General features: G+C 74.8%; 54 protein-coding genes and 1 pseudogene (2 of these 55 running past the window's edge). 30 read left to right on the forward strand and 25 right to left on the reverse strand.

Features of this window, described 5'->3' with window-relative positions; genetic code table 11:
* On the reverse strand, positions 1-293 hold the beginning of the coding sequence (locus ACIRBY_RS04585; RefSeq protein WP_403896042.1) for a DUF4157 domain-containing protein. It extends 1,411 nt beyond the left edge of the window; the window shows 293 of its 1,704 coding nt (coding positions 1-293); its start codon is at positions 291-293; its stop codon lies beyond the left edge, outside the window.
* Between the two features lie 265 nt (positions 294-558).
* Between ACIRBY_RS04585 and ACIRBY_RS04590 the strand changes: the two genes are divergently transcribed.
* From ACIRBY_RS04590 to ACIRBY_RS04660, 15 genes are all read left to right on the forward strand, one after another.
* The gene (locus ACIRBY_RS04590) at positions 559-2,163 is read left to right on the forward strand and encodes a phage tail sheath family protein (RefSeq protein WP_403896045.1); all 1,605 of its coding nucleotides are present in this window, start codon (positions 559-561) and stop codon (positions 2,161-2,163) included.
* An 81-nt stretch (positions 2,164-2,244) separates the two neighbouring features.
* Complete coding sequence (locus ACIRBY_RS04595; protein ID WP_366449579.1) at positions 2,245-2,688, forward strand: phage tail protein; 444 nt, start codon at positions 2,245-2,247, stop codon at positions 2,686-2,688.
* On the forward strand, positions 2,688-3,200 hold the full coding sequence (locus tag ACIRBY_RS04600) for a hypothetical protein (protein ID WP_403896048.1): 513 nt from the start codon (positions 2,688-2,690) through the stop codon (positions 3,198-3,200). The genes ACIRBY_RS04595 and ACIRBY_RS04600 overlap by 1 nt, the downstream gene beginning before the upstream one ends.
* Positions 3,197-3,355 (forward strand): DUF6760 family protein, encoded by a 159-nt coding sequence (locus tag ACIRBY_RS04605; protein WP_403896051.1) that lies wholly within the window; start codon positions 3,197-3,199, stop codon positions 3,353-3,355. The genes ACIRBY_RS04600 and ACIRBY_RS04605 overlap by 4 nt, the downstream gene beginning before the upstream one ends.
* A 3,520-nt stretch (positions 3,356-6,875) precedes the next feature.
* Positions 6,876-7,364 carry a hypothetical protein gene (locus ACIRBY_RS04610; protein WP_403896054.1) on the forward strand — a complete coding sequence of 163 codons (489 nt, stop codon included), beginning with the start codon at positions 6,876-6,878 and terminating at the stop codon, positions 7,362-7,364.
* 84 nt (positions 7,365-7,448) lie between these two features.
* Entirely contained in the window at positions 7,449-7,871 is a 423-nt protein-coding gene (locus ACIRBY_RS04615; protein WP_403896057.1) for a phage tail protein, read from the forward strand.
* 35 nt (positions 7,872-7,906) lie between these two features.
* Positions 7,907-8,629, forward strand: a complete 723-nt coding sequence (locus tag ACIRBY_RS04620; protein WP_403896060.1) for a LysM peptidoglycan-binding domain-containing protein — start codon at positions 7,907-7,909, stop codon at positions 8,627-8,629.
* Positions 8,629-10,539 (forward strand): VgrG-related protein, encoded by a 1,911-nt coding sequence (locus ACIRBY_RS04625; protein ID WP_403896063.1) that lies wholly within the window; start codon positions 8,629-8,631, stop codon positions 10,537-10,539. Before ACIRBY_RS04620 ends, ACIRBY_RS04625 begins: the two co-directional genes overlap by 1 nt.
* 22 nt (positions 10,540-10,561) lie before the next feature.
* Positions 10,562-10,990, forward strand: coding sequence for a GPW/gp25 family protein (locus ACIRBY_RS04630; protein WP_403896065.1), 429 nt, complete (start codon positions 10,562-10,564; stop codon positions 10,988-10,990).
* Positions 10,990-12,948, forward strand: a complete 1,959-nt coding sequence (locus ACIRBY_RS04635; protein WP_403896068.1) for a putative baseplate assembly protein — start codon at positions 10,990-10,992, stop codon at positions 12,946-12,948. Before ACIRBY_RS04630 ends, ACIRBY_RS04635 begins: the two co-directional genes overlap by 1 nt.
* Positions 12,945-13,517 carry a phage tail protein gene (locus ACIRBY_RS04640; protein WP_403896070.1) on the forward strand — a complete coding sequence of 191 codons (573 nt, stop codon included), beginning with the start codon at positions 12,945-12,947 and terminating at the stop codon, positions 13,515-13,517. Before ACIRBY_RS04635 ends, ACIRBY_RS04640 begins: the two co-directional genes overlap by 4 nt.
* Positions 13,518-14,074: 557 nt before the next feature.
* Positions 14,075-15,073, forward strand: coding sequence for an NADase-type glycan-binding domain-containing protein (locus ACIRBY_RS04645; protein WP_403896072.1), 999 nt, complete (start codon positions 14,075-14,077; stop codon positions 15,071-15,073).
* A 132-nt stretch (positions 15,074-15,205) separates the two neighbouring features.
* On the forward strand, positions 15,206-16,321 hold the full coding sequence (locus ACIRBY_RS04650; RefSeq protein WP_403896075.1) for a hypothetical protein: 1,116 nt from the start codon (positions 15,206-15,208) through the stop codon (positions 16,319-16,321).
* A 106-nt stretch (positions 16,322-16,427) separates the two neighbouring features.
* Entirely contained in the window at positions 16,428-17,561 is a 1,134-nt protein-coding gene (locus tag ACIRBY_RS04655; RefSeq protein ID WP_403896078.1) for a serine hydrolase domain-containing protein, read from the forward strand.
* Positions 17,562-17,840: 279 nt separating this feature from the next.
* Positions 17,841-18,224, forward strand: a complete 384-nt coding sequence (locus ACIRBY_RS04660; RefSeq protein WP_403896081.1) for a hypothetical protein — start codon at positions 17,841-17,843, stop codon at positions 18,222-18,224.
* A gap of 127 nt (positions 18,225-18,351) precedes the next feature.
* On the opposite strand, the gene ACIRBY_RS04665 is transcribed toward ACIRBY_RS04660, so the two are convergent.
* The gene (locus ACIRBY_RS04665; RefSeq protein WP_403896084.1) at positions 18,352-18,714 is read right to left on the reverse strand and encodes a carboxymuconolactone decarboxylase; all 363 of its coding nucleotides are present in this window, start codon (positions 18,712-18,714) and stop codon (positions 18,352-18,354) included.
* 262 nt (positions 18,715-18,976) lie between these two features.
* On the opposite strand from ACIRBY_RS04665, the gene ACIRBY_RS04670 reads away from it, so the two are divergent.
* Positions 18,977-19,732 (forward strand): class I SAM-dependent methyltransferase, encoded by a 756-nt coding sequence (locus ACIRBY_RS04670; protein WP_403896086.1) that lies wholly within the window; start codon positions 18,977-18,979, stop codon positions 19,730-19,732.
* Positions 19,733-19,756: 24 nt separating this feature from the next.
* On the opposite strand, the gene ACIRBY_RS04675 is transcribed toward ACIRBY_RS04670, so the two are convergent.
* Complete coding sequence (locus ACIRBY_RS04675) at positions 19,757-20,290, reverse strand: hypothetical protein (protein WP_403896088.1); 534 nt, start codon at positions 20,288-20,290, stop codon at positions 19,757-19,759.
* A gap of 401 nt (positions 20,291-20,691) precedes the next feature.
* On the opposite strand from ACIRBY_RS04675, the gene ACIRBY_RS04680 reads away from it, so the two are divergent.
* Positions 20,692-22,086, forward strand: a complete 1,395-nt coding sequence (locus ACIRBY_RS04680; RefSeq protein WP_403896091.1) for an oxygenase MpaB family protein — start codon at positions 20,692-20,694, stop codon at positions 22,084-22,086.
* A 131-nt stretch (positions 22,087-22,217) separates the two neighbouring features.
* Here ACIRBY_RS04680 and ACIRBY_RS04685 read toward each other — a convergent pair whose 3' ends face one another.
* From ACIRBY_RS04685 to ACIRBY_RS04705, 5 genes are all read right to left on the reverse strand, one after another.
* Entirely contained in the window at positions 22,218-23,291 is a 1,074-nt protein-coding gene (locus tag ACIRBY_RS04685; protein WP_403896094.1) for a GNAT family N-acetyltransferase, read from the reverse strand.
* A 100-nt stretch (positions 23,292-23,391) separates the two neighbouring features.
* Positions 23,392-24,054, reverse strand: coding sequence for a hypothetical protein (locus tag ACIRBY_RS04690; RefSeq protein WP_403896097.1), 663 nt, complete (start codon positions 24,052-24,054; stop codon positions 23,392-23,394).
* 91 nt (positions 24,055-24,145) lie between these two features.
* Positions 24,146-25,375: an acyltransferase family protein gene (locus ACIRBY_RS04695; protein WP_403896100.1), complete on the reverse strand. Its 1,230-nt coding sequence runs from the start codon at positions 25,373-25,375 to the stop codon at positions 24,146-24,148.
* 221 nt (positions 25,376-25,596) lie between these two features.
* Entirely contained in the window at positions 25,597-26,499 is a 903-nt protein-coding gene (locus ACIRBY_RS04700) for a hypothetical protein (RefSeq protein WP_403896102.1), read from the reverse strand.
* Positions 26,496-26,834, reverse strand: a complete 339-nt coding sequence (locus ACIRBY_RS04705) for a PadR family transcriptional regulator (RefSeq protein ID WP_403896105.1) — start codon at positions 26,832-26,834, stop codon at positions 26,496-26,498. Before ACIRBY_RS04705 ends, ACIRBY_RS04700 begins: the two co-directional genes overlap by 4 nt.
* 130 nt (positions 26,835-26,964) lie before the next feature.
* Between ACIRBY_RS04705 and ACIRBY_RS04710 the strand changes: the two genes are divergently transcribed.
* On the forward strand, positions 26,965-27,438 hold the full coding sequence (locus tag ACIRBY_RS04710; RefSeq protein ID WP_403896108.1) for a tRNA adenosine deaminase-associated protein: 474 nt from the start codon (positions 26,965-26,967) through the stop codon (positions 27,436-27,438).
* Between the two features lie 5 nt (positions 27,439-27,443).
* On the opposite strand, the gene ACIRBY_RS04715 is transcribed toward ACIRBY_RS04710, so the two are convergent.
* Both ACIRBY_RS04715 and ACIRBY_RS04720 read right to left on the reverse strand, forming a co-directional pair.
* Positions 27,444-27,734: a hypothetical protein gene (locus ACIRBY_RS04715; RefSeq protein WP_403896111.1), complete on the reverse strand. Its 291-nt coding sequence runs from the start codon at positions 27,732-27,734 to the stop codon at positions 27,444-27,446.
* A 125-nt stretch (positions 27,735-27,859) separates the two neighbouring features.
* Complete coding sequence (locus ACIRBY_RS04720) at positions 27,860-29,254, reverse strand: S8 family serine peptidase (protein ID WP_403896113.1); 1,395 nt, start codon at positions 29,252-29,254, stop codon at positions 27,860-27,862.
* Between the two features lie 396 nt (positions 29,255-29,650).
* On the opposite strand from ACIRBY_RS04720, the gene ACIRBY_RS04725 reads away from it, so the two are divergent.
* Positions 29,651-31,690 (forward strand): M4 family metallopeptidase, encoded by a 2,040-nt coding sequence (locus ACIRBY_RS04725; protein WP_403896116.1) that lies wholly within the window; start codon positions 29,651-29,653, stop codon positions 31,688-31,690.
* A 394-nt stretch (positions 31,691-32,084) separates the two neighbouring features.
* On the opposite strand, the gene ACIRBY_RS04730 is transcribed toward ACIRBY_RS04725, so the two are convergent.
* Positions 32,085-32,792: a TetR family transcriptional regulator gene (locus ACIRBY_RS04730; RefSeq protein ID WP_403896119.1), complete on the reverse strand. Its 708-nt coding sequence runs from the start codon at positions 32,790-32,792 to the stop codon at positions 32,085-32,087.
* A gap of 111 nt (positions 32,793-32,903) precedes the next feature.
* On the opposite strand from ACIRBY_RS04730, the gene ACIRBY_RS04735 reads away from it, so the two are divergent.
* Positions 32,904-34,097, forward strand: a complete 1,194-nt coding sequence (locus ACIRBY_RS04735; RefSeq protein ID WP_403896121.1) for a cytochrome P450 — start codon at positions 32,904-32,906, stop codon at positions 34,095-34,097.
* A gap of 5 nt (positions 34,098-34,102) precedes the next feature.
* Positions 34,103-34,321 carry a ferredoxin gene (locus ACIRBY_RS04740; protein WP_403896124.1) on the forward strand — a complete coding sequence of 73 codons (219 nt, stop codon included), beginning with the start codon at positions 34,103-34,105 and terminating at the stop codon, positions 34,319-34,321.
* Positions 34,322-34,325: 4 nt separating this feature from the next.
* Here ACIRBY_RS04740 and ACIRBY_RS04745 read toward each other — a convergent pair whose 3' ends face one another.
* Complete coding sequence (locus ACIRBY_RS04745) at positions 34,326-35,180, reverse strand: MOSC domain-containing protein (protein WP_403896127.1); 855 nt, start codon at positions 35,178-35,180, stop codon at positions 34,326-34,328.
* 154 nt (positions 35,181-35,334) lie between these two features.
* Between ACIRBY_RS04745 and ACIRBY_RS04750 the strand changes: the two genes are divergently transcribed.
* The gene (locus tag ACIRBY_RS04750; protein WP_403896130.1) at positions 35,335-36,189 is read left to right on the forward strand and encodes a methyltransferase domain-containing protein; all 855 of its coding nucleotides are present in this window, start codon (positions 35,335-35,337) and stop codon (positions 36,187-36,189) included.
* Between the two features lie 108 nt (positions 36,190-36,297).
* Here the strand turns inward: ACIRBY_RS04750 and ACIRBY_RS04755 are convergent, their stop codons facing one another.
* The gene (locus ACIRBY_RS04755; RefSeq protein WP_403896133.1) at positions 36,298-37,557 is read right to left on the reverse strand and encodes an esterase/lipase family protein; all 1,260 of its coding nucleotides are present in this window, start codon (positions 37,555-37,557) and stop codon (positions 36,298-36,300) included.
* A 314-nt stretch (positions 37,558-37,871) separates the two neighbouring features.
* Between ACIRBY_RS04755 and ACIRBY_RS04760 the strand changes: the two genes are divergently transcribed.
* On the forward strand, positions 37,872-38,240 hold the full coding sequence (locus ACIRBY_RS04760) for a hypothetical protein (RefSeq protein ID WP_403896136.1): 369 nt from the start codon (positions 37,872-37,874) through the stop codon (positions 38,238-38,240).
* A gap of 69 nt (positions 38,241-38,309) precedes the next feature.
* On the opposite strand, the gene ACIRBY_RS04765 is transcribed toward ACIRBY_RS04760, so the two are convergent.
* The gene (locus ACIRBY_RS04765) at positions 38,310-38,897 is read right to left on the reverse strand and encodes a GNAT family N-acetyltransferase (RefSeq protein WP_403896139.1); all 588 of its coding nucleotides are present in this window, start codon (positions 38,895-38,897) and stop codon (positions 38,310-38,312) included.
* A 187-nt stretch (positions 38,898-39,084) separates the two neighbouring features.
* Between ACIRBY_RS04765 and ACIRBY_RS04770 the strand changes: the two genes are divergently transcribed.
* Positions 39,085-39,594 carry a RidA family protein gene (locus ACIRBY_RS04770; protein WP_366449546.1) on the forward strand — a complete coding sequence of 170 codons (510 nt, stop codon included), beginning with the start codon at positions 39,085-39,087 and terminating at the stop codon, positions 39,592-39,594.
* A 130-nt stretch (positions 39,595-39,724) separates the two neighbouring features.
* Here ACIRBY_RS04770 and ACIRBY_RS04775 read toward each other — a convergent pair whose 3' ends face one another.
* The 7 genes and pseudogenes from ACIRBY_RS04775 to ACIRBY_RS04805 all read right to left on the reverse strand — a co-directional run bounded on the left by ACIRBY_RS04775 (position 39,725) and on the right by ACIRBY_RS04805 (position 47,204).
* Positions 39,725-41,122, reverse strand: a complete 1,398-nt coding sequence (locus tag ACIRBY_RS04775; protein ID WP_403896143.1) for a hypothetical protein — start codon at positions 41,120-41,122, stop codon at positions 39,725-39,727.
* Between the two features lie 439 nt (positions 41,123-41,561).
* Positions 41,562-42,206, reverse strand: a complete 645-nt coding sequence (locus ACIRBY_RS04780) for a GAP family protein (RefSeq protein WP_403896889.1) — start codon at positions 42,204-42,206, stop codon at positions 41,562-41,564.
* A gap of 188 nt (positions 42,207-42,394) precedes the next feature.
* Positions 42,395-43,756 (reverse strand): chloride channel protein, encoded by a 1,362-nt coding sequence (locus ACIRBY_RS04785; RefSeq protein ID WP_403896145.1) that lies wholly within the window; start codon positions 43,754-43,756, stop codon positions 42,395-42,397.
* 1,363 nt (positions 43,757-45,119) lie between these two features.
* Positions 45,120-45,920 (reverse strand): neocarzinostatin apoprotein domain-containing protein, encoded by an 801-nt coding sequence (locus ACIRBY_RS04790; RefSeq protein WP_403896148.1) that lies wholly within the window; start codon positions 45,918-45,920, stop codon positions 45,120-45,122.
* Positions 45,921-46,005: 85 nt separating this feature from the next.
* Positions 46,006-46,146 carry a hypothetical protein gene (locus ACIRBY_RS04795; RefSeq protein ID WP_403896912.1) on the reverse strand — a complete coding sequence of 47 codons (141 nt, stop codon included), beginning with the start codon at positions 46,144-46,146 and terminating at the stop codon, positions 46,006-46,008.
* A 52-nt stretch (positions 46,147-46,198) separates the two neighbouring features.
* Positions 46,199-46,435 (reverse strand): annotated as a pseudogene (locus tag ACIRBY_RS04800) (DUF2625 family protein); the annotation flags it as partial.
* Between the two features lie 235 nt (positions 46,436-46,670).
* Entirely contained in the window at positions 46,671-47,204 is a 534-nt protein-coding gene (locus ACIRBY_RS04805; protein ID WP_403896151.1) for a type 1 glutamine amidotransferase domain-containing protein, read from the reverse strand.
* Positions 47,205-47,435: 231 nt separating this feature from the next.
* Between ACIRBY_RS04805 and ACIRBY_RS04810 the strand changes: the two genes are divergently transcribed.
* The gene (locus tag ACIRBY_RS04810; RefSeq protein WP_403896153.1) at positions 47,436-47,624 is read left to right on the forward strand and encodes a DUF6381 family protein; all 189 of its coding nucleotides are present in this window, start codon (positions 47,436-47,438) and stop codon (positions 47,622-47,624) included.
* A 27-nt stretch (positions 47,625-47,651) separates the two neighbouring features.
* Here the strand turns inward: ACIRBY_RS04810 and ACIRBY_RS04815 are convergent, their stop codons facing one another.
* Positions 47,652-47,831 carry a hypothetical protein gene (locus ACIRBY_RS04815; RefSeq protein ID WP_403896156.1) on the reverse strand — a complete coding sequence of 60 codons (180 nt, stop codon included), beginning with the start codon at positions 47,829-47,831 and terminating at the stop codon, positions 47,652-47,654.
* Complete coding sequence (locus ACIRBY_RS04820; RefSeq protein ID WP_403896159.1) at positions 47,828-48,448, reverse strand: hypothetical protein; 621 nt, start codon at positions 48,446-48,448, stop codon at positions 47,828-47,830. The genes ACIRBY_RS04815 and ACIRBY_RS04820 overlap by 4 nt, the downstream gene beginning before the upstream one ends.
* Positions 48,449-48,630: 182 nt before the next feature.
* Here ACIRBY_RS04820 and ACIRBY_RS04825 point away from each other — a divergent pair, with 182 nt between their 5' ends.
* The 4 genes from ACIRBY_RS04825 to ACIRBY_RS04840 all read left to right on the forward strand — a co-directional run bounded on the left by ACIRBY_RS04825 (position 48,631) and on the right by ACIRBY_RS04840 (position 53,378).
* Positions 48,631-49,992 carry a cytochrome P450 gene (locus ACIRBY_RS04825; RefSeq protein WP_403896162.1) on the forward strand — a complete coding sequence of 454 codons (1,362 nt, stop codon included), beginning with the start codon at positions 48,631-48,633 and terminating at the stop codon, positions 49,990-49,992.
* Positions 49,993-50,213: 221 nt separating this feature from the next.
* Positions 50,214-51,332 (forward strand): polyprenyl synthetase family protein, encoded by a 1,119-nt coding sequence (locus ACIRBY_RS04830; RefSeq protein ID WP_403896891.1) that lies wholly within the window; start codon positions 50,214-50,216, stop codon positions 51,330-51,332.
* Between the two features lie 20 nt (positions 51,333-51,352).
* Positions 51,353-52,297: a UbiA family prenyltransferase gene (locus ACIRBY_RS04835; RefSeq protein WP_403896165.1), complete on the forward strand. Its 945-nt coding sequence runs from the start codon at positions 51,353-51,355 to the stop codon at positions 52,295-52,297.
* A gap of 88 nt (positions 52,298-52,385) precedes the next feature.
* Positions 52,386-53,378, forward strand: a complete 993-nt coding sequence (locus ACIRBY_RS04840) for a DUF4344 domain-containing metallopeptidase (protein WP_403896168.1) — start codon at positions 52,386-52,388, stop codon at positions 53,376-53,378.
* Between the two features lie 39 nt (positions 53,379-53,417).
* On the opposite strand, the gene ACIRBY_RS04845 is transcribed toward ACIRBY_RS04840, so the two are convergent.
* On the reverse strand, positions 53,418-53,666 hold the full coding sequence (locus tag ACIRBY_RS04845; RefSeq protein WP_403896170.1) for a helix-turn-helix domain-containing protein: 249 nt from the start codon (positions 53,664-53,666) through the stop codon (positions 53,418-53,420).
* Positions 53,666-54,157 (reverse strand): DUF2975 domain-containing protein, encoded by a 492-nt coding sequence (locus tag ACIRBY_RS04850; protein ID WP_403896173.1) that lies wholly within the window; start codon positions 54,155-54,157, stop codon positions 53,666-53,668. The genes ACIRBY_RS04845 and ACIRBY_RS04850 overlap by 1 nt, the downstream gene beginning before the upstream one ends.
* Positions 54,158-54,368: 211 nt before the next feature.
* Here ACIRBY_RS04850 and ACIRBY_RS04855 point away from each other — a divergent pair, with 211 nt between their 5' ends.
* Positions 54,369-55,360, forward strand: partial view of a purine-cytosine permease family protein gene (locus tag ACIRBY_RS04855; RefSeq protein ID WP_403896176.1) — the 5' portion only. It continues 454 nt past the right edge of the window; the window shows 992 of its 1,446 coding nt (coding positions 1-992); it begins with the start codon at positions 54,369-54,371; its stop codon lies off the right edge, out of view.

Here is a 55,360-nt window from a genome sequence, read left to right on the forward strand (position 1 = left end):
GCGGACCGCAGGAGGGCGAGTTTCGACGCGGGCCCGGTCTCCTGCGCCCCCTCGTGGCCGTGGTCGTGGCCGTGGTCGTGGTGTACGGCCTCACGGCGCTGGACGGCCGGCTCCGGGTGGCCGCAGCCCGGGCCGTGCCGGTGCCGCCGCTCCTCCATGGCGCGGGCCACGGCCGCGTTCCCCGCCGCCTGGTTGAGGTCCAGCAGCCGCTGGACCGGCGCGCTCGGCGGCACCGTCCGGCGGGGGGTGTCCCGTTCGTCCGACGACGGGTTCCGCTGACCGTGCGCGCGCATGACGCTCCCTCTCGACTGTCCGGACGCTGGCCGTCCAGCCTTACCCGGCGCCGCGCCCGCCCGACAGGTCCCGGAGGGCAGACCCCGGGGCAGCCTGGGCCGCCCCCGCCGCCGGGGCCCGTCGGCGGACGTCGCGGATCTGCCCCCGCGGGCAGCGGCGGGGGCAACGGGGGTGCCCCCGGTCGGGTACCGGGGGACGTTTCGGCGGGTCCGGTGCGCGCGTCAGGGTGGAGGTGTCCTGTCTCGTATCCGAGGAGAGCAGAGCATGCCGTCCTATCTGTCGCCCGGCGTCTACGTCGAGGAGGTGGCGAGCGGTTCGCGCCCGATCGAGGGAGTCGGCACGTCGGTGGCCGCCTTCGTCGGTCTGGCGCCGACCGGCCCGCTGAACGAGCCCACGCTGGTGACCAACTGGACCCAGTACGTCGCGGCCTTCGGCGACTTCACCGACGGCTACTACCTCGCGCACTCGGTCTACGGGTTCTTCAACAACGGCGGTTCCACGGCGTACGTGGTGCGCGTCGGCGGCTCCGCCGAGGACGCCGGCGGCCAGGGCCGGGCGTCCGCGCCCGCCGCGGTCACCGGCGGGGCCGCGCCGGCCGCGCTGCCCGCCGCCGAGCCCCGCCGGCTGGGCACCTTCGCCGTGACCGCCACCGCGGAGGGCGGCTCCGGCCCGCTGTCCGTCGAGGTCGCCGACGCCGAGGGCGAGGGCCCCGCCGAACGCTTCCGGCTGATCGTCAAGGACGGCGACACCCCGGTGGAGACCTTCGACGTGACGGCGAAGAAGGGCAGCCGTTCGTACGTCGTCACGCAGGTCAAGGAGCGTTCCCGGCTGATCGCCGTGACCGAGGCCGCCCCGGCCGCGCAGCTGGCCCGCCCGGAGAACCAGACCGTGGCCCTGCCCGCGCCGCCGGCCGCGCCCGCCGGGCCGGCCGTACCGGCCGCCCGCGGCGAGGACGCCCACCCCGGCCCGGCGCAGTACCTCGGCGACTCCGCCGACCGCACGGGCTTCGGCGGCCTGGAGGCCGTCGACGAGATCTCCATGGTCGCCGTGCCCGACCTGATGGCCGCCTACCAGCGCGGCGCCATCGACCTGGAGGCGGTCAAGGCGGTCCAGCTCGGTCTGATCGCGCACTGCGAGCTGATGGGCGACCGGGTCGCGATCATCGATCCGCCGCCCGGCATGAACGCCCGCGACATCCGGGTCTGGCGCCAGGAGACGGCCAACTACGACTCCAAGTACGCGGCCCTGTACTACCCCTGGATCAAGTCCTTCGACCCGGCGACCGGCCAGTCGCGCCTGGTCCCGCCGAGCGGCCACGTCGCCGGCGTCTGGGCCCGCAACGACTCCGAACGCGGTGTGCACAAGGCCCCGGCCAACGAGGTCGTGCGCGGCGCCGTCGACCTCGAACTCCAGATCACCCGCGGCGAGCAGGACCTGCTCAACCCGATCGGAGTCAACTGCATCCGGGCCTTCCCCGGCCGCGGCATCCGCATCTGGGGCGCCCGCACCCTCTCCTCCGACCCGGCGTGGCGCTACCTGAACGTCCGCCGCTACTTCAACTACCTGGAGGAGTCGATCCTGATCGGCACCCAGTGGGTGGTGTTCGAGCCGAACGACCACAACCTCTGGGCGCGGATCCGCCGCAACGTCTCCGCGTTCCTGGTCAACGAGTGGCGCAGCGGCGCCCTGTTCGGGCAGAGCCCCGAGCAGGCGTACTACGTCAAGTGCGACGAGGAGACGAACACCGCGGAGTCGGTCGACCTCGGCCGGGTCATCTGCGAGATCGGCATCGCCCCGGTCAAGCCCGCCGAGTTCGTGATCTTCCGGCTGGCGCAGTTCTCCAGCGGCAACGGGGAGCTGGAGGAGTAGCCGGGCGGCGGGGCGCGGAGCCCGCCTCCGCCCCGCGCCGCCTCCCCGTGCCCCTCCCCTCTCCAGAAGGACAGCGAACCCATGAGCCTCCAGCAGGGCGACTCCCTCACCTCACACAACTTCGGCCTCCAGATCGACGGGGTGATGGTCGAGTACCTCGCCGAGATCAGCGGTCTCACCCTCGAACAGGACGTCATCACCTACCAGCAGAACAGCGCGCAGGGCCGGCCCGAGATCGCGCTGCTGCCCGGTGTGCAGAAGAACGGCCAGTGCACCGTCGTGCGCGGCATGACGCAGTCGACGTCGTTCACGGAGTGGATCAACGACTCGATCCGGGGCCAGATGAGCACGGCCCGCAAGAACGCCTCGATCATCATGATGGACTTCGAGGACAACCCGGTGAAGCGCTACAACCTGCGCAACGCCTGGTGCAGCAAGATCGAGACGAGCACGGTGAAGGCCGGTGAGGCCGCCGCGCTGACCGAGACCGTCACCATCGTGTTCGAAGAACTGGTCATCGAATAATGCGGCGTTCGACTGCCAAGGCCCCCGCCCAGGCAGTACCCCAGACCGCGGCGGCGGGGGCCGGGATCCCCCACTCGGCTCCCGCCGCCGCACCGGACCGCGCACCCGCCGGACCGCCGGCCGACCCGGCCCCGCGGCAGTCGCTGCGCACCGAGTTCCCGTTCGAGCTGCCGCGCGGGTACGTCGACGACGCGGGCACCGTGCACCGCGAGGGCGTCATGCGGCTGTCCACGGCGCGCGACGAACTGGTCCCGCTGCGGGACGTGCGCGTGCAGGAGAACCCGGCGTACCTGTCGGTGGTGCTGCTCGGCCGGGTCATCACCCGGCTGGGCACCCTGCCGATGGTGCACGACGGGATCGTGGAGAACATGTTCGCGTCCGACCTGGCCTTCCTCCAGGACTTCTACCGCCAGATCAACGCGGAGGGCCACACCCGCGCGGCCGTGCGGTGCCCGCACTGCTCGGAGCCCTTCGAGGTGGAACTCGGCGGGAGCCGCCTGGGGGAATCGTGACGTACGCGACCGACCGGCTGCACGAGGAGATCGCGTACGTCGCCTACCACTTCCGTTGGGGCCCGGACGCGATCCTGGACCTGGAGCACCAGGACCGGCGCCGGTACACCGAGCAGATCGCGTCCCTCGTGACGCGCGGCGCGACGGAGGGCTGAGCGGGTGGCATTCCTGGACCGGCTGCGGGGGCGGCGCGACGACGACCGCGGGGCGGCGCCGTCGGGCGGCCACCCGGCTCCGGAGGGCGGGCCGGCGGCGGAGACCGCCGGGGCCGCCGTACCCGGACCCTCCGCGGGCCCCGTGGCCCTCGCCGGCTGGGTCGGCCTGCCGCCGCTGCGGCGGACCACGGGCGAGGTGCCGGCCGGCGTCGCGGACACCGCGTTCGGCGGGCGGCTGCCGACCTGGCAGAACCCGTCGTTCACCCGGGCTCCCTCCCCCGCCGTCCTGGACCCGGCGGCGGGCGGCGGCATGCTCTCGGGCGCGCTGACCGGGGCGGCCCGTCCGGTCGCGGGGCCCGAACGGCCCGCCCCGGGCCTGCCGTCGGGCCGCCCGGGCGGTGCGCCGGCCGTGCAGCGCATGCCGGTGGTGCCGCTGCGGGCGGTCCCCGCGCGGACGCCGTCCGCCCCGGCGGCCGGGGCCCCGCCGGTACCCGCCGCGGCCCGGCCCGCCGGGCCGGCGCCGGCGGTGCCCGTCACCCCGGCGTCCGCGGCGCCGCGTCCGCCCTCCGGCCGGCCGGCCCCGGCGTCGCCCCGTACACCCGGGGGAACCGGGCCCGTCCGGCCCGTCCCGGGGGTTCCTGCGGCACCGGTGTCCCGCTCACGCGCCGTGCGGCCGGCCCCGGCGCCGGCTGCTGCGCCGGAACCGGCGGGGACGGCGAACCGCGGTGTCCGGGTGACGCCCGTGCCGCCGGTGCCGCCCCCGTTCCGGCAGCACTTGACCAAGGCACCTGCCGTACCGGGCGCCGTCCAGCGGGCCCTGCCCGCGACCCGCCCGACCACGCCGGCGGTTCCGGCCTCGGCGCGGGACGTCGCCGGCCGGGCAGCCCCATCGGCCCGCGTCGACCGGGGCGGCTCCGGCACGCCGACCCCCGCGCTCCCGGCCCAGCGCACCACCGCCGCCCGGCCCGACGGCCCGTCCGCTCCGTCACCGCAGGCGCCCGCGGCACCGGCGCCGTCCTCGGGCGACTCCGTCCGTCCGGCGGCGGCCGCGGCCGAGCCGTCGGCCACCCGTGCCCTGCGGGACCGCAGCGCCCCGGCCCGCCCCCTGTCGGCGGAACGCACGGATCCGGCCGCGAGGCGTACGGGGCTCGGCGCACCGGTACGCCGCGGGGCGGTTCCCCCGCCCGGAGGCCCCGCCCCGCACACCGACCTGCCGGGCGGCTCCGGCATGCCCGGCGACCCGGCCGCGCCGGGGCCTTCGGCATCCGAAGCGGCGTCCACCCCGCGTCATGCGACGCCGCTCCAGGGCACGGCGCCCGCCGCACCGACGCAGGGCACGACCGCACCCGCGACGGCCGAAGCGAACCCGCTCGCCACGGGCGGGAGGCCGCGCGCGAGTGGAACGCCCGGCTCCCGGCGGGAAGCCGCACCGCTCCCCCCGCGGCCGGTCTCCGGACCCGGCACGCCCGTCCGGCCGACGGTGTCCACACCCGGCCCCACCCCGCCCGCCCCGGGCAACGGCCACCGCACCCCTGCGATACCCGACGCCACCATCCAGCGGTCGCTGCGCCCCCAGCCGCCCACGCCGGCACCCACCCCACCCGCGCTGCCCGGCGACCGCCACACCTCCACGCCCCCCGACACCACCGCCCAGCGGACCCTCGGCCCCCACCCGGCCACGCCGACACCCGCCCCGGCCACTCCGACCGGCAACCACCGCACCCCTACACCCCACGACACCACCACCAACGGACCCACCGCCCGACGGACCCTCGGCCCCCACCCGGCCACGCCGGGATTCACGCCGCCCACTCGGTCCGGCGACCGCCACCGCACCCCTGCACCCCAGGACTCCGCCGCCAACGGACCCACCACCCAGCAGGCCCAGCGCCCCCACCAGCCCACGCCGGCACCCGCCCCACCCACTTCGACCGGCGACCGCCGCCCCTCTGCGATCCACGACACCACCACCAACGGACCCACCGCCCAGCGGGCCGTCCGCCCCCACCCGGCCACGCCGGCGCCCACCCCGCCCACTCGGGCCGGCGACCGCCGCGCCCCTACAACCCACGACGCCGCCGCCGACGGACGCACCGGCCAGCGGGCCCTCAGCACCCATCCGCCCGCTCCTGCCGGCGACCGCCACACCCCCACAACCCCCGACACCGCCGCCAACGGACCCACCGCCCAGCGGGCCGTCCGCCCCCACCGGCCCGCGCCGGCGCCCACCCCGCCCGGCGACCGCCGTGCCTCTGCGATGCGCGGGAGCGTCGCCGCCGGGCCCTCCGTCCAGCGGGCCGTCCAGCCCCACCCGTCCACGCCCGAAGCGACCCCGCCCGCTACCGCGCCCGCCGTCCGGGCCCAGCCGCCCACAGTCGGATCCGCCGCGTCCGCTCCGGCCGCCCCTCGCCACGCCCCGGCCGTGACGGACAGCGCCGCTCTCGGGCCCTCCGACCGGCCCCAGGCGCCCGCGCCCGGGTCCAGCCCGGCCGCTCCGGTCGGGGGTCTTCACGCCCCTTCGGTACCCGACGGCGCAGCCGCCGGATCCTCCGTCCAGCGGGCCGTCCGGCCCCACCTGCCCGCGCCCGCCGGGACCGGCCTCCCGGTAGGCCCCGACGCCCCTGCGGCGCACGCCGCTCCGGCGCAGGCACGGCCCGGAGTCCGCGTCGAGCCGCCGGCGGCCGCGCCGGGGGCCGGCCTGCCCGCGGCGCCCCGGTCCGACGCCGACGGGCCGGGCCGTCCACCCGGCCCCCCTGCCGCCCCGGCTGCCACCGGGCCCGTTCCCGCGTCTCCGCGCCCGGCGGGACTTCCGGCGCAGCCGCAGGCGTCCCGGCCCAACGCCGGTCTCCCCGCCGCCCGTCCGGGCACGGCGACGCCCCCGGTGCAACGTTCCGGGCCCCTTCCGAGCGGCGCTCCGGTACCCGTGGTGCGCCGCGATTCCGCGTCCGCACCCCCGTCGGCCCCCGGCCGTACGCCGACGCCGCCCGGGCCCGTTGCCCCGGGCCCCGCCGTGACCCGTCACCCCGTCGCCGCCCCCGCGAGCCCGGTGGGGCGCGGTGTCACGGCTCCCCGTACCGGGCTCGGTGCACCGCTGCCGTCCCCCGCGCACCCGGCCCCGGCGCGGGACTCCGCCCAGGGCAGCTCCCCTCGCCCGGTGACCGGCACCGGGACCGGTTCCGCTCCCGGTGCCGCGCGGCGGCACTCCCCTCTCGGTGCCCCGCTGTCCGGCCCGCCCGCGCGGACGGCGCCGGTCGCCGCAACGGAGCCTCATGTCCCGCTCGCCGCTGCCTCCGCTCCCCCGCCGGTCCAGCGGGCCTCGGCACCGAGCACGCCCCTTGCGCCGCCCGCGGCCCGCTCGACGCCCGCCGCACCCCCGGGACCCGCCGCACCCCCGGGACCCGCCGCCCCGCGGACCGCGCCGGTCCTGCCCCGTACGGCCGGGCCCCTCCCCGTGCGGGGCGTTCCGCTGCGCCGGCCCTCCGCGCCCGGCGCGGACGCGGCGGGGCACGGTCCGCTCCCCGTGGCGCCGCTGAGCCCGCCGCCCGCGGACGCGCACCCGGCCTTGCCCGCCGCCCCGGCGGCCGGGCCCACGGTCCAGCGCTTCCCCTCCTTCGGATTCGGCTCCGGCTCCGGCTCCGGCCGGACCATCGGTGCGCTCGCGGCCGCCGCGTCGGCCACCGCGGTCTCGGCGCCGGGGCACCTGGGGGCGTCGTCCCGACCCGCTCCACCGGCCGAACCGCCGCCGCCGTACGAGCCGCCCGCGGCGCACGCCGGCAGTCCCGGGACGCCGTCCGGCGGGCGTCCCGCTCCCGGTGCGGCGGTCTCCCCGCAGGACCCGCCGCCCGAGTACACCGCGGTCCCCGCCGGCGCGTTCGATCCGCGCGAGCTCACCGAGTTCCAGTTGGACGAGCTGGTGCACCGGATCATCGACCGGGTCACCCGCCTCGTCCGCACGGAACTGCGCATGGACCGCGAGCGGATCGGCAGGCTCCGCGATCCGCGCGCCTGAGAGACCCGCCCGGCCCGCCCGGCCCCCACCGCCGCGGACGACCGCCCGCGCGACCACCGCAGAACCACAGAAAGGCCACTTCGGATGCCCCGCCAGGACCCCGGGTCCACCATCTGGTTCACCCTCACCATCGACGGCGAGAGCCTCGGAGACTTCAACGGGTGCGAAGGCCTGTCCTCCCAGGTCGAGGTCGAGCACCGCCAGGAGGGCGGCAACAACGGCTTCGTGTGGCACCTGCCCACCCGCGTCACGTTCTCCACCATCCGGCTGACCCGCCCGCTCACCCCGGACACCGCCAAGGTCGCCAAGTGGATCTCCTCGGTCCAGACGGGCATCAAACGGCCCACCGCCCAGATCGCGGCGCTGCGCGCCGACGGGTCGCTCGTGGCCCGCTGGGGGCTCATCGACGTCCTGCCCGTGAGCTGGCAGGGCCCCACCCTCGACCCCGCGAACCCGGCCGTGGCCACGGAGGTCCTGGAGATCGCCCACCACGGGTTCACGGACTGACGGCGCGGCGGAGCGGAAGAGGAGGCACACCACCCATGGCCATGAGCAGCAGGGACGCCGGCAAGAGCCTGGTGCGCGCGACGCTGGCGATCCACGAGCCCCCGGTCGGGACCAGCACCACGCCCGGGGCGCTGATGCGCACGTTCGGCTTCGAGTTCAATCCGGCGCAGCTGTCGCTGAGCCAGCGCGCGCAGTGGAAGGCCACGCCGACGATGGCGGTGCGCGACGGATCCAAGCCGGAGTTCATGGGGGCCGAGCCGCGGGAGATGACCCTGGAGGTCTTCCTGGACTCGTCGACCGCGCCGACCGGCAACACGGTGCTCAAGAAGGTGGAGTCGCTGCTGGAGTGCTGCGAGGTGACGGCGAAGAGCATCGCCGCCGACCAGCCGTCGCCGCCGTGGGTGGTGTTCGAGTGGGGGTCGTTCTCGACGGCCCGCTTCGTGGCGTACGTGAGCTCCGTCGAGGCCTCGTACAGCCTGTTCGGCACCATGGGCATACCGATCCGTGCCACCTGCCAGGTCCATCTGGTGGAGATCCCGGGGAAGACCAAGAACCAGAACCCGACGTCCGGGGCGCTCACCGCGCAGCGCGTGCACCGGGTCGTGGCCGGCGACTCGCTGCAGTCGCTGGCGTGGCGGGAGTACGGCACGGCCACCGTCTGGCGGGCGATCGCCGAGCTCAACGGGATCGACGACCCGGCCCGGCTGGCGACGGGCACGACCCTGGTGCTCCCCGCGCCGGAGGAGGTGGTGCGCTGATGGTGCAGCCCGCGTTCTCCAGCATCATGCAGGTGCGGATCGGCCCCGAGAAGCTCCCGGACGACATCGCCCCGCTGCTCGTCGAGGGCTGGGTGGACCAGGGCGTCGGCGTGCCCGCCGCGTTCCGGCTGACGTTCCGCGACCCGTACCGCCTGGTCCTCGGCAAGCTCGGCGTCACCTTCGGCACGAGGGTGGTCCTCACCCCGATCGCCGACAGCCAGGGGGGCGGCCGGCCCCTGCTGACGGGTGAGGTGACCGCGCTGGAGGCCGACTACGACGGCACCGGCAGCTTCACCGTGATCCGCGGCTACGACCTCGGGCACCGGATGATGCGCCGGCGCCGGGTCGCCGCCTACCGCAACCAGAAGGCCTCCGACATCGCCCGCAAACTCGCCGCCCTGGACGGGGTGCCGATCGGCCGGATCCAGCCGACGAAGGGTGCCTACGGCTTCATCAGCCAGGCCAACGTCTCCGACTGGGACTTCCTCTCCCGGCTGGCCGACGAGAACAACATGGTGATGTCCCTGGACGCCAAGGGGAAGTTCCGGTTCGTCACGCCGACCCCGTCGGCCGCGGGCCCGTCCCCGCGGACCGACGGCGACAAGAGCCCCTTCGTGCTCCAGGCCGGCCACGACATCCTGCGGCTGCGCGCCGCGGTCACGGCCGCCGACCAGGTCGCCGCCGTCGAAACGCGCGGCTGGAACGTCACCACCAAGAAGAAGATCGTCGAGACGGCCCCGGCCGCCACCGATCCGGGGATCTCCATCGGGCTCACCCCGGGCCAGGCCGCCGGGAGGTTCCCGGCGGCGCAGCTCGTCGAGACCGCCACGCCGTACGACCGGCAGGACGAGGTCCAGCACGCCGCGAAGGCCCTCGCCGCCGACGTCACCTCGTCGTTCGCGGAGCTGGAGGTCGCGGTGCACGGCAACCCCCTGCTGCGGCCGGGGGTCGCCGTGGCCCTCGGCGACGTGGGCAGGCCCTTCGAGGGGAAGTACACCGTCACCTCCGTGCGGCACGTCTTCGGCGACGGGAAGCACTACGAGTCCTGGATCACGGTGAGCGGACGGCAGTGGCGCTCCCTCTACGGCCTGGCGGCGGGCGGGGGCGGCGCACCGGCGGCGGGCGCCCGGCTGCCGGGCGTCGCGAACGCGATCGTCACCGATGTGCAGGACCCGTTGAAGCAGGGGCGGGTCAAGCTCCAGTTCCCGTGGCTGGACGACAGTTACGTCAGCGACTGGGCGCGCAGCGTGCAGGGGGGAGGCGTGGGCGGCGGCGGGGTGTTCCCGATGGACGTCGGCGACGAGGTGCTGGTCGCCTTCGACCGGGGCGCGCTGGACCACCCGTTCGTGATCGGCGGCCTCTACAACGGCCGGGACCTGCCGACCCGGGTCGAGGACGTGCCCCTGCACGACGGGCTGAAGCGGAAGGCGGCCCGGCACACCCTGTCCGACCGGCAGGGCAACCGCGTCGACCTGCTCAGCCAGCGGACCGGCGGGCGCAAGCGGGGCGTGCGCATCGCCAGCGGCGACGACCGGCTCACCATCAACCTCGACCGCACCCAGACGGAGATCACCGTCGACAGCGCCGGGTCGGTGACCATCAAGGGCGGCCGCTCCGTGTCCGTGGAGGCCGGGACCGACCTGACGCTCAGCGCCCGGCGCCGGCTCACCATCAAGAGCGGCGGCCTCCTCGACATCGAGGGCCGCGGGCTCGTCAACCTCAAGTCGCTCGCAGGCGCCGTCAGCGTCGACGCGATGGGCGCGCTCAGCCTCAAGGCCTTGGGCGCCACCATGATCACCTCCGGTGGCACGCTCCAGGTCAACACCATCGCCAACGTCGGCATCCGGGCCATCCGGCTCGACCTCCAGGGCGGCCTCTTCGTCAACACCATCAAGTACCCGTTCGGATGACCGGAAGGCAGGTGGCCCCCTGATGGCCGAACAGTTCGTCGGCTCCGGCTGGGCGTTCCCGATGCGCATCGGCCCCACCGGGGGCATCGCGCTGGTCAGCGGCGAGCGCGAGGTCGAGGAGGCCATCCGGCTCGTCCTGGCCACCTCCCCGGGCGAGCGCCCGATGCGCCCGGAGTTCGGCTGCGCCATCCACGACCTGGTCTTCGCCCCGGTCAACGAGCAGACCGCGGGGCGCATCCAGCACGAGGTGTACGTGAGCCTGGACCGCTGGGAGCCCCGGATCGAGGTGCACGACGTGGAGGTCTCCGCCGGAGCGGACCGGAGCGTCCTGTTCATCGACGTCCGGTACTCCATCCGCGGGACCAACAACCCGCGCAGCCTCGTCTTCCCCTTCTACGTCATTCCCTCCCACGACGAGCCGGGCGCGCCGGACTCGGAAAGCGACCTCTGATGTCCCTGCCCTCCCCCAACCTCGACGACCGGCGCTTCCAGCAGTTCGTCGACGACGCGAAGCGCTACATCCAGCAGCGCGCCCCGGAGTGGACCGACCACAACGTCTCGGACCCCGGCGTCACGCTCGTCGAAACGGTCGCGCACATGGCGGACCAGATCGTCTACCGGCTCAACCGCGTCCCGGAGAAGAACCACCTCGCCTTCCTCGACCTGGTGGGCATCACCCTCTTCCCGCCGTCCGCGGCGCGCACGGACGTCACCTTCTGGCTGTCCGCGCCCCAGGAGGACGTGATCCTGGTCCCGGCCGGCGCCGAGGTCGCCACCCTGCGCACCGAGCGGGAGGAGGCCGTGGTCTTCGCCACCGAACACGACCTGGCCGTGGTCCCCTGCGCGCTGTCCCACGTGGTGGTGCAGCACCGCGGGCAGGCCGTCGCGGACCGCACGACCGAACTCGTCGAGGGCAAGGACGTGCTGTGCTTCGCCGAGGCCCCGAACCCCGGTGACTGCATGCTCATCGGGCTGAGCGCGGCCGCTCCGCACTGCGCGCTCGCGCTGGAGCTCGACAGCCGCGTCGACGGCGTCGGTGTCGACCCCCGCCAGCCGCCGCTGGTGTGGGAGGCGTGGACGGAGGACGGCTGGCAGCCCTGCGAGGTGGACCGGGACGGCACCGGCGGCCTCAACCGGCCCGGCGACGTCGTCCTGCACCTGCCCGGCGGCCACGTGCTCTCGCGCAACGGCGGGCACGAGGCCGGCTGGGTCCGCTGCCGGGTCACCGATCCGCTGCCGGGCCAGCCCTTCTACACCACCTCGCCGAGCATCCGTTCCGTCGAGGCCTACACCATCGGCGGCACCACCCGGGCCGTGCACGCCGAGACCGTCCACGACGAGGCCCTCGGCGAGGCCACGGGACTGCCCGGCCAGCGACTGCGGCTCGCCCACGCCCCGGTCGTCGCCGACGACCCGCCGCTGCTCCTGCAGACCGCCGAGGACGACGGCTGGCAGGACTGGCGGGTGGTACCGCACTTCGCCGCCTCCCGGCCCTGCGACCGCCACGTCACCCTGGACGCCGCCACCGGCGAGATCGCCTTCGGCCCCGCCGTCCGCGAACCGGACGGGACGCTGCGCCAGTACGGGTCCGTCGCCCCCAAGGGCGCCGTCGTCCGCGCCCGCCGCTACCGCACCGGCGGGGGACGCGCCGGCAACGTGGCGCGCGGCGCCGTCCAGGTGCTGCGCACCTCCATCCCGTACGTCGCCGACGTCGTCAACCGCGAGGCGGCCCGCGGCGGCGTGGACGGCGAGACGGTCGAGGAGGCCAAGCTGCGGGCGCCGGTCACGCTCCGCGCCCAGGACCGCGCCGTCACCCTGCGCGACTACGAGGAGCTCGCCCGCCGGGCCGCGCCCGAGACGGCCCGCATCACCTGTCTGGAGGGCGAGGAGGGTGCGTACGGGGCCTACGCGGTCCGCGTCCTCGTCGTCCCCCAGGCCGTCCCCGATCCGGGCGGGCGGCTGCGCTTCGAGCAACTCGTGCCCGGCGACGCGCTGCTGGACCGGATCACCCGCCACCTCGACGAGCGCCGTCTGATCGGCACCCGGCTGGCCGTCGGCCCGCCGTACTACCAGGGCGTCACGGTCGTCGCCACGGTGCACGCCTTCGGCGGCGTCGACACCGACCGGGTGCGCCGCCGGGCGCACGACGCCCTCTACCGCCACCTCGACCCGCTGACCGGCGGGGCGGACGGCCGGGGCTGGCCCTTCGGCCGGCCCGTCCAGGCCGGCGAGGTGTTCGCGGTCCTGCAGCGGGTCCCCGGGGTGGAACTCGTCGACCAGGTCGTCCTGCACCCCGCCGACCCCCTCACCGGCAAGCGCGGCGACCCGACCGACCGCATCGACCTGGACCGGCCCGCCCTGGTCTTCTCCTACGACCACCGCGTCCGGGTGATCGGGGACGGCGGATGAGCGCCGATCCCTACCGCGGCTCCGTCGACGGCCTCGGCTCCTCGCTGCCTCTGGGCTCCATGCTGCCCTCCGTCTTCGCCGACGACGACCTGGCCCAGCGGTTCGTCGGCGGCCTGGACGACGTCCTCGCGCCCATCCTGAACGTCCTGGACTGCCTGGACACCTATTTCGACCCGGCGCTGGCCCCGGCCGACTTCGCACGGTGGCTCGGCACCTGGGTGGGCGCCGAGACCGACGGGAGCGAGCCCGAGCCGCGGCTGCGGGCCGCCGTCGCGTCCGCCGTCGCGCTGCACCGGGTCCGCGGCACCCGCCGCGGCCTCGCGGAGGCGGTACGGCTGGCGTTCGGCGTCGCGCCCGAGGTCACCGAGAGCGGCGGCGCCGAGTGGAGCGCCCGCCCGCTCGGCGCCTTCCCGGGCGCTCCGCGCCCCCGCCTGCACGTCACCCTCCGACTGCCCGACCCGACACCGGCCGACAGACATCGCCTGGACGCGCTCGTCGCCGCCGCCCGCCCCGCCCACATGCCCTACACGGTCGAAGTGACGGCCGCCGAAAGGACCCCGCAGACATGACCACGCAGAACTGTGCCGAATGCGGAACGCGCGCAGAACCGGGCCAGTCCTTCTGCGACGCGTGCGGCGCCGTACTGACCTGGGACCGACCGGCCCGCACGGGCGGTGCGGGCGCTCCGGGTGCCGCCCGGGCTCCGGGCGCCACAGGCACTCCGGCCGCTCCCGGCGGCGCGGGCGGCGCGGGTGGAGCGGGAGGCGCGGGAGGCGCCGGAGGCACTGGAGGCGTGCCTGCCGCACGGGTGGCGCCCGGTGCCTCCGGCGGCTCCGGGTCCGCCCCGGCGTCGGCCCCCGGCGGTCCGCGGGGATCGGCGGCGGATCCGGCGGGACCGCAGGCGACGCGCGGCCAAGGGACCGCCCGGAGTGCAGGCGTCACGGCGACGCCCGGAGCGACGGACGACAGGCGCCCGTCCGCGCCGAGCACGCCGGGCGGCTCCGAGCCGGCCTGGCACGCCGGGCCGCCGCCGCGGCCCGAACGGCCTTTGCAGCGGGAGGAGTCGGAGGGCACGGGGTCGGCCGGTCCGGCCCGGTCCGGCGACGGCGGGCACCCCAACGACCCCGTGCCCGGGCATCGGAGCACCCCCTCGCCGCAGGACCCCGCACCCGCCGGGCCCGCGCCGACGGCCGGCGCGGACCCGCACGCGCTGGGCGACACCATGTCCGACCGGGCACGCTCGCTCCTGGTGCCCGTGACGGACGCGGGGGAGCCGCACCCCGCTCCGGCCGACGCCGGGCCCGTCCTGCCCGGCCGGCCGGACGCCGACCGGCCCGCCGTACGCGCCCCGGGAGAGCAGCCCGGCCTCGCGGGCGGCCCGCCCTGCCGGTGGTGCGCGACGCCCAACCGCCCCGACCGGCACTACTGCGTGCGCTGCGCGATGCCGCTGGCCGAGACCGACGGGGCCGCCGCACCGGCACGGGCGCCCTGGTGGCGCCGCCTCTTCGGCGGACGGCGCCGCGAGACGCCGTGGGCGGGCGACCGGCCCCGGCTGCGCCGCGTCTTCGACCGCATCGGCACCTGGATCACCCTCGCCGTCGTCGTCGCGGTCGCGGTACTGGGGTTCCTGTACCTGCCCGACGGCGTCCGGGTCGCGCTGGACCACTTCGCCAAGCGCGCGCCGGTGGCCCCGGACCGCATCACGGCCTCCCGCTCGTACCCGGGCCACCAGCCGGAGCTCGCCTTCGACAAGCGCAGCAACACCTGGTGGGGTCCCGGGGTTTCGGAGTCCGGGCAGGGCGAGTGGATCGAGGTCGGCTTCAGCGAACCGACCCGGCTGCTGGACGTGATCATCACCCCGGGCGTCTCCGCTCGGGCCGACAAGATCGGCGAGTCCGCCCTGCCGCACCGCGTCACGGCTACGATCACCGGGAAGGACGGCAAGGTCACCACGCGCCGGCTGACCCTCGATCAGGGGCCGGGCGGCCAGCGGCGCCCGTTCCGCGTCGGCGAGGTCACGAAGGTCCGCCTCACGGTCGACTCCGCGCACGCGGCCTCCGCCGCCAAGCAGGTCGCCATCGCGGAGGTCGAGTTCTTCGGCCCGTCGAACGCCGGCCGCTCCTGACCGCCCCTCCTGCGCCGGAGCACCGGTTCTCCCCCGCGCGGGGGAGGGCTGATGATCCGGCGGGCGGATGTGACCCGGGCGGGTGGCGGCGAGCCTTGGAGCCTCGGCAGTCCGGAGCGTACGGAGGTCACGGTGGCTGTTCCAGCGAGCACGGAGACGGGCGGTGTTCCCCGGCCGTCCGCGGCGGGCCCGGGGCGGACGTGGTGGCGGCGGTGGCCGTCCTGGGCGCCCGGGGCAGCCGCGTCGTGGGGGGTCTCGTACGCCGCCGTCGAGGTCGCGTGGGCGGCGGCGGGCACCACCGTGCCGTGGCGGGCGCACGCCGCGCACGCGCCGGCGGTCCAGCTGCTCCTGGCGGCCCTCGCCGTCCTGGCGGGCGGGGCGTGCCTGGCCACGACCCGGACGCTCCGCCGACGGGGACGGGTCGCGGTGGCGGCCGTGCTGATCACGACCATCCCGGTGTTCGTCCTGGGGACGGTCGGCCTGCCGGTCCACTTCGTGACGCTGGTGACGCTCTCGGGGGTCGAGAGCGCCACCGGACTGGCGCAGGTGCTGGCGAACACGGTCGGCGCGGCGCTCCTGCTCCTCGTCGGCGTGTCGTACCGGCGGCGGCTGCGCGGGAACTGCCCGCGCTGCGGGCGGCCGCATCCCGGCGCCGGCGACGGCCCGCCCACCCACCCGGAGGCCTCCCCCGCCACCCGGCGGACCCGCTGGACCGCGTACCTGCTCATGTGCGGACTCCTGCCGTGGGCCGGGGTCAAGAGCGTCTGGACGCTGGGCGGCGACGCGCTCGGCGTCTCGGCCGACGACTGGCAGAGGCTGATGAGCCTCGGCACGTCGGGGCCGTCGAGGGCGGCCGCGGCGGCGGGGATCGACGTGACCGTGCTGGCCGCCCTGGTAGGGGTCTTCCTGCTGCTGGGGCTCCTGCACCCGTGGGGGCAGGTGTTCCCCCGCTGGTCGACGCCGCTCCTGTCCGGACGCCGGGTCCCGCGCCTGCTGCCCCTGGTGCCGGCCCTGCTGACCGGTGTCCCCCTGACCGTCTACGGGGCCGTCCTCACGGTCGCGGCCCCGCTCATCGCGGTCGGGGTGCTGCCCGGGATCGAGCCCTCCCCGCCGTTCACCACGGCCTCGGGAGTCACCTGGATGGTCGCCTTCGGCGGCCTGGCCTTCGCCGGTCTGGGCGCCGGCCTCGTCGTGGCCGCCCGCTCCTACGCCGCCCGCACGCACCCCGTCTGCACCACGGCGCGGTGACGCCGGCCGCCGCGGACGACGGCCCGGGGAACGGAAGCGCGGGGAATGGGAACGCGGGGTGGCGGGTTACGGGACTACAAGATCGACACGGGGTTCGGGAGGGGTCATGGCGGTCCACGGCACGGTGGTCACGGGTTTCGAAGGGGTGCGGGAGGAGTTCGGCGCCTTCCTCGCGGCCGAGGAGCACGCACCCGGCGCTCAGCTGGTGGTGTACCGGGGCGGCGAACGGGTGGTGGACCTGTGGTCGCAGGAGGTGGACGCCGACTCCCTGCTCGGCGTGTTCTCGTCCACCAAGGGTGCGGCCTTCCTCGTGGCGGCGCTGCTGGTGCAGGACGGCCTCCTGGACCTGGACCGGACCGTCGCCGCGTACTGGCCGGACTTCGCCGCGCAGGACAAGGGCGGGATCACGGTCCGGGAGCTGCTGGCCCACCGGGCCGGGGTGATCGGCCTGGATGCCGGGTTCACCGCGGAGGAGCTGGCCGACGACCGGGCGATGGCGGCCCGCCTGGCGGGCCAGCGGCCCTTCTGGCAGCCGGGCCGGTCCTTCGGCTACCACGCCCTCGTGATCGGCGCCCTGGTGGGCGAGGTGGTGTTCCGGGCCACCGGGCGCACGCTGCACTCCTGGTACGAGGAGCGGGTCCGCTCTCCGTACGGGCTCGACCTGTGGCTGGGCCTGCCGGAGTCCGAGGACCCGCGCTTCCTCAGCACCCAGCCGATGCTGCCGACGCCGGAGCAGGCGGCCGAGATCGAGGCTGCCGCCGCTAGTCCGTACACCCTGGGCGGGATCGCCTTCAACGAACACGCCGACGGCAACGGTGAGTTGTACGCCTTCCCCAACACGCGTGCCGTGCGCGCCGCGGGCCAGGCGTCGGCGGGCGGGGTCGGCTCGGCGCGCGGGCTGGCGGGCCTCTACGCGGCGGCCGCGTTCGGCCTGGACGGGCGGGGGCCGCTGCTGAAGGCGGACACGGCCGCCGAGTTCGCCCGGATCCACTCCGAGGGCAGGGACCTCGTGGGCGGTACGGCGAAGGAGTTCGGCCTCGGCTTCCAGAGCTACGCCACGCGCTACCCCTCCCTCGGCGCGGGCGCCTTCGGCCACAGCGGCGCCGCGGGCTCCCTCGGACTCGCCGACCCCCGGCAGGGCTTCGCGTACGGCTACACCCGGCGCCGGTTCGCCTTCCCGGGCGGCGCGGCCCCGGAGAACGAGCGCCTCCTGTGGTCGGTGGTCCGCGCCCTCGCCTGACGGGACCACGTCCCGAGGCCGCAGCCAACGGACGTGCGGGCGAACCGTCATGACATCCCGTCATGGACTTCCGGACCGCTCCCGGAATCCACACGTACCGCTGCGCCCGGAGGGTCGGGCGGAGTAGCGTGGCGGGGTATGAGCGAGGTTGTGGAATCCAAGGGTCCGCAGGTTCCGTCGGGTTCCGCTCCCCCGTCGTCGCCCCCGCACAGGACGCCCGTAGGACCTCCGCGGCCGGCGGCCCCACCGCGGTCCGCCACCGGGCTCGCGCCCCGGCTCGTGGTCACCGGTCGGCGGGCCCGGGTGCTGGCCTTCCGCGCGGACCGCTGGGCGCCACGGAAGGCGGCCGGACAGGCCGCGCTGGCCGTCGCCCCCTGGGACTACCCGCGGCTGGACGAGCACGACTTCCTCAAGGCCGTCCACGGCCTCGTCGAGGCGGCCGTCGCGGCCGGCGGGAAACGCGTCAGCGTCCACCTCGCCGACCAGGACGCGAAGATCCTCGTCCTGGCCCTCAGCCACCGGACCGACGGGGACGGCGACGGCGGCGGGGGGCCGGTGCCGACCGAGGTGGCGCTGCTCCGCACCGTCGGGGCCTGCGGCACCCACACCGACCACGACGGCCACGCCTGGTGGGCGCTCCTGGACGCCGAACCCCAGCCCTGACGGACCCCGGCCCCGCCCACTGCCGGGCGGGGCGCAGGGCTGCCGGTCCGGGAGACGCCCGGCACGCCGCGGTGTTCCGCCCCGCCGCAGCGGCGAGGGCTCTCGGGCCAAGGGCGGGGCGGAACCTTCAGGAGCTGCGGCGGCTGGCGGCTTCGGCCTGGGCTATCGCCTCGGCCTCGCTCTCGGCGAGCGCGAGGGCGACGCCGAAGGCCTGTGCGATGTGCCCGGCCGCGGACATGACGCGTGCCGTTCCCACGACGGGCGCGATCGCGACGAGGAGGTCCTGCAGCTGCTCGACCGTGAAGTCGGCCTTGACCGCCGGGTTGATGTGGGCCAGGTAGGAGATCGCGGGCGCGTCCATGGCCACGAGCGCGGCGATGCGGCTGATGATCAGCGTGCGCTCGTCCATGTGGCAGTGCTCGAGGGAGTCGATCGTCATCGCGGCGATGGTGTCGAGGACGGGGGTGTCGAATTCGGGTGCGGTAGCCATGACAGGGCCGCCTTCCGGTTCCTGTGCAGCAGGGAGCCGGTCCACCACCCCCGTGGGTGCAGGGGTCCCCCCGATGCCCGGCGGTGACCCGTCAAGCGTAGGCACCGCCCCCCTGTGCCGCACGCCGGACGCGGCCCGCACCGCGAAGGGCGCGGGGAAGAGGGGCACCATGGTCCACCGGGAGCCCATCGCTGTACGAGGCGTCCGAGAACCGAGGCTCCGCACCCCCGCCTCCCGACACGCAACGGACGGAATGCAGCCCATGGCCAGAATCGACTACGACGACGTCACCGCGGCTTCGTTCCGAACCGCCCGGGAGATCCCGCGCAACGGCCTGGGCGCCTGGGAAGAGGCCGTGCGACGGCATCTGGATCCCGCCCGGGGCATGACCGTCGTGGACATCGGTGCGGGAACCGGAGCCTTCGCGACGGCCTTCTGCGACTGGTTCGCGGTGAAGGTGGTGGCGGTCGAGCCCTCCGAGGCCATGCGCGCCCTGATCTCCCGGCGCGGGGACATCGAGGTCCTGGCGGGCCACGCCGCGTGCCTGCCCCTGCCGGACGCGGGCGCCGACGCGGCATGGCTCTCCACGGTGACCCACCACGTCCCCGACCTCGCGGCGGCCGCACACGAGATCCGCCGCGTCCTGCGTCCGGGGGCGCCCGTACTCATCCGCAACGCGTTCGCCGGCCGTTACGAGCGGCTCCGCATCGTGCGCTGGTTCCCCGAGACGGCGCGGCTGCTCGACACCTATCCGTCGGTCGAGGAGACCTGCGAGGCCTTCGCCACGGCCGGCTTCACCCCCGCCGCCCTGGAACCCGTCCCGCAGACCGACGTCGCGGGCCTGGCCGAACTCCTCCGGCGCCTCGACACCCTCCGCACCGCCGACACCCTGATGCGCGGCCTCACCGAGGAGGAATTCGCCCGCGGCAGGGAGCGGCTGCGCAGCGCAGTGCGCGGCGGCCGGGTACCCGAAGGCGCCGACCTGACGTCGTCACTGGACCTGCTCGTCCTGCGGTGAACCGGAGCGCCCCGGCCGCGGCGATCAGGCGGCGCGGCACAGTGCCGTCGGGCCGGTGGGCGCCTCGGCGCAGGTGACGGTCGCGGATACGGGGCGGTCCGCACGGGCGGGTGCCATGGCCCCTCGCGCGCGGTGGCGCGCGAAGACGACGAGGCGCAGGACCGCGAACCGCGCGACGCCGGCCAGCGCGGAGGCGCCGAGGTAGGCGACCTGTTCGAGGACCGCACCGGGAGCCGCGGCCAAATGGTGCAGGACGAGCATCGCCACGCAGGTCACCGCGTAGGCGGCGGCTGCCGATCCGGCCGACTGCGTGTGCTGCCGCCAGGTCGCGCGGCCGCCCGCGCCGAAGGTGAAGCGGGCGTGCAGCTCGGTGGCCAGGAGGGTGGATGCCGCGGTGACGACGGCATTGGCCGCGGCCCAGGGCATCCAGGGGGCGAGGGCCGCCACGGCGAAGCTGGAGGCGAGCCCCACTCCCCCACCGCAGAGCACGAAGCGGGCGAACGCGTTGAGGGCGCCGGGCGCCGCCGCCTGCTTCCGGTTCAGTGCCGCTGCCGCCATGACCCACCCCTTCGGACCCGCGCTCCACGGGACGCGTGCCCAGCCGACCGGCGGGCTCGCGACCCTTCGTTTCTGATGACAGAAACGCTACGTTGCGTTCATGCATGAAGGAAGCGGCATATTGCCTTTGACGTCAATCGAAGCAGCTCAGAAGCGTAAAATCGTTGCATCGGATCTGAATCTAACGCAACAGAGGACGTGGCGATGTTGCAACGACATGGCGGTGAACGCTACAGATGAGGCGTCCTCGACCGGCGGCCGACGGCACACGGACCGGGGGACGGGGCGGTCGGGCGTTCGGAGGGGCGCACGTCCGGGTGGAGGACGGCGTGCGGGTGGGCCGGGCACCGGACAGGGGCGTTGTACGGGGTGTTGGTGTCCCCGTGAGAAATGGAACTCCTGTGACCTCTGTGGCCTTACCCGCCGTCGAAACCCTGCTGCGGCGGACCCTCGGCGAGCGGCGCATGGGGCTCGTGGCTTGGCGGTTGCTCGTGATGCAGATCGCCCACCCCGTCGTCGCCGCGGGGATGGACCGGTACTCCACCTACCGCGCCCATCCCTGGCGGCGGATCGAGCACACCATGGAGAGCGGCAGCCGGCTGTTCTTCGCCGGACCCGAGGAACGGCGGCTGGAGGTGGCCCGCCTCCAGCGGACGCACCGGCGCATCCACGGGACCGACGCGGCCGGGCGGGCGTACAGCGCCGAGGATCCCGAGGTCCGCGGCTGGGTGATGCTGACGCTGTACGAGTCCATGACCGCCATGCGCGAGCTGTCGGGCGATCCGCTGTCGCCCGTCGAACGCGACGTGCTGTACGCGGAGTTCCTGGACGTGTGCACCGCCCTCGGGATTCCGGGCGAGGTGCTCCCGGCGAGCGCCGCCGACGTCCCGGCGTACGTCGAACGGACGGTCAGGGAGGTCCTGGAGTACGGGCCCGAGGTCCGCGACCTGCTCCACGGGATGCTCCGCCAGGCCCCCGCCCCCCGCCGGCTCGGGCGGCTGGCGCCGGCGTGGCCGGTGCTGCGGGTGGTGATCGCCCGCGCGCTGGCCGCCCTCACGGTCAGCGATCTGCCTCCGGCCTGGCACGAGAGGTTCGGGACCTCGCGCGGACCCGCGGGCGCCGCACTGTCGTGGACCCTGCACCACGGGCTGCGCCACGCCATGGAACTGGCTCCCGACCGGGTGCGCTACCGCCACCGGTCCGATCGCGGCGCGCCCGCGCCCGCACGGGTGCCGGTGCCCAGGGCCCGGAGCGGCGGCGACTCCCGTCCGGCCCGGCTGGAGGCGTTCTTCCGCCAGGTACTGGACCAGACCGGGAACGGCCGGGTCGACTCCGCCGACCTCCAGGCCATGGTGCACACCGTGTGCTGGCGGCTCGAACTGCCCGCCGAGCGGGAGGACGAGGTCTACGCCGCGTTCGAGGGCTGGTGGCGGCAGCTCCGGGAGGCGGCCGACACCGACGGCGACGGGGGCGTGGACTGCCGCGAGTTCGTGTCCGCGATGACGGCCGGCGTGGACCGCGACCCCGCGTACCTGGAGAAGGGCCTCGTCCCGGCGGTGCGGGCCCTGTTCCGGGCCGCCGACGCCGACGGCAGCGGCCGTCTGGGGGCGGACGAGTACCGGGCACTGTTCGGGGGGCCGCGGGTACACCCGGCCGAACTCAACGACGGGTTCCGCGCGATGGACGCGGACGGGGACGGACAGGTCGGGGAGGAGGAGTTCGTCGCCGCGTTCTGCGCGTTCTTCACGGCCCGGTCCGACGGTTCCGCGGGCGCGGGCCTGCTCGGCCGGGCCTGAGGCACCACGGCCGGATCCGCGCCCGGGCGCGGATCCGGTCCGGTGGACCGACGGGCCTGCGGGCCGACGGGCCGACGGGCCGCCGTCCGTTCGACGGGCCGGCTGCCGTCGGCCGGCCTCCTCGCACGCGGTCAGGCGCGGGCGGACCGCAGGAGGTAGCGGACGCCGTCCTCCTCGGTGGCGCCGACCCGCTCGAAGCCCGCCCGGCCGACCACGCCGTGGGAGGGGGCGTTGTCCGCGTCGATCGAGGCGTGCAGCGCGGTCACGCCCGGCTGGGCGAAGGCCCAGGCGGCCAGGCCGCTCAGCGCGTCGGTGGCGTAGCCGTTGCCGCGGGCGGACGGTACGAGGTCGTAGCCGATCTCCGCGTTCCCCCCGGCGTCGGGGGCGCCGTGGAACCCGATCCCGCCGATGGCGCGCTGGTCCTCGGTCCGGACGATGGCGTACGGACCCCACCCCGGGCGGTACGTGCCCTGCTCCTTGGCCTTGAGCACCATCCCGGACGCGACCCGGGTTCCCTCTCCGGGGCCGTCGCCGGCCCAGGCGAAGCCGCCGGTACCGCCCGCGTGGAGGTCGGCGGCGACCTGGGGGGCGATCTCGCAGAGGACGACGCGGCCCGCCGCGATGGGGTCGGAGTACCAGCGCCAGACCGCCCGGCGGGGCAGGTCGGCGAGTTCGGCCCGGCCGGTCACCCACAGGAGGGTCGGCCAGGGAGCGGCGCCGGTGCGCGGCGCCTGCGGGAAGAGCCGGTCGAGGACCTGCTCGCAGAGGGCCGGGTCGGGCTCCCAGTCGTGGACGCCCAGGGCGCCCAGGATGTCGTGGGTGTGCAGCAGGGTCTCGACGACGCCCATGGCCGCGAAACCGTCCGCGTCGGCCATACCGTACGGGTGCCAGGCCCGGTCCTCCGGGCGGGCCGCGGCCACGGCGGCGGACAGCAGGCCTCCGGTGGCCTCGATGATCTCGATCAGGCCGTCGGGGGTGGTACCGGGGTCCGCGCTGATCTCGAACGGGACCCACGCACCGGTCGCGCGCCCCGTGAGCTGGGCGGCGTACGCGGTGAAGTCGCCCGCGACGTGGACGGCGGTGTCGTAACAGCTCCACTCCAGCCCGGCGGCGGGGGTGGACCAGTCGAGGTGCGCCACCCCACGGAGCGCCTGTGCGGTGAGGGACACGGACCGGTCCACGGCATGGGGGGTCATGATCGTCATGGGCTGAACCCTAGGGGCACCACCCGCGGCCTGGCCAGCGGATATTCCCCCGCGATCACGGGACCACGGGGCGTCGGCGGGGAGGCCGGGCAGGCCGGCGTCAGCGGGGGGCGGACAGGCCGGCGTGCTCCAGTGCGCGCAGAGCGGCCCGCCGGTCCTCCGGCGCGTGCTCGCCCGCGTGCCCGTCCGCTTCCGCGAGCGCCGTCTCGATCTCGGGGGCGCCGAGGCGGTACGCCTCCGCCGCCGCCAGGAGTTCCGCCGCCCGCCCCGGGGGCAGGCCCCGGTCGGAGTCCACCAGCAGGCCCAGGACCTCCTCGCGCACCGCGAAGCGGCTCATGCCGCAGTCGAGGCCGTCGTCCTCGAGCCCCTCCGGGTAGGGCGCGCGGGCCCAGGCGCCGTCCTCGTACCAGTAGACGCAGCCCAGTTCCCAGCCTTCCAGGAGACCCCGCAGCCGGTCGAAGGGCAGCCAGTCCGGCGCCTGCGCCAGCATGTCGATCGCGGGCTCGTGCCACTTGACCCCGCTGGACTCGTCCTCGCCGTAGAGCACGTAACGGCCCCGCCCCATCGGCGCGAGGGTCCACCAGGTGCAGCCGCAGTCGTCGAGGTGCAGCCCCTCCCCGTCGATCCAGGTGCCGGTGCGGTGGACGCGCGGCGTCCGCTCCGCCTGCCCGGTGGCCTCCAGGACGGCGGCCAGCGCCCAGCGGGCCCAGAGCAGCTCGGCCGCCGGCAGGTTCTCGGGCCTCCCCGGCCTCTCGATCTCCATTGCGGTGGCTCTCCTTCGCTCCTCGTGCCGTGCCTCCCGGTGATCGTAGGACAGCCGCGTCCCGGGGCCGACCGCGGCCTTCGACGCGGAGTCAGCCGCCCGACGGCCGCCCGGCGTCCGCGGTCGCCCGCGCGCGGGGCGTCGCGCGTCCTCGCCCCGGGGGCCGCGCCGGTACGGGGAGGGGGTCGAGGGCGGTCGTGAGGTGGCGCCGCAGGAGGGGGCCGAGCCTGCGGTCGACCTGCCGGTTCAGTACGGCGGCCAGGAGCAGGGAGAAGAGGAGGCCGAGGGCGATCGAGGGAAGCAGGCCGAGGAACGGGAGGGTCTTGAGGACGCCCCGGGTGACCGGTATGCCGACGCTCTGGTGGACCAGGTAGAAGGGGTAGGTCAGGGCACCGGCGTAGACGAGGGTCCGCCAGGAGAGGTGGCGCAGTCGGCTGAGGGAGGCCAGGGCGAGCAGCACGAGGAAGCCGGTGAGGACGGCCACGCTCACCGTCCAGTTGGACGTGGGGTGCGTGGCCACCCGGTCGTCGAGGACGGTCAGGGTGTAGCACCACGCGAACCCGGTCAGGAGCCACAGGAGCAGGTTGGGGCCGAAGCGGTGCATCAGGTGGCAGGCGATGCCGGCGACGAAGAGTCCGGCGTACTGGCTCAGCAGGAGTTCGTCCAGGACGCCGGAGTCCAGTTCGCGGCCGATGGAGGCCAGGACCAGCCAGAGGAATCCGAAGGCCACGACGCGCCGGTAGGTCAGGCCGATCAGCAGCAGGGCGCCCATGAGCAGGTAGAAGCGGGCTTCCACCCAGAGGGTCCAGGCGACGCCGGCGGTGAAGTCCACACCCAGCGGGCCGGGGATCATCGTCAGGTTGCCGAGGGTGGTGCGCAGGTCCGTGGGTGCCCCCGACCGTTGTCCGACGAGCACCGTGACGGTACCCATCGCGACGATGATCAGCACGACGGCCCAGTACAGCGGGAAGAGCCGGGCGATCCGGGACACGGCGAACTGCGCCGGGGTGCGTCCCCAGCAGCTCATGCAGATGACGAAGCCGCTGATCAGGAAGAACGCCTCCACCCCGAGCCAGCCGTAGCCGCTGACGGCGTGGAGCAGCGGGGCCGCCTGCGGCAGTGCGTAGGCCTCGCCCCAGAAGCGGGGGGTCGGGGTGCCCAGGTAGTGGTAGGCGGCCACCGCGGCCGCCGCGAGCAGCCTCAGCCCGTCGACCGCGGCCAGGCGGCCGCCGCTCGCCGAGTCACCCGATGGTCGTTCCCGCTCGGCCGGGGCGGGCCGGAGCAGGGTGCGGGCGGCTTCGCGGTACGCGGACTCGGGCACGGGATCTCCTGTGGCGGGGCGGCCGGTCGCAGAGGGCCGCCGGTGGGGAAGGAGGAGGCACGCGGCCCCTGATCACTATCGGATGGCGGTCCGTCAGGGTTGCGGCGTGAAGGGCGTTTTCGGGAGAAGGGGGAAGGGAGGATCGGTCGGTCGGTCGTGGGCGGCGCCGGGCCTGCGGGGGCCGGGGGTGCACCGGCGGCCCGTCGGCGACCGGCCCGCGATCAGGCCGGGTTGGGGGTGTCGGGGCCGTTGCCCCGGCGGATGCGCAGGGCCACGGCGGTCACGGTGACGGCTCCGGCGACCGTCAGGACGTCCTCGGTGCCCACCCAGCCCGAGAAGTACAGCGTGACGAGGAGCGGCGCCGCGGCGAAGGCGAGGGCGACGGTGCTGCGGATGCCCGCGAAGGCCTCGCGGCCCACCAGGATGAGGGCGGCGGCGAGCGGGACGCCGAACCGCCAGGGCAGGACGAGCCCGATCCCGAGCGGGTCGGTCACGACCATGGCGCCCACCAGCAGAACGGCCCACGCCATCAGGGCGAGCGCTCCCGCCCCGCTCCGCGCCCGGCCGGCCGGGCGCAGGTCCGGCGGGCAGGCCAGCGGGAGGGCGGCGACCAGGACCGGCGCGAGCAGGAAGCCCACCAGGTCCCAGCGCAGTTCGGGCGACAGGTGCAGGATCGGGAGGAGGAAGCCCGCCGAAGCGGCCGCGGCCCCGGCGGTCGCGGTCAGCACTCCGGGGACGTAGCGGCCGGCCAGGGCGGCCACCGCGCCGAGCAGGCTCAGCAGGTAGCCGCCGTTCATCAGGGTCACGAGCGGTGCCGCGTCGCCGGCGGCCCCCGCGGTGCGCATGACGTACCAGTCGCCCACCGTGCCGATGAGGTTGAAGGCCGCGTAGGCGGCGGTCACGGCCAGGGCGAAGGGGGCGGCGCCGGCGGAGAGCCGCCCGCCGGGGTGGGCGGAGCCGATGCCGAGGCGCAGGCGCAGGGCGTGCGCGGCGATGTCGGCGGCTTCGCGGAGGCGGGCGCGCGGCCCCGCGCCCTCGGTCGCCTCCCGGTAGGCCTCCGCCACCTCGCTGCCGAAGGCGCGCCGGAAGCCCGGCGGGTACAGGCGCAGCAGGACGGGGTTCACGCGGTGGCCGCCTTGCCGGTGACGCCCAGGCGGCGGGTCGCCTCGCGCGCGGTGGCCGCGATCCGCTCGGCCTCGGCGGCCAGGGCCGCGCGTCCGGGGCCGGTCAGGGTGTAGGTGCGCCGCAGCCGGCTGTCGACGACCTCCTCCTTGTGGACCTCGATCAGCCCTTGCTGCAACAGCCGCTCCAGCGCGCCGTACAGCGTGCCGGTCCGCATCTTCACCCGCCCGCCCGAGATCCCCTCCACCTCGCGTGCGATCGCGTAGCCGTGACGGGGCTCGTCCGCGAGCGCGGTGAGGAGGAGCAGGGTCGGTTCCTGCATCGCACGATCAGTCATGTGATCACTATATGTCAGTCAACGACATATGCAGCCAAGGGGCCTCCCTGCGGCGGGCGGTGTGCTCCGTGCGGGCCACGACGGGCCCCGCCATGGCTATCGGGTGCGCCGACGGGGCACCTGTGGGGCCGTGACAGCACACAAGAACCACCGGTACGCGGTCGCCGTCGTCCAACGGGACGGCCGCCGGCACTGCACCCGACTGGACCGCACCGCGCTCACGGGCCTCGACGAAGCGATCGCCGCGGTGCGCGGCGAGGGGGGCGCGGACACGGTGTTCGGGTTCTTCAACGCGGACGAGGCCTTCTTCCTGATCCTGCGCTCCGCACCGGCCGGTACGGCCCTCCTCCTGTCGGACGCACGGGCCGCCCACCGGCACACGCTCGCCGCGCAGGCCCTCGACGCCCTCGGCGCCGGCCCTCCCGACGCCAACGCGACGGACGGGCGCCCGACCGGGGACCTCGGCATCGTCGCCGGCCTCGGGCTCGCCGCCGACGGCATGGCCGCCGTCCTGTCCGGGCCGGACCGGCTGCCGGACGACCAGCTGCGGCTGATCGCGAAGCGGTGCGGCTTCGCCGCCGCGTTCGACCGCGTGACGGCCTGAGGTCCTCACGGGGTCCGGACCGGCATGGCCGCCGGCACGAGGCACAGGAGGTCGGTGCAGCCCCCGGCGTGGAGGCGGTCCGGGATGCGCGGCGGCCTTCGGCGCAGGAGGACGACGGCGGGGAGGGCGCCCAGGAGGAGCAGGGCTGCGGCGCCGAGGTCGACGGACCCGACGGCCAGGACCAGCGCCCGGGTGTCCGCCCCGCGGGTGGCGGTGAGGAAGACCGCGCACGCCGGGGCGCTGGCCGCGGTGGCCACCGCCGCGCCCGCGGCCATCACCAGCGACGAGGTCGCCACGGCGACGGTCCCCGCGGCCGGACCGTACATGCAGGAGGGACAGGGACCCCGGCCGGCCCGGACGGGTGGCGCGCCGCCCTCCCGGGGCGAGGCGCCGACCGTGCCGGGCCGGACGGGGCGGGGTGTCAGCCCCGGCGCCCTTCGCGGGCGAGGGCCGGCACGAAGCGGGCCGCGTCCAGGGTGCCGACGCCGGTGGCCATGTCGTAGCCGTTCACCGCGGTGTAGCCGGTGACGCCCTCGTAGCTGTTGTCCGTACCGTCGTTGACGTCGACGATGCCGGTCGAGCGGTCGTACGCGGAGCGCCCGTACAGGCGGTACAGCGCCTCGTGGATGTCGCCCAGGCGCTTGCCCGCGGCCTGGTCGGCCAGGGCCACGATGCCGGCGAACAGCGGGCTGGACTCGCTGGTGCCGCCGGAGACGTCCCAGCCCGTGGCCGCCGGGTCGTAGCTGGAGTAGAGCCACGCGCCGCCGTCGACCGCGGCGGCCATCGAGATGTCCGGGGTGCCGCGCCGTGCGCCGACGACGTTCTTGACGCCGTCCTGGAAGGCCGGACGGGTGAAGACGTGGGACTGGCCGCCGCCGCCCGCGCCGTTGTCGTTGTAGACGCTCTCGGGGGCGGTGCGCCGGCCGGCGTCGTCCAGGTGCAGCTGGGTGCCGCCGACGGAGGTCACCAGCGGGTCGGAGGAGGGCCAGGAGTTGACGCGCTCGTGGTAGTAGCCCGTTCCGTCGGCGGTGTTGTCGGTGGCGCCTCCGTCGCCGGAGGAGGCGAGCACGGTGACGTGGTTGCGGGCGGCGGCCTCGAAGGCGTAGCGCAGCTTCCCGATGCTGGAGAAGTCACCCTTGTCGAAGCCGGGGAAGGTGTTCTCGGTCGCGCCGAAGCTCTGGGTGATCACGTCGCCGATGCCGTGGTCGATCAGGGCCTTCTCGGCGTCCATCATCTCCGGCAGCCCGGTGGTGCCCTCGGTCTCCGCGACCGCGGTCTCCACCAGGACGATCTTCGCGTCCGGCGCCACCGCGTGCGCCATCTCCACGTCGAGGGTCGTCTCGCCGGCCCAGCCCAGCATGTCGGCGTTCTTCGGGTCCCACTTCGGGACGTTGCCCCACTTGACCACCTGCACCTTGGTGCTGGGTATCCCGAACTGCCGGCTGTAGACGTCCAGGTCGTGCTGGACGGTCGGCGAGCCGAAGGAGTCCACGATCACGATCGTGCGGCCCTTGCCGGTGACGCCCGCCTTGTAGAGCGGGTTGAGGTCGTACGCCTCGCGGTACTGCAGCGGGGTGTAGCAGGCGATCTTCCACTTGGTCCGGCACTCCTCGATGGAGAGCGGGCTTCCCACGGCGCGGACCAGTTGGTGGCCGGCGGCGGCGGGACGGGCCACGGTGCGCGGGACCGCCCGGGTGTGCGCGGAGGCGGTCGGGATCCCGGTCACCGGGGCGGCCGCCACCGCGGTGAGCGCGAGGCCGGCCGCGGCGGCCGTGGTGGCCGCGGCGCGCGGCCACATTCGACGGGCTGGATGCATTGCGGACTCCCTTGGGGGGTGGCGCCGCTCGGAGCGACTTCTCCGCGATCAGACCCGCCAAGTCATGTTCAGAACAAGGCTGTTTGACGCTTGATGCCGAACGCTTTACCTGTTCGCGAATTGCGCCATCCACGGTCTTGACTCGCGACAAGTCATGCCCGGAATAGGGCGAGTTGGACCTGAATAAGGGCATCCATACAGGCCCCGCGCGTCCGCTCAGCGGACGCCGTAGGGCGAAATCCGGACGCCTTTCGGCCAATACCTGACGTGTCCATGGCGATCTTGGAGATCGCTGGCAACCTCTCCACATCCCCAGCACGACGAGATCGACACGCTCCACCCGGCCGGCCCCATCCCGGCCGCCGGTTCCACCCCCCACGCATCGAAGGAGTCCGCGTGAAGTCCACGCACCGGCGGAACGCCACCGCCACCGGGGCCCTGCTCGCCGCAGCCGCCCTCCTCACCGTCGGCGTCCAGGCCGGCAGTGCCAGCGCGCAGCCCGAACCGTCCGCGAACGCGGCCGCCCCCAAGGGCCAGGTCCGCAACCCGGGCGCGCTCCCCGCGCAGCTGACCCCCTCCCAGCGCGCCGAGCTCATAGCCAAGGCGCAGAGCACCACGGCCGCCACGGCCAAGGAACTCGGCCTCGGCCCGCAGGAGAAGCTCCTCGTCCACGACGTGGTCAAGGACCAGGACGGTACCACCCACACCCGCTACGAGCGCACGTACGAGGGACTCCCCGTCCTCGGCGGCGACCTGGTCGTCAACCGCACCGCGGCCGACCGGACCCAGAGCGTCAGCAAGGCGTCCTCCGCCCAGCTGCAGGGCGTCTCCACCTCCGCCCCGGCCGACGCTCCGGCGGCCGCCTCCGCGAAGGCCCTCGACGCCGCGAAGGCGGTCGGCTCCAAGGCCGACAAGGCCGACTCCGCTCCCCGCAAGATCGTGTGGATGGCGAACGGCGTGCCGACCCTGGCCTACGAGACCGTCGTCGGCGGGCTCCAGGACGACGGCACCCCCAACCAGCTCCACGTCATCACCGACGCCAAGACGGGCGCGAAGCTGCACCAGTGGCAGGGCATCGAGACCGGTGTCGGCAACACCCACTACAGCGGCCAGGTCACCCTCGGCACCTCGTCGTCCGGTTCGAACTTCACGATGAACGACGCGGCCCGCGGCGGCCACAAGACGTACAACCTCAACCACGGCACGTCCGGCACCGGCTCGCTCTTCACCCAGTCGACCGACACCTGGGGCAACGGCGCCAACTCCAACGCCGCCACCGCGGGCGCCGACGCCGCCTACGGCGCCGGGGTCACCTGGGACTTCTACAAGAACGTCTTCGGCCGCTCCGGGATCCGCGGCGACGGCGTCGCCGCCTACTCCCGCGTCCACTACGGCAACGCCTACGTCAACGCGTTCTGGGACGACGGCTGCTTCTGCATGACGTACGGCGACGGCACGAACAACAACGACCCGCTGACCTCGCTGGACGTCGCCGGCCACGAGATGTCGCACGGCGTCACCGCGGCCACCGCCGGCCTCGAGTACAGCAACGAGTCGGGCGGCCTGAACGAGGCCACCTCCGACATCATGGGCACGTCCGTCGAGTTCTACGCGAACAACCCCAGCGACCCCGGTGACTACCTCATCGGCGAGAAGATCGACATCAACGGCGACGGCACCCCGCTGCGCTACATGGACAAGCCGAGCAAGGACGGCGGCTCCGCCGACGCCTGGTACTCCGGCGTCGGCAACCTCGACGTCCACTACTCCTCGGGCCCGGCCAACCACTGGTTCTACCTGGCCTCCGAGGGCTCCGGCGCCAAGGTCGTGGGCGGCGTGAGCTACAACTCGCCCACCTCCGACGGCCTGCCCGTCACCGGCATCGGCCGGGACAAGGCGCAGCTCATCTGGTACAAGGCGCTCACCACCAAGTTCAACTCCACCACGGACTACGCCGGTGCCCGCGCCGGCACGATCGCGGCGGCGACCGAGCTGTACGGGGCCGGCAGCCCCGAGGTCAACGGCGTCACCGACGCCTGGGCCGCCGTCAACGTCGGCGCCCGTTCGGGCGGCGGCAACCCGAACCCGGGCAAGGTCTTCGAGAGCACGACCCGCGTGGCCATCCCGGACTCCCCCGGCCCCGCGGTCACCTCGTCTGTCGCCGTCACCGGCGTCACCGGCAACGCTCCGAGCACCCTCAAGGTCGGTGTGAAGATCACCCACACCTACATCGGTGACCTCCAGATCGACCTGGTCGCCCCCAACGGGACCTCGTTCCGCCTGCAGAACTCCTCCTCGGACTCCACGGCGAACCTGGACAAGACCTACACGGTGAACGCCTCGGCCGTGGCGGCCAACGGCACCTGGAAGCTGAAGGTCCAGGACAAGGGCGCCGCCGACACCGGCACGATCACCGACTTCAAGCTCACCTTCTGACCGGCCGACCGGCCACAGCCTGAACGAGGTGCCCGGAGCCCCACGGCTCCGGGCACTTCCGCATGCCCCGGCGGAATCCGCCGGCGATCCCCTCCGTGCGACGGGATCACGAGCTGCTGCCGCCGTGCCGGGCCCGGGACGGCGGTCGTCGTCGTGCCGATCCGGAGGAACCCGGATGACCCTGGTGCCGACGCTCCGGCGCGCGAGCCGCCCGTACGTCCTGGTGGGCACCGACCCGGACGATCCGCACCGGGAGAAGCGGGTCTGCGCCCTGGGCCCCGATCGGGACGTCCCTGGTCCACGCCGGCACCGTCCACCACGGCCGGGGGCCGCAACGCGGTGGCGTCCACGTCGTACGGCGGTCCCTCGCCGTGGCCCCTCGGGGGGCGCCTGCTCATCGGGACCGTCGACGGCCGGATCCCGGAGTACCCGACCGGTTGACCTCCGGTCCGGCCGGTCCGGCCGCCGGAGGGTCTCCCGGACCGCCGTCCGGACCGTCGCCGGCGTCCGGCGGCGGAGGCTGCTCCGGCAGCGTCCAGAAACGGTCCAGGGTGGTCAGCACGAGTCGGCACACCGCCTCCGGGTCCGCACTGGCCAGGGGTTCGCGGGCGGTGACCGTGCGCATCAGGCCGATCCCGAGCAGCCAGGCCATGGCCAGATCCGCGCGCAGGGCCCCGTCCTGCGAGGGGGCCAGGCCGGCCAGCACCTTCTGGTACTCCCCGCCCAGTTCCCGCAGGGTCGCCGTCGCCTCGTCCCCCCGGCCGACGGACCGCAGGTACACCTCCAGGGAGCGGTCGGCCCCGGGGGCGCTGCGCGTGAGCATCGAGCGCAGGGCCGTCTCGAAGAGGTCCTCCGGCGCGGTCGCGTGCAGCTGTTCCAGGCCGCCCCGGGCCACGACCTCGGTCAGCAGCCCGTCTTTGGACCCGAAGTAGCGGAACAGGAGCGCCTGGTTGGCACCGGCGCGCTCGGCTATCGCCCTGACCGTCGTGCGCTCGTAACCCCGCTCCGCGAACAGCTCGGCGGCGGCGTCGAGCAGCCGCAGCCGGGTGGCGGCGGCGTTGCGGGGGCGTTCCACGGGCTGTGCTCGGGGGGATTCGTCCACGCTGTCGTCCTCTCGGAAGGCCCGTCAGGATAACGGCCACAAAGCGTCGTTGACCGGCCGGGTGGCCCGTCCTAGGTTGTAAGCAGCTGCTTACAACCCAGGGAGACCGACGTGACGAGCACCGGCACCACCCCCCTCGCCTATCCCTTCAACACCGCCGAGGGACTCCTGCTCGCCGAGGAGTACGAGCGCGTCCGCGACCGGCCCGGCCTGTTACGCGTGCAGATGCCGTACGGTGAGCCGGCCTGGCTGGTCACCCGCTACGCGGACGCCCGCCTCGTGCTCGGCGACGCGCGGTTCAGCCGTGCGGCGGCCGCCGCGCACGACGAGCCCCGGCAGTCCGAGGGCCGCACCGACAGCGGCATCCTGGGCATGGACCCGCCCGACCACACCCGCCTGCGGTCCCTGGTGGCCAAGGCGTTCACCGTGCGGCAGGTCGAGAAGCTCCGCCCGCAGGTGCGCGCGCTCACCGCGGACCTGCTCGACGAACTGGAGGCGGCCGGTCCGCCGGTCGACCTCGTGGACCGCTTCGCCCTGCCCGTGCCGGTGGCCGTGATCTGCCGCCTGCTGGGCGTGCCGGTCGAGGACCGGCCGCGGTTCCGGGTGTGGAGCGACGCGGCGCTCTCGACCAGCTCGCTCACGGCCGAGGAGTTCGAGGCCAACCTCGAGGAGCTGCGCGCCTACATGGCGGGGCTGATCGAGCTGCACCGCCGGGACCCGCAGGACGACCTGATGACGGCGCTCATCGAGGCCCGGGACACCGACGGCGACCGCCTCTCCGAGCCGGAGCTCGTCGACCTGTGCGTGGCGGTCCTGGTGGCCGGGCACGAGACCACGGCCTCCCAGATCCCCAACTTCGTCCTCACCCTGCTCGACCACCCGGAGCAGCTCGCGCTGCTGCGCCGGGACCCCGCCCTGATCGACCGGGCGGTGGAGGAGCTGCTGCGGTTCGTACCGCTGGGCAGCGGGGCGGGCCAGGCCCGCTACGCCACCGAGGACATCGAGGTCGGCGGCACCCTCGTGCGGGCCGGGGACCCGCTGCTCGTCGCGATCGGCGCCGCCAACCGCGACGCGCTGCGCTTCACCGCCCCCGGAACCCTCGACATCCGGCGCCCCTCCCAGCAGCACCTCGGTTTCGGCCACGGCGTCCACCACTGCCTGGGAGCCCCGCTGGCCCGCATGGAGCTCCAGGAGGCCCTCGGGGCGCTGCTGGAGCGGTTCCCCGGGCTGAAGCTCGCGGGGGACGTCACCTGGAAGACCGAGATGCTGGTGCGCGGGCCGCGCGTCATGCCGATCGGGTGGTGAGCGGCATGACGTGGACCGTACGGATCGACGCCGGGCTGTGCCTGGGTTCGGGCATCTGCGCGGGCACGGCCCCCGAGGTGTTCGCCCTCGAGGACGACCACGCCCGGCCGCGCGCCGACCGGGTCGCCGCGCAGGAACGGGTCCTGGAGGCCGCCGACATGTGCCCGGCGCAGGCCATCACGGTGCACGACGGCAGCTCGGTGATCGGCCCCCGCCCCGACTGACCGGTCACCGGCGCGACCGGACCGGGTGGGCGGTCACCTCGTCGCCGGTCCGGACGGTGCCCGGCTCCAGCACCTCCAGGTATACGCCGACGCACGAGAGCCGGCCCAGGTCGAGCACCGGCACGCGGTGCTCGCGGGCCACGGTGCGCATGGTGCCCGGGTCCGCGGGCAGTTCGCCGTGGGCCAGGTTCGGGACCGCGCAGCGGGGCGTGGGCACGGTGACCCGGAACAGGGCCCGGCCGATCCGCAGGGTGCCGCCCGGCCAGGAGTCCTCGGGGAAGCCCGGCCCTCCGGGGAGGTCGACCACCAGGTTGGGCCGGAAGCGCCGGGGGTCGAAGTCCCCGGCGGGGTGGCTGCGCCGGAGCCTGCGCAGGCTGTTGGCGGTCACGAGGTGGACCCGGCCGAAGTCGAAGAAGGTCCCGGCGGCGACCCGTCCCGAGGTGATGGTCTCCCCGGTCCCGTCCACGGAGGCCCGGGCGCGCATCACCTCGGGGATCCCGCCCTCGTAGGAGGGGACGGCACGCTCCAGCAGCCCGTGGTCCGGCGGCTCGCCGGACACGGTCACCGGGCGGCCCAGCAGGCCGGACAGCCGCGCGTCCAGTTCCGCGGCCCCGGTGGGCAGTACGACGCCGCCGGGCAGCTCCACCCGGGCCTCCCCCGGGCCGGCCGCGCTGCTGCGGCAGTCCAGGAGGGCGCCCCACTTGCGGGGGTGCTTGGCGCTGCCGACCGCGCCCGCCTCGTCCAGCACGGCGAACGTCCGGTCCCCGGCCAGTCCTTCCTCCGTGATCCGGGCGCTGGTCAGCGCCTCGCCGAGCATGGACTTCACCGGATACCGGCGCACCGCCACGAGAGTTCCCACCGCCGGATTATCCGACCGGCACCGGCCGCGGGCCAGCGGATTTCCACCGCCCGGGCCGAACCCCCGTGGGGCGCCCGGGAAATCGCAGGCGCCGCCCGCCGCGCATTGCCTACCATCGGCCCGCACCGACCCGTCGACCACCAGCGAGGACTTCGTGAACCACTCGGACCTCCAGGCCAAGGCCCCCGCGCTCGCGGCCGGCATGGCCGCCGCCGGTCACAGCCCGGACGCCCAGCTGTCCCAGACCCGCCACCGCGTCGCACTGGTCGCGGACTGGCGGATCGGGCCCGGCTCGACCGTCCTCGAACTGGGCTGCGGACAGGGGGACATGACCGCCGTCCTCGCGGAGGCGGTCGGGCCCGCGGGGCGCGTGGTGGCCGTCGACGTGGCCGACCCCTCCTACGGGGCTCCGGTCACGCTGGGAGAATCGGCGGCCCGGCTCGCCGCAGGGCCTCTCGGGCCGCGCGTCGAATTCCGCTTCGGCACCGACGTCCTGGACCCTTCGGTGGGCTTCTCCGGGTACGCCTTCGACCATGTGGTGCTCGCCCACTGCTCCTGGTACTTCGCGTCGCCCGGGCGACTGCGCGACACCCTGGCCCGGGTACGGCCGTGGGCGCGGCGACTGTGCTTCGCCGAATGGGACTTGACGCCCGGATCCGGCGATCGGCTGGCGCACCTGCTCGCCGTGCTGATCCAGGGACAGGCCGAGGCCGCCGGTTCGCACGGCCAGGGCAACGTCCGTACCCCGCTGTCCCGCGAGGGGCTGCTGCGGCTCCTGCCCGAGGCCGGCTGGACGGCCGACGGCGGCGGGCCGGTGGACACCGACGGCCTCCAGGACGGCGACTGGGAGGTCGCCGCCTGCCTCGACCCGGCCGGAACGCAGGAGCGTCTGGCCGCGCTGCCCGAGGCCGTACGGCAGCTCCTCCTGAGCCAGACCGACGTCCTGCGGGCCGTCGCCAAGCCCCACGGCAACCGGCCGCTCGCCGCCTATACGGTCACCGCGCACTGACGCGCGTCCGGCCGGCCGCACGGGAGCCAGGACGCCCCGGCGGTTCCACCGTCCCGGGGAGGACCGGGGTGGGCGGGCACGTCGGTGCGGCCCGCCCACGCCGGGCGGTCAGCCGGCCGAGACGATCTCGTTCACGATCCACGCGCCGAGTTCCTCGGTCATCGTGGTGTGCCCCTCGTTGCGGCCGGCGCACAGGAAGGCGTCGAGTTCGCTGTGGTCCGGGGTGATCGGACGGTAGAGGGCCTTCTGGTCGTCGATCTCACCGGCCGCGACGGCGCTGATGCTGGGGATGAAGCAGGACGTGGTGATGACGTCCGGGTCCACGGTGTTGCCGAGGAGGGTCATGAGGAGGCCGGCCAGGCCGAAGCTGCCGGTGTCGCCCACGGGGGACGGCAGGACGAACAGGCCCCCGGGGGCGCCGTCGATCTCGGGCAGTCCGCTGGTGCGCACCGAGACCGCGTCCTCGCCCGTCTTCTGCAGGCGGGCGACTTCGTGGGCGCCCTGCGCCTGGGTTCCCAGCCAGGTGTCGTGCAGGGTCTCGCCGTCGCACTTCACCGCGACCACGCCGGGCTTGACGCCGTTGCCCTTGCCGGTGCCCATGCCGTTGGCGACACCGATCTTGCGGACGCTGCGCGGCCATCCGCCGAGCGCGTCCAGCTTCTTCAGGAACTCCGCCCGCTCCGGCGCGGGCGCCGGGGTCTCACCGACCTTCTCGATGTGCCAGCGCGCCATCTGCTTCGCGGCCGGGCTGTTGAGCAGTCCGGAGAACTGGCGCAGTACGGGGCCCAGGCCCGGGGCGTCGCCCCACTTGTCCGTCGCGTAGTGCGTGAAGGCCTGGAGGGAGACGGGGAACCAGGCGCCGTGGTGCGGGGAGTCGTAGGAGAGGTGGAGGGCGGTCTCGTGGTCGGGCAGGGCGGGGTCCTGCTCCATCTTGGCGAGGGCGTAGCGGGTGACGAGTCCGCCCATGCTGAACCCGCCGACCACCAGCTTCGCCCGGCCCACCCGCTCGGAGGCGGACCGGCGGATGCACTCGACGGCGGTGTCGGCGTTGGCGGTGATCGATGCCGTGCGGTCGGTGTAGCCGAGGATGATCACGTCGCGGCCGGCGGCGTGGAGCTCGGAGATGAAGCGGTAGTCGCCGTTCTCCTCCAGTCCGTGCCAGAGCTGGTCGAGGTCGCTGGACCCGCTGGAGAACCCGTCGGAGAGGATGACGGGCCTGACGAGCTGCCTGCGGTTCAGGGGGCTGTAGTAGACCCATGCCATTCCGCCGGCGAGTGCCCATTCGTCATGCGGTTCCGGAGCGGGAGGGAACGAGGAACGGGCCCCGGGGGCGACCGGGCCCCAGACGTCAACGACAGGTGCGGACATGATCAGCCGACTCCTTGTGCGGTGCGGTTCGCGGATACGCCGAATGGCCGGTGCCGTCTCGCGCCTTCGCGGGACGCGGCCACCCCTCCATCGTTACAGAAAGTATGCATCTCGTTACTCAACGTGCCCGATGAATTGCAACCTCTTGCGTAACTCCAGCCCCACTCACCCCGTTAACACCTCCCGCCACTACCGCATCACACTGCCGAGCAGCCGGGCGAACGGGGGCGGCGGAGGCGGAGGCGGCCATTCAAGATCATTAAGATGGGGGCACGCTCCGGACCGTGAGGTCCGGAACCAACGGAGGGACATCCATGTTCAAGAGCATCGACCCGCGTCGCGGCGCGGCCACCGCCGTCGCCCTCGCCGGCGCGGCCCTGCTGTTCGCGGCGGGCCCCGCCGCCGCCGGCAGCAACGGCCAGCAAATCGCCTTCCAGGACAACTCCTACGCGGCCCACTCGATCCAGATCGAGGGGTACAACCAGAACGGGCAGCACACCAGCCAGTGCTTCACCGTGTCCGCCGGAGGCCAGACCAAGATCGCCGGCTGGTGGTGGAAGGGGACCGTCAGGGTCAAGTCCTTCAACAACGGCGGCTGCACCGGAACCTCCTTCCGCTGGTCCCAGGACAAGTACATCCCCGAGCAGCAGGCGGACAACTACGTCTGGTTCACGGGCTACTAGGATCCGCTTCCCCGCGGACCCCACCGGGACCGCCGCCTCCCCGGAGGCGGCGGTCCTGCCGTGACGGGATCAGATGTCGCCGTGGACCAGGGCGTGCAGGTGCTCGTCGTGCCAGCCGTCCTCGTGCAGCAGCGCGCTGCGCATGGTGCCTTCGAGGGAGAATCCGGCCTTCTGGGCCACCCGGCACGACGCGGGATCGGCCACCGCGTGACACAGCCGGAGCCGGTGCAGGCCCAGGTCGTCGAAGGCCCACCGGCTCACGCGCTTCACGGCCTCCACCACGGCGCCGCGGCCCCGCCCCTCGGGCAGGATCCAGTACAGGATTTCGGCGCTCCCGCCGGCGAGGTCGATGTCACCCCAGCCGATCAAGCCCACCGCCCGACCGTCGGCGGGCCGGGCGACGGCCCACAGGGCGCTCTGCTCGTTCCGCCAGCGCTCGTGCATGCGCCCGATCCGCTCGCCCGCCTCCGCCCGCGACGCCACGACGAGCCGGTTCCACTGGCGGATGGCCGGTTCCCGGGAGGCGGCCACCAGGGCGTCGGCGTCGCCGACTTGCCAGGGACGCAACTCCAGACCGCCGGAGAGGGCGAGCACGGGCTGTTCCATCGCGGCCATGCGGCCTGCGGGGACGACGGGCGGTATCGGCGAAGTGATCATCGTGGCATCGTGCCACGGCCTCCAGCGGACGAACCCGCGCCCAAGCCCCTCGGGACGGGCGAGCGGTCGGGTGCGCGGGATTTCGGCTGTGCTGTGCCGTTCGCGCGATTCCCGTTCGAGGGGTTCTCCTTTCCGCCGTGACAGCGTCGGGGCTCCGGGATCCACCAGGAACGAAGGGACGATGGGCATGGCCAAGTCAAGGCGCAGGTTCGGCATCGGCGCCGTGGTCGCCGCGATCGCAGCCGCGATGATCACGGTCACGGGACTCCAGGGAGCCAGTGCGCAGGACCTGGCACGCCGGGGCTGGGACCACTTCGGGTTCGGGGTGCCGTGGGAGGAGTCCTACGGGTACTCGCAGGGCATCAGGGCCGGCGACACGATCTACATCTCGGGACAGGTGTCCCACGACGAGGCCGGGAACTTCATCGGCGCCGGCGACTTCGAGAAGCAGGTGCGCCAGTCGTTCGCGAACCTGGACAAGGTCCTCGCGCACTACCGGGTCCCGCGCAGCCAGATCATCAGCATGAAGATCTTCACCAAGGACCTCCGCCAGAACTTCGACACGGCCGCCAGGCTCCACAAGGAGTACGTCGGCAACCACCGCACGACCGACACGATCGTCGGCGTCAGCGACATGTCCGTGCCGGAGCAGCTCGTGGAGATCGAAGCCATCGTCCAGGTCTCGCCGCGCTCCTGACCGAGCGGGCCGCGCGGCGACGACCGCGCGGCCCGCTCCGCACACCACAGCGGCTCGGTGACCGGCAACGGCCGCCGAGCCGTCGCCCTTCCCCCCTCGGGCCGCCGGTGTCCCGGAGGGCCGCCCCGGGCTACTTCAGGTCGGCGCAGGGGTCGCAGCAGGAGGGGGCCGGCTCCACGCAGAGGACGACCGCGTCCGTGTTGTCGGCGGTGTCGGGGTCCGTCTCGTTGCCGGTGGCGGAGGCCGTGTTGACGATCCGGCCGGTCTTCACGGCCTTGGCCCGCAGTACGAGGGTGGCGGTCGCGCCGACCGGCAGGCCTCCCACGGTCCAGCGGCCGGTGGCGGGGTCGTAGCGTCCGGGGCCTTCGGCGGAGAGGAAGGCCAGGCCGTCGGGGAGCCGGTCGGTGACGGCGACGCCGGTGGCGTCGTTCGGGCCGGCGTTGCGGACGGCGATGCGGTAGGTCACCGTCTGGCCGACGGTGACGGCGGTCGCGTCCGCCGCCTTCGTGACGCCCAGGTCGGCGGCGGGCTTCACCTCCGTGAGCTGTTCGTTGGAGGTGGCCGTCAGAGGTTCCGGCGTGTCGCCGAGACGGTTCTCGTACGAGGCGGTCGCGGTGTTGCTGACCTGCTTGCCGGCGCTTGCCCGTCCGAGGGTGACGCGGTACTCGACCGTGGTGCCCGCCGGCAGCGTCTCGGTGTTGGGCAGGCTGCCCCCGGCGGTGGCGGACGCGCCGTTGCCGAGGTGGAAGACGACCTTGTTCGCCTGCGCGTCGAAGTGGGCCTGGTCGTCGCCCCGCGCGTCGCTCTTCACCCCGGCGTTCGGTCCGTCGACGATCCGCAGGGAGCCGGGCAGGTACGTCGTGCCCTGCGGTATGGCATCGGTCAGCACGAGGTTCTCCGCCGCTCCGCCGCCCTGGTTCCTGGCGGAGATGCGGTAGGTGAGGACGTCACCCACCTCCAGCGGCCCGGTGGGCGCGGCCGTCTTGTCGAGCACCACGTAGGGGGCGGTGCCGAAGAAGATGCCGTCCAGGAAGTTGCCGACGCTGCGGTTGCCGCCGGCGGCGGAGACGGAGCGGAAGGCGAAGCGGGTCAGCGTCTGGCCCGCCGGGACGGTGTAGGTGCCGGTGTAGTAGCCCCATGCCGTGTTGCCGTCGGTGAAGCGCCGCTGCTCCACCGGGGCGCCGGGCGCGCCGATGTCCAGCGCCATGGTGTCGTCCCCCTGGCGGCCCCGGTGGTACAGCCGCCAGTAGAGCTTCGTGCCGGGGGTCGTCGGCAGGTCCTGGTAGAGCGTGGAGACCTCGTTCGCGTTGAGCTCGGCGAACTGGGCGCCCTCGGCTGCCGGAACGCCCTGGAATCCCGAGTGCCACAGCTCGATCCGGTGATCGGTGGCCGTCGTGAGCCAGCCCGGGACCCGCTTGGGCGCCTGCGTCTGCGAGGCGTCCGGCAGGATCTCCACACCGGCCACGACGGGATCCTCGAAGCTGCCGTTGGCCAGGGCGACCCGGAGCGGAGCGGGGGGTGTGGCCATGGTTCTTCCCTTCACGTCGACGCTGTTTGAAGGCACCGCCGGCCCGGACGCGTGCTCTGCGTGCGGTGGCGGAGCCGGAACACGCCGCAAGGGCACCGCATCCGGGCGAACACGTAAAGTGACGAACGGAGGGACTCGGCCAATCCCGTGCGACGGGTTTGCGGCATCCGCCCCCTCACCGCTCCCTCCGCACGGTCAGGTGCGGCAGCGCGGACGCGCCGCCCCCGCCACACGGACCTCCCGGCCCCCTTCCGTCTGCGCCGTCACGACCGAAAGCCCCTACCGCACCTGTCGAGCCCATCCCACGCACGGGTGAATGACCCGTCGGCCAGGTTGACGATCCGGGTGTCGCGGCTTCTGCGCCCGAGAGCAGAGCCGTCACCAAGCGTCATGGCGTTCCCCTGACCGTGCCGCCGTCCTCGCCGCCGCGGGCGGGTCCTCAGGCGACGAGTGCGTAGATGCTGCTGGCCATCAGCCAGAGTCCGGCCAGCAGGGAGAGGGTGACGATCAGCTGCTCCTGGTGGTGTTCGAGCCAGCTCCGCAGGGCGCTCAGCCGTGCCTGGGCGGCGTCCGGGGCCCAGACGGTGTACAGCTCCATGATCAGGAGGCTGAGGGTGGCCAGCAGGCAGTAGCCGGTCAGGGCCAGCCAGTCGGAGGCGGAGGAGAGGTCGGCGTCGACGGCCGTGGCGGCGCCCGCCGCCACCAGGGCCCACGGCTGGAGCAGCCAGGCCAGCGCGGCGGCGGTGGCCAGCGAGGCGTTGTCGATGCGGGCCGTCCAGCTCGGCGGCCGGTACGGGCGGGGCGGCTGCCGGAACCGGTAGCCGCTGAACAGCACCAGGCCGACACCGATCGCCAGCTTGGCCGCGACCGCGGCGGTCGACGGCGTGGTGTGGTGGACGGGCGGCGTCCCGCCGGTCAGCAGCACGACGCAGGCGATCACCGCGACCAGGTTGGCCAGCCAGGACAGCAGGTAGACGAGGCCCTTGCGCACACCGCGGCGCGACGCCAGCAGCAGGATGAACGCGCTGTTGTGCAGCGGCCCGAGGGTGATGGCCGTGCCGATCACGACCAGGTCGACGACCATCGGCACGGCGGCTCCCGGAGATCGAGGCCGCCCGGTGTCACCGGGCGGGCGTAGGGCACGGGCGTGCCCGGCGGGCGGGGTTGCGCACCCGCGCGGGCCGCTTCCCGACTCTGCGGCCCCCGGCCCGGCGGATCAAGCGGGCCACGCCGGTACCCGCGAACCTCTCTGCCCGCCCCGGGGTGGCCCGGTCAGCCGGCGGGCGCCTCCGGCCCGGGTCGTGACGCCTCGGGCGCGGGCCGCGCCGGGAGCCGGCCGAGGCGGAGCGTGGCGACGTAGGAGACCACCACGCCGACGATCACCAGCGGCATCACGGTGAGGCCGTCCGCGCCGAGCAGCAGGGTGGCCAGCATGACGGCGGTCAGGGGCAGTTTCAGCATCGCCACGGTCATCGCGCCGATCCCGATGGCGAACCCGGCGGTGCTCCCCAGTCCGGGCAGGTGGGAGAGCGCGAGGCCGCCGGTCGCACCCACGAAGATCGCGGGGAAGATCGGGCCGCCGCGGAAGGCGCTCATCGACGCGCTGTAGGCCAGGGCCTTGCACACCAGCAGGACGACGAGGGTGGCCGCGGTGTAGCCCGCGCTGTCGGCCAGCAGGGGGGCGAGGGCGTCCTGGCCGGAGAACAGCACGCCGGTGGCCGGCCGGTCCGTGATCACCGCGTACAGCAGCGCGATCACGCCGACGGCCACGCCCATCAGGACGGTGAGCGGCAGCCGGTGGCGCTCGACGACGGCCTGGAGGGAGAGCGAGGAGCGGCGGATCGCCTCCCCGAGGAGGGCGGCGGCGACGCCCGCGACGACCGCCCAGGCGAACTCGCCGAGGGTGGGTCGGCCGGCGGGCGGAACGTGGGTCAGCGCCAGCGAGTAGGTGCCGAGGCCGGTCCAGCTGCCGAGGCCGGTGAAGATCAGCGACCCGACTCCGGCGGAGAGCAGGCCCGGCACCAGCACCACGCCCATCATCGGGCCGCCCAGCCCGGTGGCCTCCATGAGGAGGAAGGCGCCGACGAGGGGGGATCCCAGCAGTTCGCTGATGGCCGCGAAACTGCCGGCCGCCCCGATCACGCCCAAGGCGGTGGGCGGAGCGTCGTGCTTGAGGAGCTTGGCCGCGCCGACGGCCAGCCCGCCGCCGAGCGCGATCAGCGGGGCTTCCGGACCGAGGACCGCCCCCAGGCCGAGCGTGACGATCGCGGCGATCGCCACACCGGGCACCGTGGCGAACGAGGGTGCGCCGCCGGTCTTGAGGCCCTCGGCCGGCTTGTGGCCGCCGCCGCCCGGCAGGTACCGGATCGTCAGGGCGACCAGTACGCCGGCGACTGCGAGCGGCCCGATCGCCCACCAGTCGGGGGTCCCGTGGAAGCCGAGGTTCGCGGGCAGGTCGTGGTAGAGCAGCGACTGGAGTTCGGACACCAGAGCGAGGAAGCCGAACGCGACCACCGAGATCGGTACGCCGAGCAACGCCGAGATCACCAGCACCGACACGTAGCCGCGGCTGCGGACGATCGCCGGCGCGTCCTGCGGCGCCGCGGTGCCCTCGGCGGGTGGTCCGGCTGACATGTGCATCGTCTCCTTGGGATCCGGCCCGCATCCGGAACACCGGTCGCGCGGGCCTGAGTCTGGGGGTGGCACGGGCACCGGCCGTCGCGGCCCCCGCCGGTGTCCGGGCCCGGCCCGGGAGCCGGACCGCCGGGCGTGCGTCGGCCGAGGGGGCCGTGGTGCGTCCCTACCGGCGCTGGGCGCCGCGCGCGGGGGCCCCACCGGGTGCGGCCGGCTCCTGCGGGGCGGCGTCGCGCTCTGGTATGGCGGTGCTCCGGTCGTCGGCCACCGGCTGTCCCTCCTGGCTGGGCGGCACGCCGTCCGGCGGCGGTCCGCATCCGTCCTGCGCATCATCGCGGGCGGGGACGGCCGAGTACCGCTGCGGCACGCTCGGACGCACGATCGGTGACGGCGGCCGGGCCGTGGGGCCCCGGTGCGGCACGGCGTTTGCGGCGGCGGCCGGAGAGGGCCGTTCGGGTGAGGCGCGGCGGATATGCCGCACGTCGGCGGCGCGGGGGCCGGGGAACGCCCGGCCGGATGCGGTGTGCGCCCCGCCGCACGGGCCACCGCCCGTCCGCGCGACGCCCGGGGCCGGGGGCCGGGGGCCGGCGCCTGGGGGCCCGGGGGGCCGGGGGCCGGGGCCCGGGGGGCCGGGGGCCGGGGCCCGGGGGCCGGCGCCTGGGGGCCCGGGGGGCCGGGGGCCGGGGGCCGGGGGCCGGGGGCCGGGGGCCGGGGGCCGGGGCCCGGGGCCCGGGGGCCGGGGGCCGGGGGCCGGGGGCCGGGGCCCGGGGCCCGGGGGGCCAGGGGCCGGGGGCCGGGGGCCAGGGGCCGGGGCCCGGGGGGCGAGTGGACGGGCGGCCGGGGCCCGGGGGCCGGGGGGCCGGGGGGCGGTGGACGGGCGGCCGGGGCCTGGGGGGGCCGGGCGGACGGGCGGACGGGGCCCGGGGGGCCGGGGGGCGGTGGACGGGCGGCCGGGGCCTGGGGGGCCGGGCGGACGGGCGGACGGGGCCCGGGGGGCCGGGGGCCGGGGGGCCGGGGGCCGGGGGGCCGGGGGCCGGGGGGCCGGGGGGCGCCTCTGTATCCGCAGGCCGCGTGCCAGGGGGTCGGCGCGGGGCGTGGCCGGCTCGCCGCGCGCGGGGGCGGCGTGGTGCCCGTGCTCCACACCCCGGGCGTCGACCGCGTCGGCTGCTTCCGGGCAGGAGAGGGCGGGGCGGGGGACGACACCGCTACGGCGTCCACTTCGCCGAAGCCGCCGGCGCCCCCGCGGCGGTCGCGGCGCGAAGGCGCCCGGCCTCCGCGGGGCCCGGCCGCGCGGAGGCCAGGACGCGCGGAGGCCAGGACGCGCGGGCCCGGGCGCGGCCGGTGCCGTCAGCGGCCGGTGCCGTCAGCGGCCGGCCGGGGTACCCGCCGGGGCGAAGCGGACGGTGTGGGACACCGAGTGCGGACCGCGGACCCGGGTCCCGAACACGACCACCTCGCAGCCCGGAGCGACACGGCAGTCGACCGTGCGCCCGTCACCGGTGGTGAAGGTCGCCGAGAGCCCGACCGTCTCGTCCAGCCGCCCCTGGTCGGTCGTCGCGGGCGGGCGGCCCCGGGTACGGCAGCCGGTGGCCTCCGTGGAGCCGGCGGCGCACTCCAGGACCACGGAGTGGTACTGCGGCTCGTAGCCTCGGCCGGTGACGTGTACGGACTGGCCGTCCACCAGCCCCTCGGAGGGGTCCACCCGGACGGTGGGAGCCGCCTCCAGCGCACCACCCGGCCGGAAGGCCAGCGGGACGGTGGTGAGCACGGCGCCGGTGTTGTCCGTCAGGGCCAGCCGGCACGGGTGCGCGGCGGCGGCGGTACGGCAGTCGAAGGTGCCCGCGCCCGTGGCGAGCTGTGCGTAGAGCTTCTTCGGCGACACCGGCAGGGTGCCGTCCGGCAGCACGCGGAACTGCCGTCCGGTGTCCTCGTCACAGGCTCCCGCCACCGTGTCCGGGGCACACAGCTCGACCCACACGTACGCCTTGGGCGGTCCGCCCTTGACCGAGAACTCGACGACGTCCCCGTCGAGCAGCCCGCCGGTCCGCTTCACCACCAGCTGCGGCGCCGCCTCCGCCGCCTCCGCCGCCCCGCCCGCGGCCAGTCCGGCCCCGGCCAGGGCCACCACGAGCCCGGCTCTCCCGAGAACCTTCCACAGTCCCATCGCCGCCCCCTCCTGTTGCGCGTGTCAGGACGAAGGGATCCTCCTGTCCCGGGGCGTCCCCCACAAGGACGCGATCAGGCCGCGGTCACACGGCGTCGAGGAGCCCCGGGTCGGACGCCCCCGTGTTCCGGGCGAACTCCGCGGCGACCCCGAGGACCTCGTGCATCGGCACGGGCCTTCGGTGCGTCGCCGCGAGATCGGCGTGTGCCTCCTCGGTCCACAGCACACAGGAACGGGTGCACGGAAACGCCCTGCGCGAGGCCGAGCCGTGCGGCCTCCTCCCGCCAGCCCGGCCAGCGCAGCCCGTCGTAGAACGTCTCGAGTCGGCCCGAGAGCGGCCAGGAGACCCATCCGGCGCGGCCCATCTCCAGCGCCTCCCACTCCAGGGTGTCGGGAGCGAGGTACGTCATCCGGCCGGGAGCCCAGAGCGGATCGAAGGCCGTCGGGAAGCGGTTGACCCGCGCCGGGGCAGTCCCCCCGCCTCCGCCGAACCCCCGCCGAACACGCGCAGCCATCCGTCGTTCCCCGAGCAGCCCGCCCGTGTGCGACGCCACGGCGCCCAGCACCGATCGCGCGGTGACCTGCGTCTGGAGGGGGGAGCGGCGTCCTTCGTCCTCGCCCGGGTCCCAAACGCCGTCGCCCGGCACCGGGCCCGGGAAACCGCGGTGCACACCTGCGGCGCCCAGCTCACCCGGGGCGCCCCGCAGCCGCTGCCGGATGAGCAGGCCCCGGCCGGCCCGGGCGTGCGGTTCAGCCGCCGAAGACGGTCACGAACGCCTCGCAGAACGCGTCCAGGTCGTCCGGCTTGCGGCTGGTGACCAGGGGGCTGGCGCCCGCCCGGCAGATGTGGACCTGTTCGTCCACCCAGGTGCCGCCGGCGTTGCGGATGTCGGTGGCCAGGCTGGGCCACGAGGTGAGGGTCCGTCCCCGGACGACACCGGCCTCCACCAGCAGCCACGGCGCGTGGCAGATGGCGGCCACCGGCCGGCCCGCCTCGAAGAAGCCGCGCGTGAAGTCGACGGCGGACCCGCTCATCCGCAGCGCGTCGGGATTCGCCACTCCCCCGGGCAGGACGAGGGCGTCGAAGCTCTCGTCCGTACGGCCGGTAAGGACCCGGTCGACCGGGTAGGTGCCGGCCTTGTCCAGGTGACGCATCGCCTGGACCTCGCCCGGCTTCGTCGAGACCAGCCGGGGGGTCCAGCCGGCCCCGAGGACCGCCTTCCAGGGCCAGGTCAGTTCGACCTCCTCGACGCCTTCGGGTGCCGTCAGGAATGCGATGCGCACGGTACTCACGTCCTTTCGAAAGGGATCCCCGCCCCGCTGCGGGCGCCACCGGCCCGGTCACCCGCCGCGCGGCGGCTGGGCCGTGTCCGGCGCCTACCCGCCGGGCCGCCCCCCACACGGTGCGGGGCGGCTCTTCCCCCGGGTTCCCCTTCGGCCCGGCTGCGGTGGCGGGTGCGGCCCCGTCCTGTTTGGCTGGGATCACACCCTCCCCCCACCACCCGAGGACCGGTCATGACCAAGGACAGCGGGCCGGGCGAACGAGCCCGGGAGATGCGCGACAAGGCCCAGGAGCTGGAGCAGGCCGCCCAGCGGGCGACGGATCCCGCGGAGCAGCAGCGGCTGAGGGACAAGGCCCTGCACATCCGTCGCAAGAGCGAGGAGCAGAACGGTCCCGGCAGCGGGACCATGGACCCCATGTAGGCAGGGCGCTCCGCCCCCTCGGGGGCATCAGCCGTCGTCGTGGTCGCGGGCCATGGCCCTCTCCTGCCGCCGCCTCAGCTCCTCGGGGGTCCTTCCGGGCACCGGCTTGCTGGCCTCGGGATGCACCGGGTCCGGGCCCGGATGCTCCTGCACCTGCTCCTCCCGGCCGATACCGGGCTCCTGCCGCTTGTGCTTCATGCCGCTCATGACGCCCACCGCGGCCTTCCCGCCGCCCCGCGGCCCGCCGGTCCCCCGTGTCGGCGGGCGTGGCCGGCAGCCGCTGCCGGGGCGCTGAAGGCGCTCCGGGCGGCTTCGAGTCTCAGGGCCTCCAGGAGGGAGGCCTGCTGCCCCGCGCGGGCCAGGAGCCGGTCGACGGCGGTCAGGTCCAGGCGGGGGTCGGTGGCCGCGAGGACCCTCAGCGACCGCCACAGGGACGCCTTGCCCTCCACTCCCAGACGCATGGTCTCCAGTTCGAGGACGTCGCTCAGGGGCGAGCGCTTCACCAGCCGGCCGTTGGGCTTGAGCCGGGCCGCCTTCTCCGCCAGCCTGCCCGCGGCGACCCTGGGCCACTGTGCGGGCACGTCCAGGGCCGTCATGAACGCGCGCAGGCCCTCCCGGTCCTCGGCGATCTCCGCGGCGAGCTCGGCCAGGGCCGGTCCCGCGGGCGTACGGCGGTGGGTCCGGGCGATGCGCCGGATCAGGGACACGCCGCTGCCCGCGCCCGCGAGGTGGTCGTTGAGATAGACCGCCAGCAGGCGCTGCGGGTCCGGAGGGGACGCGAGGGGGCGGGACCGTGTTCCCGTGCCGGTGGGGCGGGTGTTCATGGCACCTCCGATCCGCGGGGGTGGCCGTCGGGCGGCCTCCGGTTCGGTTGGCGCGTGCCCGCGGTCATCCGCCGCAAACCCCCGCGGGGCGGACGGCGGGCCCGGGCGGGGCCGGCCGGCGTCGGGGTTCGCCCGCCCGGGGCCGGGGAAGGAATGCCCACGATCCGGAGGGGGGTTCCGCCATGGGCACCGGGCTCGACGCCGTTCCGCTGGCCCCCGGGCACCTGCCGTTCCTCGGGCACACGGTGGCGCTGCTGCGCGACCGGCTGGGGTTCATCGCCTCACTGCCGGGCCACGCCGGTCTGGTGCGGCTGCGGTTCGGGCCGCACACCATGGTCCTGGTGTGCGACCCCGGTCTCGTCCAGGAGGTCCTGCGGGACGACCGCACCTTCGACAAGGGCGGCCCGTTCTTCGACCGGGCCAGGGAAGCGGTCGGCAACGGACTGGCGACCTGCCCGCACGACCGTCACCGCAGGCAGCGCCGGCTGTGCCAGCCGGCGTTCCGGCCCGCCCGGCTGCCCGACTACGCGGACGGGGTCACCTCCGCCGCATACGAGACGACCGCCGACTGGGCCGACGGGCAGGTCGTCGATGTCAACCGGTCCATGCTCGCCATCGCCAACCGGACCCTGGCCACCACGATGTTCAGCAGCCGTCTGCCGGACGCCACGACGCGCCGCATCGGCGAGGACGCCGAGACGCTCATGGTCGGCGCGATGCGCCGCATGCTCCTCCCCGCCCCTTTCGACCGTGTTCCGACCCCGGGCAACCTGCGGTTCCAGCGCGCCCGGGCCCGCCTGCTGGAGACGGTCGCCGAGGTCGTCGCCGCCCACCGCGCCCTTGGCGCCGACCACCGGGACCTGCTCTCCGACCTCCTCCTGGGCGCCGAGCCCGACGGCGCGGACGACGGTCCCGCAGGGCTGTCCGACCAGGAGGTCGCCGACCAGGTCATCACCTTCTTCATCGCCGGCACGGAGACCACCGCCGGGCTGCTGTCGTGGGTCCTGTACGAGCTGGCCCGCCACCCCGCGGTCCAGGACCGGCTCCACGCCCACGTCACCCGGGTCCTGGACGGCGGGCCGCCGCGGGCGGCCGACGTTCCCGCACTGACCTACCTCGGCCGGGTCCTCGACGAGGCCCTGCGCCTGCACTCGATCACCTGGCTCGTCACCCGCACGGTCACCCGGGCCACCGCGCTCGGCGGAACGCACCTGCCGGCCGGGACCACGGTCGCCCTGAGCCAGTACGCGGTCCATTGGAACCCCCTCGTCCACCCCCGGCCCCTCGTCTTCGACCCCGACCGCTGGGCCGGACGGCCCCCCGACCGGACCTCTTTCATCCCGTTCGGCTCCGGGCCGCGCCGGTGCATCGGCGACCGCTTCGCCCTCCAGGAGAGCGCGCTCGTCCTCGCCCTGCTGATCGGCTCGTGGAGGTTCACGGCCGTCACCGACCGCCCCGCGAGGACCGCCCTGTCCGCGGCCTGCGTCCCCCGTGATCTGCGCCTGCGCCTCGAAGCCCGGCCGGCGTCCCCCGGACGGCCCTGAGCGGCGGTACGCGTCCGGCCGGGCCTGCGCCGTCCTGCGCGCCGGTGCCCGGGGGCGTGCCGCGGGCTCCCGGCCGAGGGTGACGGGCGCGCCGTCACGCGCGGGAGGCGGCGCGGGCCGTGGTCGTGCTCGCGCACGTCCCGTTCGGGCGGTTACCGGCGCACACGGGTCGGGAATGAGGTACGCGGCCGGAGAACGCGGGTGCTGACGGAAGGGGCGTGATGGTCGGGGCCGGGGTGACGGAGGAGCTGCTCGGTGCCGGGGGGATCCGCGACCGGGTCGACGGGTGCCTGGAGGACTTCCTCGTCGCCAAGTCCCGCCGCGCCCGGGCACGGGGGCTGTCCACGGAGATCCCCCGGGTGCTGCGCGACTTCCTGGGCGCCGGGGGCAAGCGGATCAGGCCCCTGCTGTGCGCGGTGGGCTGGTTCGCCGGCGGGGGCACCGGGCCGGTGCCGCAGGCGGTGGTGCGGGTGGCCGCGTCGCTGGAGCTGTTCCACGCCTTCGCCCTCATCCACGACGACGTCATGGACGACTCCGACACGCGGCGGGGGGTCCCGACCGTGCACCGGGCGCAGGCCGCCCGCCGGACCGCCGCCAGGGGCGCCGGGGGCACGGGGGGCGCCGGGGGCACCGGGAGCGACGCCGAGCGGTTCGGGCTGGGCGCCGCGATCCTGGCCGGCGACGCCGCCCTGGCCTGGTCCGACGAACTGCTGCACACGGCCGGGCTGCCGCCGGAGCAGCTGATGCGGGTCCTCCCGCTGGTCGACGCGATGCGGACCGAGGTGGTGCACGGCCAGTTCGCGGACCTGGAGGCCACCGGGAACCCCGGCGGCGACGTGGAGGCCGCGCTGGCGGTCGTCCGCTACAAGACCGCCACCTACACCATCGAGCGCCCGCTGCACGTCGGCGCCGCCCTCGCCGGGGCCGACGAGGCGGTGCGGGCGGTCCTCAGCGGCTACGCCCTGCCGGTGGGAGAGGCGTTTCAGCTCCGCGACGACCTGCTGGGCGTGTTCGGTTCCGGCGAGCGGACCGGCAAGTCCCGCCTGGACGATCTGCGGGCGGGCAAGCACACCGTGCTGGTCGCCCAGGCCTTCCGGTACGCCGATCCCGCCCAGAGGCGGGTGCTGCACGCCCTGCTCGGCCGTCCCGGTCTCGACGAGGACGACGCCGAGGCGCTGCGGGGCGTCCTGCTGGCCACGGGCGCCCGCGACCGTGTCGAAGACATGATCAGGGAGCGGCGGGCCCTGGCCCTCGACGCCCTCCGGGCCGCCGGTCTCCCGCCCGCCGCCGCGGCGGTCCTGCGGCAGCTGGCCGACACCGCCACCGTCCGCCCGGCATGACGCCCAGGGAGGCCGCCGCCATGGCAAACCCGCCGAGGAACCCCCCGCCCGTCCCCGGCGCCGCGTCCTCCCCGGGCCCGGCGCGCGGCCTGTTGCCCGCCGCCCGGGCGCTCGTCCGGGGCGCGGTGCGGGAGCCGTGGCTGAGCTGGCAGTTCATCAGGAACGACGTCTGGGCGGGCTTCTACCCGGGCGTGTTCTTCGCCCTCGCCGTCGCGGTCCGGTACCACCGGCCGCCGGACCGCCTCGTCGTGGTCGCCCTGGTCTCGGCCGTCTACTTCTGGCTCTACCTCTACACCTTCTGCCTCACCAACCAGCTCGCCGGACCGGACGAGGACCGCCTCAACAAGCCCTTCCGGCCGCTGGTGCGGCAGGCGGTCACCCCACGCGGCGCGCGGACGCGCGCGGCCGTGGCCTCCTGCGCGTTCCCGCTGCTCGGCTGGGCGCTGGGGGTGTGGCCGTGGGCCCTGTTCTGGCAGGCCATCACCCTGCTGCACAATCTCGGCGGCTCCCGCCACTGGATCGTCAAGAACGCCGTCATAGGCCTCGGCGTCCTGCCCATGCTCGGCGCCGCCTGGCAGATGACCGCCCCGCTGACCGCCGGCGCCTGGCGGTGGATGCTCGCCCTCGCCGTGTCGACCTTCCTCCTCATACCCGTCCAGGACCTGCGCGACCTCCGGGGGGACGCCGCGGCCCGGCGCACCACCTTCCCCCTCGCCTTCGGCGAGACCCTCACCCGCCGGTTCCTCGCGGCCGGGTTCGCCCTGCTCCCCCTGGTCGGGCACTTCTTCCTGATCCGCCCCACCACCCCGGCCGCGTGGTGCGCCGAAGCGGTCACGGCGGCCCTGTGCTGGACCGTCGCCCGGCGCGTCCTCGACCGCCGCGGCCCCGCGTACGACCACCGCACCTACCGCTACTACGAGTACTGGTACGCCGCCGTCCTGGCCACCGCCGTGCTCACCCTCTGACCCGTCCCCCGGACGGGCGGCCCGCCGGGCGGGCCCCCGCACACGGCCGGAGGATGGGCGCGGGGACGGACGACGGGAGCCGACCAGGATGCCGAACACCGCCGGTCACCCGCGCAGGGCGCGCCGCGCCCTGGTGGGCCTGCTGCTCCTCGCCGCGGTCGCCGCCGGCGGGTGCGGCGTCGGGGCCGGCGGCGCCGGCCGGGTCCCCGCGGCCGGACCCAGCCCCCGCGCGACGCACTCCGGCAGGGTCACCGTCGTCTACGAGGACGGGACGTTCAAGCCCGAAGACCGGCAGGTCGTGGCGCTGGTCCGGGACTCCCGCGTGCTGGAGCGGACGGCCGACTGGGTGAACCGTTCGCTCACGCTCCCGTACGACATGGTCGTGAAGGTCACCGCCAAGGTGCCGCCGGGCGTCACCGACGCCGTCACCCAGCCGGACGGCAGGACGATCTACGTCCCGCCGTCCTTCCTGGCCGAGATCAAGGGGGCCTTCGCCGAGATCGTGAAGACGGTCGAGCGTCCCTCCGTGTTCCCCGCGTCCGCGTACAACACCGAGGACCTGACCGTGCTGGCCACCGAGTTCGTCTTCGGCCACGAGATGGGCCACGCCCTGCAACGCCAGCTCGTGCTGGCCAACCTCGGCCTCGAAGAGGACGCCGCCGACGGTTTCGCGTCGTTCCACACCGTCAACGAGGTCGGGCCGGGCCCCTCGCTGGCCGCCGCGATCCTCTTCGACGAGATCGCCCGCAAGGAGGGGCGGCTGACCCTGGAGAACTTCGCGAGCGACCACCCCGTCACCCAGCAGCGCGTGTTCAATTTCCTGTGCTACCTGGAGGGCAGCGACCCGCAGAAGTACCGGCGGCCCCTGGTCGACGGCGGCTACCTGCCGAAGACCCGCGCCCCGCTCTGCCCTCAGGCGTGGGCGATGCTGGACAACGGCTGGTGGACCCAGCTGCAACCCCACTTCGGCGCGGCGTTCAAGGCCCGGGGCGACGAGGAGCAGAGGCGGGCCCGCGCACGGCTGCTGGCGGAGACGGCGGCCCTGGCGGAGCAGCTGGACAAGATCCGCACCGGCCAGTGAGCCCGGCCCGGCCGGCTCCGGCGGTGCGGGCAGGGCGCCTCAGCCGTCGGCGGCGGCGTCCTCGGCCTCGGCCTCGGCCTCGGCCTCGGCCTCCCAGCGCAGCAGGTCGCCCGGCTGGCACGCGAGCACCTCGCAGAGCGCGGCGAGCGTCGCGAACCGCACCGCCTTGGCGCGGCCGTTCTTGAGGACCGCCAGGTTGGCGGGCGTGATCCCCACCCGGTCCGCGAGCTCGCCCACGGACATCTTCCGCCTGGCCAGCATCACGTCGATGTCGACGGTGATCGGCATCAGATCACCTCATCCAACTCGGCCTGCAGCTGCGCCGCCTCGGTGTCGCGCGCGACGGCCTGGGCGAGCAGCATGCGCAGGACGAGCACGATGAGCGCGACGCCCAGGATGGCCAGGCCGATCCCGCCCATGATGACGGTGACGCCCGGGTCCTCCCGCTGGCCCGGCGCGTTGACGGCCGTGACGGCGAACCACACGAGGGCGGCCGCCACGATCGCGCCGATCACACCGTCCACGTAGCGGAAGGCGGCGTGGGAGAAGACGGTTCCGCGCCGCACCATCGCCACCAGCCGCCAGACGCAGACCAGTGCGACCTGGGCCGCCACCATGCCCACGACCGTGATCAGGCGCAGCGGCGTCAGCGGGACGGACCCGTCCTCCGGGTCGCTCCCGCTGACCAGGGTCCACACCATCATCGCCTGCACGCCCACGGTGCCGGCCAGTACGACCGCGAGCACGGCCCGCAGCGCACGGATCGTCCACTTGCCCATGACCCACCTACCTTCCATCGATCTTCGATGGGAATCTATCGAATTTCGATAGGTCACGCCAGCGGCCGGGGGGGAGGCACCTCGATGAAATATGTCATTCAAGATCTTGATGTTTGTTCATGCCCATGCCAGATTCGGCGCAGCACCACCCGGGTCGACGGCGGAGCTCGTTCCGGCTGCGCCGCAACAACTGCAGGGAGAGGCCACCACCATGCCGGCACCACACACCTCCGGGGACCGCCTCGCGGTCGAGAGACGGACGATCGAGGCCGTCCCGGACACCGAACGGCACGGCACACCGCGCAGCCAGTTCACCCTCTGGTTCGGCGCCAACATGCAGATCACCGCCATCGTCGACGGCGCCCTGTCGGTCGTCTTCGGCGCCGACCCGCTCTGGGCGATACCCGCGCTGCTCCTCGGCAACGTCCTCGGCGGCGTCGTCATGGCCCTGCACTCCGCGCAGGGACCGCGTCTGGGCGTACCGCAGATGATCTCCAGTCGCGCGCAGTTCGGCGTGTTCGGCGCGGTCCTGCCACTGCTGCTGGTGATCCTCATGTACCTCGGCTTCGCCGCGACCGGCAGCGTGCTGGCCGGGCAGGCGGTGGCGAGGATGCTGCACATCGGCACGGCCGCCGGGATCCTCCTCTTCGGAGCGCTGACCACCGTCGTCGCCGTGACCGGCTACCGCCTGATCCACGTCGCGGGCCGCATCGCCACCGTCGTCGGCGCGCTCGGCCTCGGCTATCTGATGGTGCGGCTGTTCACGCAGTACGACGTCGGCGCACACGTCGGCGCCAAGGGGTTCGAGGCGGCGACCTTCCTGCTCGCCGTCGGCCTCGGAGCCGGATGGCAGCTCACCTTCGGCCCCTACGTCGCCGACTACTCGCGCTACCTGCCCCGCGAGACCAGCACCCGCGCGACGTTCTGGTCCACCTTCGCCGGCTCCGTCATCGGATCCCAGTGGGCCATGACGCTGGGCGCGCTCACCGCCGCAGTCGCCGGCAAGGCCTTCCTGCCCGACCAGGTGGGCTTCCTCGGCCATCTGGCGGGGCCGGCGTTCCTCGCGTTCCTCATCTACCTGGTGATCGTCGTCGGCAAGCTGACCGTCAACTGCCTCAACGCCTACGGCGGCTTCATGTCGATCCTCACCACCGTCACCGCCTTCGACCGGCGCTCGCGCATCGCGCCCGCGGCGCGCGCCGC

The organism is Streptomyces sp. NPDC096136, assembly GCF_044763325.1.
Classification (GTDB): Bacteria; Actinomycetota; Actinomycetes; order Streptomycetales; family Streptomycetaceae; genus Streptomyces.

Coding starts and splice junctions, on each gene's coding strand:
- ACIRBY_RS04740 (WP_403896124.1), top strand. CDS start 34,103: ATGACGTGGACCGTACGGATCGACGCCGGGCTGTGCCTGGGTTCGGGC.
- ACIRBY_RS04765 (WP_403896139.1), bottom strand. CDS start 38,897: ATGATCACTTCGCCGATACCGCCCGTCGTCCCCGCAGGCCGCATGGCC.
- ACIRBY_RS04675 (WP_403896088.1), bottom strand. CDS start 20,290: ATGGCGGCAGCGGCACTGAACCGGAAGCAGGCGGCGGCGCCCGGCGCC.
- ACIRBY_RS04630 (WP_403896065.1), top strand. CDS start 10,562: ATGGCCGAACAGTTCGTCGGCTCCGGCTGGGCGTTCCCGATGCGCATC.
- ACIRBY_RS04850 (WP_403896173.1), bottom strand. CDS start 54,157: ATGGGCAAGTGGACGATCCGTGCGCTGCGGGCCGTGCTCGCGGTCGTA.
- ACIRBY_RS04770 (WP_366449546.1), top strand. CDS start 39,085: ATGGCCAAGTCAAGGCGCAGGTTCGGCATCGGCGCCGTGGTCGCCGCG.
- ACIRBY_RS04810 (WP_403896153.1), top strand. CDS start 47,436: ATGACCAAGGACAGCGGGCCGGGCGAACGAGCCCGGGAGATGCGCGAC.
- ACIRBY_RS04760 (WP_403896136.1), top strand. CDS start 37,872: ATGTTCAAGAGCATCGACCCGCGTCGCGGCGCGGCCACCGCCGTCGCC.
- ACIRBY_RS04600 (WP_403896048.1), top strand. CDS start 2,688: ATGCGGCGTTCGACTGCCAAGGCCCCCGCCCAGGCAGTACCCCAGACC.
- ACIRBY_RS04635 (WP_403896068.1), top strand. CDS start 10,990: ATGTCCCTGCCCTCCCCCAACCTCGACGACCGGCGCTTCCAGCAGTTC.
- ACIRBY_RS04595 (WP_366449579.1), top strand. CDS start 2,245: ATGAGCCTCCAGCAGGGCGACTCCCTCACCTCACACAACTTCGGCCTC.
- ACIRBY_RS04705 (WP_403896105.1), bottom strand. CDS start 26,834: ATGACTGATCGTGCGATGCAGGAACCGACCCTGCTCCTCCTCACCGCG.
- ACIRBY_RS04640 (WP_403896070.1), top strand. CDS start 12,945: ATGAGCGCCGATCCCTACCGCGGCTCCGTCGACGGCCTCGGCTCCTCG.
- ACIRBY_RS04835 (WP_403896165.1), top strand. CDS start 51,353: ATGGCAAACCCGCCGAGGAACCCCCCGCCCGTCCCCGGCGCCGCGTCC.
- ACIRBY_RS04780 (WP_403896889.1), bottom strand. CDS start 42,206: ATGGTCGTCGACCTGGTCGTGATCGGCACGGCCATCACCCTCGGGCCG.
- ACIRBY_RS04590 (WP_403896045.1), top strand. CDS start 559: ATGCCGTCCTATCTGTCGCCCGGCGTCTACGTCGAGGAGGTGGCGAGC.
- ACIRBY_RS04620 (WP_403896060.1), top strand. CDS start 7,907: ATGGCCATGAGCAGCAGGGACGCCGGCAAGAGCCTGGTGCGCGCGACG.
- ACIRBY_RS04720 (WP_403896113.1), bottom strand. CDS start 29,254: ATGCATCCAGCCCGTCGAATGTGGCCGCGCGCCGCGGCCACCACGGCC.
- ACIRBY_RS04845 (WP_403896170.1), bottom strand. CDS start 53,666: ATGCCGATCACCGTCGACATCGACGTGATGCTGGCCAGGCGGAAGATG.
- ACIRBY_RS04840 (WP_403896168.1), top strand. CDS start 52,386: ATGCCGAACACCGCCGGTCACCCGCGCAGGGCGCGCCGCGCCCTGGTG.
- ACIRBY_RS04775 (WP_403896143.1), bottom strand. CDS start 41,122: ATGGCCACACCCCCCGCTCCGCTCCGGGTCGCCCTGGCCAACGGCAGC.
- ACIRBY_RS04790 (WP_403896148.1), bottom strand. CDS start 45,920: ATGGGACTGTGGAAGGTTCTCGGGAGAGCCGGGCTCGTGGTGGCCCTG.
- ACIRBY_RS04830 (WP_403896891.1), top strand. CDS start 50,214: ATGGTCGGGGCCGGGGTGACGGAGGAGCTGCTCGGTGCCGGGGGGATC.
- ACIRBY_RS04825 (WP_403896162.1), top strand. CDS start 48,631: ATGGGCACCGGGCTCGACGCCGTTCCGCTGGCCCCCGGGCACCTGCCG.
- ACIRBY_RS04615 (WP_403896057.1), top strand. CDS start 7,449: ATGCCCCGCCAGGACCCCGGGTCCACCATCTGGTTCACCCTCACCATC.
- ACIRBY_RS04690 (WP_403896097.1), bottom strand. CDS start 24,054: ATGGAGATCGAGAGGCCGGGGAGGCCCGAGAACCTGCCGGCGGCCGAG.
- ACIRBY_RS04820 (WP_403896159.1), bottom strand. CDS start 48,448: ATGAACACCCGCCCCACCGGCACGGGAACACGGTCCCGCCCCCTCGCG.
- ACIRBY_RS04670 (WP_403896086.1), top strand. CDS start 18,977: ATGGCCAGAATCGACTACGACGACGTCACCGCGGCTTCGTTCCGAACC.
- ACIRBY_RS04685 (WP_403896094.1), bottom strand. CDS start 23,291: ATGACGATCATGACCCCCCATGCCGTGGACCGGTCCGTGTCCCTCACC.
- ACIRBY_RS04655 (WP_403896078.1), top strand. CDS start 16,428: ATGGCGGTCCACGGCACGGTGGTCACGGGTTTCGAAGGGGTGCGGGAG.
- ACIRBY_RS04755 (WP_403896133.1), bottom strand. CDS start 37,557: ATGTCCGCACCTGTCGTTGACGTCTGGGGCCCGGTCGCCCCCGGGGCC.
- ACIRBY_RS04665 (WP_403896084.1), bottom strand. CDS start 18,714: ATGGCTACCGCACCCGAATTCGACACCCCCGTCCTCGACACCATCGCC.
- ACIRBY_RS04815 (WP_403896156.1), bottom strand. CDS start 47,831: ATGAGCGGCATGAAGCACAAGCGGCAGGAGCCCGGTATCGGCCGGGAG.
- ACIRBY_RS04625 (WP_403896063.1), top strand. CDS start 8,629: ATGGTGCAGCCCGCGTTCTCCAGCATCATGCAGGTGCGGATCGGCCCC.
- ACIRBY_RS04785 (WP_403896145.1), bottom strand. CDS start 43,756: ATGTCAGCCGGACCACCCGCCGAGGGCACCGCGGCGCCGCAGGACGCG.